This is a genomic window from Pseudomonas sp. AK181 (assembly GCF_051122975.1).
GTDB lineage: Bacteria > Pseudomonadota > Gammaproteobacteria > Pseudomonadales > Pseudomonadaceae > Aquipseudomonas > Aquipseudomonas lactis.
Genome location: NZ_CP146348.1, coordinates 5,546,844 through 5,603,821 on the forward strand (window position 1 = coordinate 5,546,844; position 56,978 = coordinate 5,603,821).

Sequence of the window (56,978 nt, forward strand, 5' to 3'; positions counted from 1 at the left end):
CCGCCGCATTACCCGCCTCCAGCAACAACTTGGCCTGCAACGCCAGGGCGATGTCCTCGGTCAGTTGTCGCGCCCGATACTGGATGTCCTGGGTGTCCATGAACGCCGCCTTCAACTGCTCGATATGCCGCGCCAACTGCTTGTGGCCGTGGCCATCGCCCAGTTCGACAAACAGCACCTCAAGCACACCGGGCTCTTTGGACAGTGCACGCAATACGTCCAGGCACTGCACATTGCCGGAACCTTCCCACGTCGAATTCACCGGTGCCTCACGGTAAAGGCGCGGCAGGATGCTGTCCTCCACATACCCGGCACCGCCCATGCACTCGGCAGCTTCATTGATCATCGCGGGCGCGCGCTTGCAGATCCAATATTTGCCCACGGCCGTGACCAGCCGGGCGAACTTGGCTTCATGTTCATCATCAAGATGATCCAGGGCGCGCCCCATGCGCAGGCTCAAGGCCAGCGCCGCTTCGCTTTCCAGGGCCAGGTCGGCCAGCACGTTCTGCATCAGCGGCTGCTCGCTGAGCACGCGACCACCCACCTGGCGGTGGGCGCAGTGATGGCTGGCCTGGCTCAGCGCCTGGCGCATCAAGGCGCTGGAGCCGACCATGCAATCGAAGCGGGTCATGGCGACCATTTCGATGATGGTGGGAACACCGCGGCCTTCTTCACCGACCATCCACGCCAGGGCGCCGCGAAATTCCACTTCGCTGGAGGCGTTGGAGCAGTTGCCGAGTTTGTTCTTCAAGCGCTGGATGTAGAACTCGTTGCGCGTGTCATCCGGGCGGTGCCGGGGCAGCAGGAAACAGGTCAGGCCCTTGTCGGTCTGGGCCAGGGTCAGAAAGCCATCGCACATCGGCGCCGAGCAGAACCACTTATGCCCCACCAGCTCGTAGGCTTGGCCGGAGCCGCCCGCGCCCACGGGGTAAGCGCGGGTGGTGTTGGCGCGCACGTCGGTGCCGCCCTGCTTCTCGGTCATGGCCATGCCGATAGTGGCGCCGGCCTTGTGGGCGATACCGACATTGCGCGGGTCGTACTCGGTATTGAGGATTTTCGGCAGCCAGAGGTCCGCCAGTTCCGGTTGCAGGCGCAGGGCTGGGACGCAGGCGAAGGTCATGGTCAGCGGGCAACCGCTGCCGGCTTCGGCCTGGCTGTGCAGGTAGGTCATCGCCGCACGCGCCACATGGGCGCCAGCCTGCGGATGGGCCCACGGCAACGACGGCAGGCCATGTTCGACGGCGGTGCGCATCAGTTCGTGATAAGCCGGGTGAAACTCCACCAGGTCGATGCGATGGCCATAACGGTCATGGCTGCTGAACACCGGCTTGTTCTGGTTGGCCAGGAACCCGGCTGCCATCAACGGCCCACCCGCCAGCGCGCCGTAGGCATCCATGCGCGACTCGGCCCAGCCGGCGCCAAAGCGGCGCGACCATTCCTGCAAAGGCACGTCGATGCGATACAGGTTGGTGCCGTCCAGGGACGGTGGCTGGTTGGTGACGTCGTGGGTTTCGGCAAACTGATGCAGGTTCATGACGGGCCTCCTGGAAAAAAGGCCGTATCGATTTCAGGCTGCCTGTAGGAGCGAGCTTGCTCGCGAAAAACCTGAGAGCAACGCGCTAACCCAGGAGAGGCGCGTTAGCGTTGAGGTTCTTCGCGAGCAAGCTCGCTCCTACAAAAAAACACAGATCGATTGAGGCCGGTTTTTTCAGTTAAGCACTGCCACTGCGCTTAAAAAAGTGGCATACGCGCCGAATGTTCGGCGCTTTCACCCTCATCCGCGCACAGCACGCTGCGCTCAAGCGCCGCCTGCAAGGCATCGAAACGCACCGGCTTGGCCAGCCGATCCGTCATGCCAATGCCATGGCAGCGCTCACGCTCCGGCCCAGTGGGCGAAGCGCTCAGGGCGATCACCGGCAATTCACCGCAGCCAGGTAACGCGCGAATCTGACAGCACAACGAGAAACCACCCTCTGGCACATCCAGCAGCACCGCGTCGAAGCTGTGCCCTTGCAATGCAGCGAGGGCTGCCGGGCCGCTGTCCACGGTTTTGACCCGGTAACCCAGCTTGAGCAACATGCCACGCACCGCCAGTTGGCCCACGCTGTTGTCGTCCACCAGCAGCACCGTGCATTCCTGAGGCGCACGCTGTGCAGGCAGCGTTTGCGTGGCGGGCGTCACCTGCTGCGGCACCGAGACGTCCACCTCCAACTGGAAGCGGCTACCTTTACGGGGTTCCGAATGGTGGGTCAGACGCCCGCCCAGCAGTTCGATCAACTGCCGGCAGATCGCCAGGCCAATGCCCAGGCCGCCGTATTCGCGCGTCATCGAGCCATCGAGCTGGAAGAAACGCTGATACAGCGTGGCTTCATCGAGAAAGGCAAAGCCGATACCGGTGTCGGTGACGATAAAGCTCAGGTGCAAGGCGCCATCCCCTTGTGGCACGCCCACCACCCGCAAGCGCACCGCGCCGACGTGGGTGAATTTGAAGGCGTTATCGAGCAGGCAATCCAGGCACTGGAGCAGTTTGTCGGCATCGCCGATCAGCCGATCCGGCACCTCATCGGCCACATCAATGGAAAACGCCAGGCCCTTGCTCTGGGCGCTGCCGGTGAACTGCTGGCGCAAGGTATCGAGCGTGCCGCGCAGGCTGAACACTTGCGGCTGGGCCACCAGGCGACCGGCCTGCAATTCGGTGAGGGTGAGGATCCCGTTGACCATACGCATCATGTCCCGCGCCGAGCCCGCGGCGGTTTGCTGGTACTGCGTCATGTCATCGTCCAATGACACGGTTTGCATCAGCTCCAACGAGCCGATCACACCGTTCATCGGCGTGCGCAGTTCGTGGGTCAGGGTGGCGAGAAATTCGTCTTTGAGCCGGTTGCTGCGGGCCAGTTGCTGGTTGAGCGCTTCGAGTTTCTGGCTGGCATCGAGCAGAATCTGTGCCTGTTGTTCGCGCATGCCGTTGATGCGGTCGGCCAGGGCCAGGGACAACAGCGCCACTTCAATGGCCGAGCCGAGCTGGCTGGCGTACATGGTCAGGAACACGTTAGGCAGGTAACCCAGCACCATCAGGGTATTGACCACCCCGCCGAGCAGAAAGGCCGACCAGGCGATGATGAAATAACGCGCCATGCGCTGACCGCAATACCAGGCCTTGATGGCCGCCACGAAGATGGTCACGGTAAACACCAGCGCCAGCGCAGTGGCCAGGCGCAGGGCCACGGCGTAACTGGTCAACAGCGCCAGCGCCATCACCACCCCACCACAGGCCGCCAGCGCCAGCAGAATACGGTTGAGCCAGCGGCTGTGCTGCGCGGTGTGCAGGAAGCTGCGCGCAAACAGGCTGCCGAACAAGGCCGCCGAGCCGATCAGGAAGGGCACCGCGGCATTCGCCCACCACGGGTTGTTCGGCCAGAAGTATTCCACCGCCACACCATTGACCGACAGCTGATACAAGCCGAACGAGGCGATATAGAGGATGTAATACAGGTAGCTGGTGTCGCGCACGCTCAGGTAGATGAACAGGTTGTAGATCAGCATGCCCAGCAACACACCGTAGATGGCGCCGAGCACGTACAAGCGCAGCGGCTGCTCCTCCATGTAGGCGGTGCCGGCCCATAATGTCAGCGGTGCCTGGATCGAGCCTTGGCTTTGCAAGCGCAGGTAGACGGTTTGTTGCTGGTCGGGCAAGAAGCTGAGCTTGAACAGGTAGTTGCTCTGGCTCACCTCTCGGCTGGAAAACGGCAACGCGCTGCCGGTTCGGGCGGTGAGGCGGTAATTCCCGGTGCCGTCGTCCTGGTAAAGGTCCAGGCGATTGAGCGGCGGGTAGGCCAGTTCCAGAAACCAGCTGCGTGGTGCGCGGGGATCTGTGGCGGTGTAGTGCAGGTTGACCTTCAGCCAGAACACCGAGCGTGAATAGCCGGCATTGAGGGTGTCTTTGTCATGGGTCTTGAACTGTGCGGCATAGGCGGGGGAGCTGACATCGGCGATGGTCAGAGCATCGGTTGGGTCTTCGAGCACTTGCATGACCCGGCCCAACGGGAGGCTTCGCGTGTTCTGGTTGAACTCGACGGCGCTGGCGAGCATCGGCAGCCCGCACAATAAAAAAATCAGCAAATAGCGCATAGAGCCCCAGCGTAGCCTGGTCCGGTTGTGTCAAAAGCCCCCCATTCCTTTTGAGAAGACGTACACCGGCGATACAGTAAGTTGTTTGGATGCACTTTAGCATAGCCAGTAAAAGCCATTAGCCACCGCTGGAACTTTTTTTAGGACAGCTCTAGGGCAATACTTTCAGCTCATTTCAGTGCAGCGCGCAGCCACGGCAAGTCGCGCCGCAGCGGCAAACTTCTGCCATCGCCATACAGCCACGCAAAAAGCGTTTGGTGGTAAGCTCGCGCACCATGAATATCTACTGCTCTCGCCCCGTTGTCCTCTGTCTCTCCGGCCACGACCCCAGTGGTGGCGCCGGCCTGCAGGCAGATATCGAAGCCCTGCTCGCCCAGGGCTGCCACGCGGCCCCGGCCGTCACCGCGTTGACCGTGCAAAACACCGTCAATGTCAGTGACTTCCGCGTGCTTGACCGTGAGTGGGTACTGGCCCAGGCCAATGCCGTGCTCGGCGACTCTGAAGTTGCGGCGGTCAAGCTGGGCATGCTCGGCTCCACCGCGATGGTCGACACCGTGATCGAACTGCTGCAGGCACACCCGCATTTGCCGGTGGTCTGCGACCCGGTGCTGCGCGCCGGCGGCGGCGGTAGCCTGGGCAAGGACGAGGTCGGTTATGCGATGCGCGAGCGGCTGCTGCCCTTGTCATTGATCGCCACCCCCAACCTGCCCGAAGCGCGGATCCTCGCGGAACTGCCCGACGGCAGCGCCGACGACTGCGCCGAGAGGCTGCTGCCGTACATCAAGCACCTGCTGATCACCGGTGGCCATGGCGATGAGCACGAAGTGCACAACCGCCTGTACAGCCGCGACGGCACGCGCCAGACCTTTACCTGCCAACGCTTGCCCGGCAGTTATCACGGCTCGGGTTGCACCTTGGCCAGTGCGCTGGCCGGGCGCATTGCCCAGGGCGAAGGTTTGGCCAGTGCCGTACAAACGGCCCTCAACTACACGTGGCGTACCCTGCGAGATGCCGAACAACTCGGCCAGGGCCAGTTCGTGCCGCGCCGATTGCCGCTGGATTTCTGCTCGTAACTTATCGCTCGTCAGCAAGGGGTTTGCCCGATGAAACTACGCGGCCTTTACGCCATTACCGACAGCCAGCTGTTGGCCGGCAAATTCCTCGCCTACGTCGAGGCGGCGCTGGACGGTGGCGTCACCCTGTTGCAGTACCGCGACAAAAGCAGCGACGAGGCACGCCGCCTGCGTGAAGCCGAAAAGCTGCATGAGCTGTGCTCGCGCTACAAGACTCAATTGATCATCAACGACGATGCCGAACTGGCCGCGCGCCTGGGCGTCGGCGTGCACCTGGGCCAGACCGACGGCCCGCTGACCCCGGCCCGTGCGCTGCTCGGTTCTAAGGCGATCATTGGTGCCACCTGCCACAGCCAGATCGAACTGGCCGAACAGGCCGCCAAAGAGGGTGCCAGCTATGTCGCCTTCGGCCGCTTCTTCAATTCCACGACCAAACCCGGCGCACCCGCCGCCACCGTTGACATGCTGGCCCAGGCCCGCAAGCGCCTGCACCTGCCGATCTGCGTGATCGGCGGCGTCACCCTGGAAAACGCCGAGCCGCTGGTGGCCCACGGGGCCGACCTGCTCGCCGTGGTCCATGGCCTGTTCGGTGCCGACAGCACCCAGGAAGTCACCCGCCGCGCCCGTGCGTTCAACGACCTTCTTAAACCTTCAGTTTAGAGACCCCGATCATGTCCCGTTCCGAAACCCTGTTTGCCAACGCCCAGAAACACATCCCCGGCGGTGTGAACTCCCCCGTGCGTGCGTTCAAAAGCGTGGGCGGCACGCCGTTGTTCTTCAAGCATGCCGAAGGCGCCTACGTCACCGATGAAGACGACAAGCGCTATGTCGACTACGTCGGCTCCTGGGGCCCGATGATCCTCGGCCACAGCCATCCGGACGTGCTCGACGCGGTGCGCCAGCAACTGCAGCACGGCTTGTCCTACGGCGCCCCGACCGCGATGGAAACCGAGATGGCCGACCTGGTCTGCTCGATCGTGCCGTCGATGGAGATGGTGCGCATGGTCAGCTCCGGCACCGAAGCCACCATGAGCGCGATCCGCCTGGCCCGTGGTTTTACCGGCCGCGACAACATCATCAAGTTCGAAGGCTGCTACCACGGCCACTCCGACAGCCTGCTGGTAAAAGCCGGCTCCGGCGCGCTGACCCAAGGCGTACCCAATTCCGCTGGCGTACCTGCGGCGTTCGCCAAGCACACACTGACCCTGCCGTTCAACGACATCGCCGCCGTCGAGCAGATGCTCAGCGAAGTCGGCCAGGACGTGGCGTGCATCATCGTCGAGCCGGTCGCCGGCAACATGAACTGCGTGCCACCGGCCCCGGGTTTCCTTGAGGGCCTGCGCGAGCAGTGCGACAAGCATGGCGTGGTGCTGATTTTTGACGAAGTGATGACCGGTTTCCGGGTCGCCCTCGGTGGCGCCCAGGCTCACTACGGCGTCACGCCTGACCTGAGCACCTTCGGCAAGATCATCGGCGGCGGCATGCCGGTTGGCTGCTTCGGCGGCAAGCGCGAAATCATGCAACACATCGCCCCGCTCGGCCCGGTCTACCAGGCAGGCACCTTGTCGGGTAACCCGCTGGCAATGGCCGCCGGCCTGACCACCCTGCGCCTGATCAGCCGCCCGGGCTTCCACGCCGAGCTGACCGACTACACCACGCGCATGCTCGACGGCCTGCAACAGCGCGCCGACGCCGCCGGCATCCCGTTCGTGACCACCCAGGCCGGTGGCATGTTCGGCCTGTACTTCAGCGGCGCCGACGATATCGTCACCTTCGATGACGTGATGGGCAGCGATGCCGAGCTGTTCAAGCGCTTCTTCCACCTGATGCTCGAAGGCGGCGTGTACCTGGCACCGAGCGCCTTTGAAGCTGGCTTCACTTCGATCGCCCATGGCGAAGCCGAACTGAAATTGACCCTGGATGCTGCCGAGCGCGCCTTCGCGGCCCTGAAATAAGTGACGGCAACCTCTGACGTTGCCCCTGGCAGCGTCAGATTTGCTACTTTGCTTACAGACAATTCCTGGTTTTTTCGAGAATTGCCCTGCAATCCGGCAGATAACTTGCCCAAGCAGCAGAAAAACGAGTAAAGACTTTGTAAGCAGAGGCCTGCTTATTTCATAATGCGCGCTTATTGGACTCCCTCGAGGGTCCCGCGCCCCGTCAGAGGTAAGTCGATTCCCATGAAACGCACCGGCCGCACCCTGGTTCTGGGCTGCCTGTTGCTCCTTCAACCGCTACTGGCACATGCCCAGGCCGGCGGCAACTCGTTGTTAATCCCAGCGATGGGTCGTTGCACCCTCAATACCCAGCCAGACAGCCAGGCCGAAGCCCTGAGCGCGTGCCAGAAACAGGCCGAGGACGGGGATGCGCAGGCGCAATACGAGTTGGGCGAGTACTACCACGACAGCAAGAACCCGGCCGTTGATCTCAACAAAGCGTTGAGCTACTTCGAGAAAGCCTCGTTGCAGGGCCACGCCCAGGCGCAGTACCAGTTGGGCAACATGTTCTTCAAAGGCGAAGGCGTGCCGGCCAACAACGTCCAGGCGTACATCGTGCTGAAAATGGCCGCGGTCAACGGCGCCGAAGACGCACTGGACACCGCCGACGAAGTTGCCGAGCACATGCAGCGCGATGAACTGGAAGTGGCGACCCAGGTGCTGGGGCAGATTTTCCGCAACTATCTGCAAGAACTGCAGAGTGCTGATGGGCGTTCGCCGTTTTCACCCCTTCCCTGATTCTTGGTAGACCTTACATCGCTATCGCAGGCAAGCCAGCTCCCACAGTTGACTGCATTTCAACATGGAAACGCGGTCGAATGTGGGAGCTGGCTTGCCTGCGATAGGCACCACTCGGTCTAAAGCCCTACTTCTCAGGCATCGGCATCGGAAACGGCATCACATTGCTCACGCCCCGAGCCTCACTGATCTTCGGCGTCCCCAGGCGCTCGACTTCATCGATGCGCACAATCGAATGCATCGGCACAAAGCTGCGCACCACGCCTTCGAACTGGGCCTTGAGCTTTTCTTCGCCCGGATCGACCACCAATTGGGTGCGCTCGCCAAAGACGAACTCTTCCACCTCCAGGAAGCCCCACAGATCACTTTGATAGATCTGCTTGGCGTACATTTCGAACACCTGGCCCTGGTTAAGGAAAATCACCTTATAGATTGGAGCTTCACGTTTGGTCATGGTGGGCGAACAACACATGGGGATATAAAAGAGGGCGCGAACTATAGCATGGCACCCGATGCACAGCGCTAGGAACCAATGGGCATGCCCCCTATAATGCGCGGTTCTTTACCACCAGTTGACGATTCCCATGGCCAAGAAGCTTTACATCGAAACCCACGGTTGCCAGATGAACGAGTACGACAGCTCGCGCATGGTCGACTTGCTGGGCGAACACCAGGCCCTGGAAGTCACTGCCCGCGCCGAAGATGCTGACGTAATCCTGCTCAATACCTGCTCGATCCGCGAGCGGGCCCAGGACCGTGTGTACTCGCAGCTGGGCCGCTGGCGTGAATTGAAACTGGCCAACCCGGACATGGTGATCGCCGTCGGCGGTTGCGTGGCCAGCCAGGAAGGCGCCGCGATCCGCGAGCGCGCGCCCTATGTCGACGTGGTGTTCGGCCCGCAGACCCTGCACCGCCTGCCGGAAATGATCGACGCCGCACGCGTCACCAAGCTGCCGCAGGTCGACGTGTCGTTCCCCGAAATCGAAAAATTCGACCATTTGCCCGAACCACGCATCGATGGGCCGAGCGCCTATGTGTCGGTGATGGAAGGTTGCAGCAAGTACTGCACCTTCTGCGTGGTGCCTTACACCCGTGGCGAAGAAGTCAGCCGGCCGTTTGACGATGTGCTGGCGGAAATCATCCACCTGGCCGAAAACGGCGTGCGCGAAGTCACCCTGCTGGGCCAGAACGTCAACGGTTACCGTGGCCTGACCGATGACGGCCGCCTGGCCGACTTGGCAGAATTGATCCGCGTGGTCGCCGCCGTCGACGGCATCGAGCGCATCCGCTACACCACCTCGCACCCGCTGGAGTTCTCCGACAGCCTGATCCAGGCCCACGCCGAAGTGCCAGAGCTGGTCAAGCACCTGCACTTGCCGGTGCAATCGGGTTCGGACCGCATTTTGTCGGCGATGAAGCGCAACCACACCGCGCTGGAATACAAATCCAAGCTGCGCAAACTGCGCGCCGCCGTGCCGGGCATTTGCATCAGCTCGGACTTTATCGTCGGCTTCCCGGGCGAAACCGAGAAAGACTTCCAGCAGACCATGAAGCTGATCGAAGACGTCGGTTTCGACTTTTCCTACTCGTTCGTCTACAGCCAGCGCCCGGGCACCCCGGCTGCCGACCTGCTGGATGAAACCCCGGAAGCGTTGAAAAAAGAGCGTTTGAACGCGCTGCAACATCGCCTCAATCAACAGGGCTTTGAAATCAGCCGACAAATGGTCGGTTCGATCCAGCGCATTCTGGTCACCGATTATTCGAAGAAAGACCCGGGTGAATTGCAGGGGCGCACCGAGAACAACCGGATCGTCAACTTCCGCTGCGATAATCCTACGCTGATCGGCCAGTTTGCCGATGTGCACATTGATGCGGCGCAGCCACACTCGTTGCGTGGCTCGTTGATCAACTGATCTCGCTGACCGGATGAAGATCAAAATGTGGGAGCTGGCTTGCCTGCGATAGCGATGTATCAGTGCCCAATGTGCCAACTGACCCACCGCTATCGCAGGCAAGCCAGCTCCCACAGGGGTTCTTCAGGGTTATCGAGAGTGGGGCCAGGCTATTTAAGTGCTTTCGCACACCAGCGCCTGGCGTTATTCTCTCTCTCACCTCATCAGCCAAAGGGCGGCTAAAAGCAACCTTGAACGCACCCATAGCAGAACCCCATCGTTTTATCCTCGAGCCTTTTGAGGCTCGCCGTTTCGCCAACCTGTGCGGACAGTTCGACGAGCACCTGCGCTTGATCGAACAACGCCTGAGCATCGAGATCCGCAACCGCGGCAATCAGTTCGAGCTCATTGGTGAACCCCAACTCACCACGTCTGCAGAAAACCTGCTGCGCCGCCTCTACCGTGAAACCAAGGGTAGCGAGCTGTCGCCGGAGACCGTGCACCTGTACTTGCAGGAATCGGCTGTGGAAGACCTGGCCAACAACCCGGTGGCCGAAGCCAGCGTGGCCTTGCGCACCAAAAAAGGCATGATTCGCCCACGCGGCTTGAATCAGCAGAAGTACGTCAAGGAAATCCTCGGCAACGACATCAACTTCGGCATCGGCCCGGCCGGTACCGGCAAGACCTACCTGGCGGTGGCCTGTGCCGTCGACGCCCTGGAGCGCGAGCAAGTGCGGCGCATCCTGCTGGTGCGCCCCGCGGTCGAGGCCGGCGAAAAGCTCGGGTTCCTGCCCGGCGACCTGGCCCAGAAGATCGACCCGTACCTGCGCCCGCTCTACGACGCGCTGTACGAGATGCTCGGCTTTGAATACGTGGCCAAGCTGATCGAGCGCCAGGTGATCGAGATCGCCCCGCTGGCCTACATGCGTGGCCGTACGCTCAACAACAGCTTCATCATTCTCGACGAAAGCCAGAACACCACCGTCGAGCAGATGAAGATGTTCCTCACCCGTATCGGTTTCGGCTCCACTGCCGTGATCACGGGCGACATCACCCAGGTCGACCTGCCCAAGGGCACCAAGTCGGGCCTGGGCCAGGTGATCGAGGTACTCAAGGACGTGCCGGGTATCAGCTTCACGCACTTCATGCCCAAGGACGTGGTGCGCCACCCGCTGGTGCAGCGCATTGTCGAAGCCTATGAGCGTTTCGAACACCGCGACGACGCGCCCGCCAAGGACGCTCGCCACGATGCTTGAGCTAGACCTGCAGCTGGCCACCGACGCGCCCGCCCCCAGCGAAGCCCAGTTCCGCCACTGGTGTGAACTGGCCTTGCGCCAGCGCACCGCCGACTCGGAGCTGACCATTCGTCTGGTGGACGAGGCCGAAGGCCGTGAGCTGAACCACACCTGGCGCCAGAAAGACTACGCCACCAACGTGCTGTCCTTCCCCGCCGACGTACCCGACGAATTGCTGGATATCCCGTTGCTGGGCGACCTGGTGATCTGCGTCGCGGTGGTCGAGCGAGAAGCGGCCGAACAAGGCAAGGAACTTGAGGCCCATTGGGCCCATCTAGTCATCCACGGCTGCTTGCATCTCTTGGGTTACGACCATATAGACGATGACGAAGCCGAGGAAATGGAAGCACTGGAACGAACGTTGCTTGCAGAACTGGGTCACCGCGACCCGTACGCAGACGACGAAAGCTGATCAACACTCAACTGTCATATCAAAGGATTTAGAGTAATCGCTATGAGCGAAGACCGATCGAGCAACGGGCAGAAGTCATGGCTGGGTAAACTGACCCAGGCTTTTGCCCACGAGCCGAAAAACCGCCAGGAGCTCTTGGAGCTGCTGCGCGATGCACACCAGAACAAATTGCTGGACAGCGAAGCGCTGGCCATCGTCGAAGGCGCCATCCAGGTGGCTGACCTGCAAGTACGTGACATCATGGTCCCGCGCTCGCAGATGATCAGCATCAAGGCGACCCAGACCCCACGGGAATTCCTCCCGGCCGTGATCGATTCTGCGCACTCGCGCTACCCGGTGATCGGTGAAAGCCATGACGACGTCATGGGTGTCCTGCTGGCCAAGGACCTGCTGCCGTTGATCCTCAAGGAGAATGGCGACAGCTTCAACATCAAGGACCTGCTGCGCCCGGCCACCTTCGTGCCCGAGTCCAAGCGCCTGAATGTGCTGCTGCGCGAGTTCCGCGCCAACCACAATCACATGGCCATTGTGATTGACGAATACGGCGGCGTGGCCGGCCTGGTCACCATCGAGGACGTGCTGGAGCAGATCGTCGGCGACATCGAAGACGAGCACGACGTCGAAGAAGACAGCTACATCAAGCCGCTGCCCAGCGGTGATTTCCTGATCAAGGCGCTGACGCCCATCGAGAACTTCAACGAGTTTTTCGACAGCGAGTTCTCGGACGATGAATTCGACACCGTCGGCGGCCTGGTGATGAGTGCGTTCGGGCACCTGCCCAAGCGCAATGAAACCACCGAGATCGGTGCGTATCGCTTCCGCATCCTCAATGCCGATAGCCGTCGTATCCACTTGATTCGCCTGACACCTATTGCCCGCTAAGGACTGACATGCGCCGTCTCACCTCGCCCGGCTGGCCCGGTAATTTGCTGGCCGTGGTGGCCGGCGCCATCACTACCCTGGCGCTGGCGCCGTTCGATATCTGGCCGTTGGCGCTGGTAGCGGTCGGCCTGTTCTATATCGGCCTGCGGGAACTCTCGCCCCGCCAGGCTCTGGGCCGTGGCTGGTGTTTCGGCTTCGGCCTGTTTGGCGCCGGTACCAGTTGGATCTACTACAGCATCCACCACTTCGGCGGCGCTTCGGTGCTGCTGGCGGGGTTCCTGATGCTGTTGTTCACCGCCGCCATCGCCTGGTTCTTCGCCCTGCCCGCCTGGCTGTGGGCGCGCTGGTTGCGCCGTAACGAAGCACCGCTGGCGGACGCATTGACGTTCGCCGCGTTGTGGGTGGGCCAGGAAGCCTTTCGGGGCTGGTTCCTCACCGGTTTCCCGTGGTTGTACTCCGGTTACAGTCAACTCGACGGGCCATTGACCGGCCTCGCGCCATTGGGTGGGATGTGGCTGATTTCCTTCGCCCTGGCACTCACCGCCGCATTGCTGTGCAACCTGCCGCGCCTGCTGGCGAGCAAGCGCAATGCCTTCATCGGCGCAGGCCTGTTATTGCTGGTTGCGCCTTGGGCGATTGGCCTGGCGCTCAAGCATCACGCCTGGACGTCGCCGTCTGGCGCGCCGCTGAGCGTGGCCGCGATCCAGGGCAACGTCGAGCAAAGCATGAAGTGGGACCCGGACCAGCTCAATGCACAGTTGGCGCTGTACCGCGACATGAGCCTGAGCTCCAAGCGCGTCGACCTGCTTGTGTGGCCGGAAACCGCCGTGCCGGTGCTCAAGGAGTCCGTCGAGGGCTACCTGGGCATGATGGGCAAGTTTGCCGCCGACCGGGACAGTGCGCTGATCACCGGGGTACCGATTCGCCAGGAAGTGCACCACCAGAAGCGCTACTTCAACGGCATCACCGTGGTCGGCGAAGGCGACGGCACCTACCTCAAGCAAAAACTGGTGCCATTTGGCGAGTACGTGCCGCTGCAGGACATGCTGCGTGGGCTGATTGCCTTTTTCGACCTACCCATGTCGGACTTCGCCCGCGGCCCTTCTGACCAGGCCATGCTGCAGGCCAAGGGTTATCAGATTGCGCCGTTCATTTGCTATGAAGTGGTGTACCCCGAATTCGCCGCCGGCCTGTCGGCCCAGAGCGACCTGCTGCTGACCATCAGCAACGACACCTGGTTCGGCCGCTCCATCGGCCCGCTGCAGCACCTGCAAATGGCGCAGATGCGTGCATTGGAGGCTGGCCGCTGGATGATCCGCGCCACCAACAACGGCGTGACCGGGCTGATCAACCCCTTTGGGCAGATCACCGCGCAGATCCCGCAGTTCGAGCGTGGCATTCTCTATGGGGAGGTGGTGCCGATGCATAACCTCACGCCGTACCTGCAATGGCGCTCGTGGCCGTTGATCATTGTGTGCCTGGTATTGTTTGGCTGGGCTCTGCTGGCCGCACGTATGTCCAAAACGCTCTGACCTGTGGGAGCTGGCTTGCCTGCGATGGCGATAGGTATCTGCACAACTGTGCAGTTCGCCGCAGCCGCCGGTAACCACGATGCGAAGCGAGCCGCTCTTGATCTGCTTTTGATCTTAGGCGCCCCGTTAAACCACGCTGGCCGAACGCAGGCTTGAATTCGTGGGTAACCCGGCAGGACGCCGGGTTAGCCGCCCCGCGCCATGGATGGCGCGTGGCGGCGGCCCACGGATTCAAGCCTGTGTTCGGGCACACCGAGCCTAAGCGAGGTGCCGAGTGGTGGGGCAAGAGCGTTTTGCTTACTTTTGCGCTTTTCAAAAGTGAGCCGCTGTCAGAGCGGAACCCTAAGTGGCCGTTACCGCAGGAATGGATATGTACCCGGTCCAACTGTGCTGACTTTCAGGCCGTCTTCGCAGGCAAGCCAGCTCCCACATTTGGACAGCGGCGCGTCAGTTAGAACAGCGCTGGCTGTCAGCTCGTCACGGGAGCAAGCTCCCTCGCCACAGGTTCAGCGCCGCACCAGAATTGTGTAGATACCTATGCTGCGATAGCGGTGTATCAGTGCCCTGAGTGCTCACTGACCCACCGCCATCGCAGGCAAGCCAGCTCCCCCAATTGATCTCCTGTGTTGCACCTATCGGTAGAACAACCGATACCCCACCTGCCCCACCGCCTCATTGATCAACTGCCCGCTTTGCCACACCGCCTTGACGTCTGGCATCCAGCCACCCAGCGGCCGGCCATGATCCACACCCAAAAAGCCCACCGGCCCCGGCACCACGGTGAAGCCGGCTTTCTCAAAGCTCCACACCGAACGCGGCATGTGCCAGGCCTGGGTCACCACCACCACCCGCTTGATGCCTTGAGGCAAAAGAATCTCGGCGCTCATCTGCGCGTTTTCCCAGGTGGTGCGGCTGCGCTCTTCTTTCCAGCGCACGGTGACCCCGAAATCATCCTGCATCGACACCGCCATCAGCTCGGCCTCACTGGGCGGCGTGCCGTAGTGCAAGCCGCCGCTGGTCAGCACCGGCAAACCGGATGCCTTGGCCAGCCGCGCGGCAAAACGCTCACGCTCCAGGCCAATACCGGTGGGCTGGTCGCTGCCCCACGCAATGTCCCCACGCTCGCGCCCCGAGCCCAGCACCACAATCGCGTCGGCACGCTGGGCCAAGGTCGCCCAGTCTTCCCAGGCCAAAGACGGCTCTGTCTCCAGGACGCGCGCGCCCCACTGCACCATCACGGGCAGGCTGATCAACCACATCCCGCCCAGCCCCAGGGCAAAACACAAGCCCGCCAGGCGCGGACGGCTGCGGCGAAACCACCAGGCACACGCCAACAACAGCAGAAAAATACCGGGCGGCAACAACAGTTGTTTAATGAAATAACGAAAAGGCATCGGGCATCTCCAAAGATGCCCGAAGCCTAGATGCAACGGGGTTTTGCAACAATCCTTACCGACAACATTTTGATAACGGTAACGGATGACACGGGGCTCACTTGCACCGCACGGACCGGAAGTTCTCTGGCCCGCGGCCGGTCGCCAGGTCTTTGAGCCAGATGACCTTGGCCGAATGAGCGGGCGGGGAAGCCTGCCCATGGGAGGCGCGGTCGTGATTCAACGCCAGGTAGTTCTTGATCAATTCAAGTTCCGCCTGGCTCAAGCCTCGTAACTCCAGCTCCAGAGGCCGTTCATCACGCAATCGGCCTGCGGTTCTTGCGGCATCCAATGCCCGACCCAAACGGTCGATCAGTCCTTCGTACAATTGCGGTTTCGTTAAAGTTCGCTGCGATTCAACCATCCCCTCACCTCATTGAAGAAATACTTGCTCCCCACTAAACAGCGTAGCCCCCGTTGCTGCGCCTGCCCGGTGCCGCGACAGACGGCCCTTGGCGCGCAATCAGGGTTTCCCTCGATAGAGTGGGGTCATGTATGCTACGGCGCTTCCTGTAACTCCACTTCCCGCAGGGTTTGGGCACGGACGCGCCGCTTCTTGGTGTCGAACAACCCGGACAGTGCACCGAAGAGGATTAGGCCACCCCTATCCAGTTCAAAAGTAGCCATGCACGAACAATATCAGCCCCGTGAAATAGAAAATGCCGCCCAAACCTTCTGGGACGAGCAAAAGTCCTTTGAAGTCAGTGAACAGCCAGGCAAGGAGACTTACTACTGCCTATCGATGTTCCCTTACCCCAGCGGCAAGCTACACATGGGGCACGTGCGCAACTACACCATCGGCGACGTGATTTCGCGCTACCAGCGCATGCTCGGCAAGAACGTGCTGCAACCCATGGGTTGGGACGCCTTCGGCATGCCGGCAGAAAACGCCGCGATGAAAAACAACGTGGCGCCCGCCAAGTGGACGTACGAAAACATCGCCTACATGAAGACCCAGCTGCGCAGCCTGGGCCTGGCGGTGGACTGGTCCCGCGAGGTCACCACCTGCAAGCCCGATTACTACCGTTGGGAACAATGGCTGTTCACTCGCCTGTTCGAAAAAGGGGTGATCTACAAAAAAAGCGGCACCGTGAACTGGGACCCGATCGACCAGACCGTACTGGCTAACGAACAGGTCATCGACGGTCGCGGCTGGCGCTCCGGCGCGCTGATCGAAAAGCGCGAAATCCCGATGTACTACTTCAAGATCACCGCCTACGCGGATGAACTGTTGTCGAGCCTCGACGATCTGCCGGGCTGGCCTGAACAGGTCAAGACCATGCAGCGCAACTGGATCGGCAAATCCAAGGGCATGGAAGTGCAGTTCCCGTACAACGTCGACTCCATCGGCGAAGCGGGCGCGCTCAAGGTGTTCACCACCCGCCCCGACACTCTGATGGGCGCGACCTACGTTGCCGTGGCCGCCGAACACCCGCTGGCCACCCAGGCCGCACAGAACAACCCTGAGCTGCAGGCGTTCATCGCTGAATGCAAAGGCGGCAGCGTGGCCGAAGCCGACGTCGCCACCCAGGAGAAAAAAGGCCTGCCCACCGGCCTGTTCGTCGAGCACCCGTTGACTGGCGAAAAGCTGCCGGTATGGGTCGCCAACTACGTATTGATGCACTACGGCGATGGCGCCGTCATGGCCGTGCCGGCCCACGACGAGCGCGATTTCGAGTTCGCCACCAAGTACAACCTGCCGATCAAGTCGGTCGTGCGCACGAGCTCAGGTGACACCAACCCTGCTCCGTGGCAAGACGCCTACGGCGAGCACGGCACGCTGATCAACTCCGGCGAATTCGACGGCCTGGATTTCCAGGGTGCGTTCGACGCCATGGAAGTGGCCCTGATCAAGAAAAACCTCGGCGCCTCGCGCACCCAGTTCCGCCTGCGCGACTGGGGCATCAGCCGCCAGCGCTACTGGGGCTGCCCGATCCCGATCATCCACTGCCAAACCTGCGGTGACGTGCCAGTGCCAGAAGACCAACTGCCGGTCGTGTTGCCAGAAGACGTGGTACCAGACGGCGCTGGCTCGCCGTTGGCACGCATGCCTGAGTTCTACGAGTGCAGTTGCCCTAAATGCGGCGCGCCGGCCAAGCGTGAAACCGACACCATGGACACCTTCGTGGAGTCCTCGTGGTACTACGCTCGTTATGCCTCGCCGCACTATGAAGGTGGCCTGGTGGAGAAATCCGCAGCCGACCATTGGTTGCCGGTGGATCAGTACATCGGTGGCATCGAACACGCCATCCTCCACCTGCTGTATGCGCGCTTTTTCCATAAGCTGATGCGTGACGAAGGCCTGGTGAGCTCCGATGAGCCGTTCAAGAACCTGCTGACCCAGGGCATGGTGATCGCCGACACTTACTATCGTCGCGAAGCCAATGGCGCCTACACCTGGTTCAACCCGGCGGATGTCGAGCTTGAGCGTGACAGCAAGGCCAAGGTCATCAGCGCCAAGTTGAAAGCCGACGGTCTGCCGGTGGAAATCGGCGGCACCGAGAAGATGGCCAAGTCCAAGAACAACGGCGTCGACCCTCAGTCGATGATCGACCAGTTCGGCGCCGACACCTGCCGCCTGTTCATGATGTTTGCCTCGCCGCCCGATATGAGCGCCGAATGGTCCGACTCGGGTGTCGAAGGCTCGCACCGTTTCCTCAAGCGCGTCTGGCGCCTGGCCCACGCCCATGTCAGCCAGGGCCTGCCGGGCAAGCTGGATATCGGCGCCTTGAACGACGAGCAAAAAGCCGTGCGTCGCAGCATCCACCTGGCTATCCGCCAGGCCAGCCAGGACGTCGGGCAGAACCACAAATTCAACACCGCCATCGCTCAGGTGATGACGCTGATGAACGTGCTGGAAAAAGCCCCGCAGGCGACCGAACAAGACCGTGCGCTGATTCAGGAAGGCCTGGAAACAGTTACCCTGTTGCTCGCACCAATCACGCCGCACATCAGCCATGAACTGTGGAGCCGCCTGGGCCACAGCGGTGCCGTCATCGATGCCGCCTGGCCGGTGCAGGATGACAGCGCCCTGGTTCAGGACACGCTGCAACTGGTCATCCAGGTTAACGGTAAACTGCGTGGCCAGATCGACATGCCGGCCAGCGCCAGCCGTGAAGAGGTTGAAGCGGCTGCACGTATCAATGAGAACGTGCTGCGCTTTACCGAGGGCCTGACCATCCGCAAGGTGATCGTGGTGCCTGGCAAACTGGTCAATATCGTCGCCAGCTAAATCGGATCGGGCGCGGGGCTTGGGCTCCGCGCCGAACTAAACCTTTAGGGCCCGAGAAGGCCCACCTGGTTTCAAGGGGAGCAACAAAATGATCAAACGCAATCTGCTGGTTATGGGCCTTGCCGTGCTGTTGAGCGCTTGCGGCTTCCAGCTGCGCGGCACCGGCACCAATGAGCTGTCGCTCAAGGAACTCGACGTCAGCGCCCGCAACGCCTACGGCGAAACCGTCACCCAGCTGCGCCAGACCCTGGAAAACAGCGGTGTGCACGTGTACAACGGCGCCACCTACAAACTGATCCTGACGGATGAGCGCGAAACCCAGCGCAATATCAGCTACGCCAGTGCTGGCCGTGCGTCCGACGTCGAGCTGAACACGGCGCTGATGTTCGAAATACAAGGCCGTGATCAGCTGCCGCTGATGGGTGACAAGATCCAGGTGCAGAAAGTCGTGAGCCACGATGGCAACAACCTGGTGGGTTCGGACTCCGAGACTATCCAGGTGCGCAAGGAAATGCGTCGTGAGCTGATCCAGCGCATGATGACTCGCCTGCAAATGCTCACCCCGGAAAAACTGGCTGAGCTGCAGCAAGTGGCCGACAACAAGGCCAAGGCTGACGCCGACGCCCTGAAAGCCGCGCAGGAATATGAAGACAACACGCCGAAACAGTCGCCTGTTGAAGTCCCTGTCGAGTAAGCCAGACGGGGCGCCCCTGGCGCCCCGTTCGCCCCGCCTATGAAACTTACCCCCGCCCAACTCGCCAAACACCTGCAAGGTGGCCTTGCGCCTGTGTATATCGTCAGCGGCGATGACCCGTTGCTGTGCCAGGAAGCGGCCGACGCTATCCGCACCGCCGCACGCCAACAGGGCTTCGATGAACGCCAGGTGTTCAGTGCCGACGCCAGTTTCGACTGGGGCACGCTGCTGCAAGCTGGCGCGAGCATGTCGCTGTTTGCCGAAAAACGCCTGCTGGAACTGCGCCTGCCCTCGGGCAAGCCGGGCGATAAAGGCGCGGCGGCCCTGATGGAATACTGCTCGCGCCCTGCCGAAGACACCGTGTTGCTGATCAGCCTGCCCAAGCTCGACGGCAGCGCGCAGAAAACCAAGTGGGGCAAGGCCCTGGTCGAAGGTCCACAGACTCAGTTCATCCAGATCTGGCCGGTGGACAGCAACCAGTTGCCGCAGTGGATTCGCCAGCGCCTGTCCCAATCAGGCCTGGCGGCGACACAGGATGCCGTGGAGCTGATCGCCGCTCGGGTCGAGGGCAACCTGCTTGCCGCCGCCCAGGAGATCGAAAAGCTCAAGTTGATGGCTGAAGACGGGCAGATCACCGTCGAAACCGTGCAAGGCGCAGTGGCCGATAGCGCGCGCTTTGATGTGTTCGGCCTGGTGGACGCCATCCTCAACGGCGAGCCCGCCCACGCCCTGCGCATGCTCGAAGGCCTGCGCGGCGAAGGGGTGGAACCGCCGGTGATCCTGTGGGCCCTGGCCCGTGAGCTGCGCGTGTTGGCGAACATTGCCCTGCAATACAGCCAGGGCACCCCGCTGGACAAATGCTTCAGCCAGGCCCGCCCACCGGTGTGGGACAAACGCAAACCCCTGATGAGCAAAGCCCTGCAACGGCACTCGGCGCAACGCTGGGCGCAACTGCTGCTGGAAGCACAGCGCATCGACGCACAAATCAAAGGCCAGGCAGCCGGCTCGCCGTGGATGAGCCTGAGCCGTCTGTCGCTGCTGATGGCCGGCCAGCGCCTGGCGTTGCCTGCCGAGTAACCCCCTCTGTACCACCCCACAAAACCCTGTGGGAGCTGGCTTGCCTGCGATGGCGGCGGGCCAGCTGGCCCATTTGCTCCTGACGCAGCTCTGTAGCGTTCAACAGTAACCACGATGCGAAGCGAGCCGCTCTTGATCTTGATCTGCTTTTGATCTCAGGCGCCCCGTTAAACCACGCTGGCCGGAATTCGACAGGGATTTGGGGGGTAAACCGGCAGGGATGCCGGTTTAGCCGCCCCGCGCCATGGATGGCGCGTGGCGGCGCCCCCCCAAATCACTGGCGGATTACGGGCACACCGAGCCTAAGCGAGGTGCCGAGTGGTGGGGCGAGGACCTTTTGGTTACTTTTGGGTCCTTCCAAAAGTGACCCGCTGTCAGAGCGGAACCCTAGGTGGCCGTTACCGCAGCAATGGATATGTACACAATCCAACTGTGTTGACTGCCAGGCCGCCTTCGCAGGCAAGCCAGCTCCCACAGTTTGATCGCGGGGCGGAAGGTAGATAAGTGTCGGCTGTCAGGCCGTCGGCGGGAGCAAGCCCCCGCATGGACTCTGCCCACCGCTTATTTGCGACATTTCCCACCTATCGCCGGGCTTTACAGCCAGCCCACTTCGGCAGATGATTTGCACCGCTGCATTCCCCCCCCAAGCGAGAGAACCCACCATGAGCAAAAAGCCATCCAAGCATGGCCCCAACAAGGCCAAATCCATCATCGCCCAGCCACTGTTCCGCAGCCGTCAGGAACGCGCCGGCAAGGGCAAAGGCAGCTACCGCCGCGAAGCCTTCCAGTCTAATAGCTGGGAGGCTTCTTACTTTCTGGCTGCCTGAAGGCAAGCGCCCCTCTGGCATGATAAGGTCTGTACCTGATTTGTAACCCCCTGGACCTGTGCATGCCCTCTAGTCTTTCTCGTCGTTGGCACCTACGCCAATTGATCGCTGCCTCCAGCCTCATTCTGCTCGTCGCCTGCGCCGAAAAGCCCACCGCTGCGGACGCTCAGCCTCTGCCCAAGCTCCAGACGGCACCGGCTATCGCGCCTGCGGTGGTTGCCCCATTGGCGGTGGACAATCTCGATATCCAACCCACCCAGACCTTTGCCGAATGGCAGGCCGGTTTTCGCGCACAGGCCCTGCAAGCCGGGATTACACCCGCGGTGTTCGATAACGCCTTTGCCGGCGTCACCCCCGATATGGCGGTGATTCGTGCCGACCGCAGCCAGCCAGAGTTTTCCCGCCCGGTGTGGGAATACATCGAGGGCGCCCTGTCGCCGCTGCGCGTGCGCAATGGCCAGGCGTTGCTGGTCAAGTACGCCGATATCCTGCAGCGCATCGAAGAGCGCTATGGCGTTGACCGCCAGGCACTGGTCTCGGTGTGGGGCATGGAAAGCAACTTTGGCCAGTTCCAGGGCAATAACTCGGTAATCCGTTCCCTGGCCACCCTGGCTTACGAAGGCCGTCGCCCGGCCTTTGCACAAGCACAGTTGCTGGCAGCTCTGCAGATCATCCAGCATGGCGATATCCAGGCCGACCAGATGAAAGGTTCCTGGGCCGGGGCGATGGGCCAGACCCAGTTCATCCCGACCACCTACAACACCCACGCCGTGGACTTCGACGGTGACGGTCGCCGCGATATCTGGAACAGCCCGGGCGATGCCCTCGCCTCTACCGCGCACTACCTGCAAAGCTCCGGCTGGCAAAAAGGCCAGCCATGGGGCGTTGAAGTGCAGCCGCTGCCGTCGGGCTTCGACTACAGCCTGGCCGATGGCGGCGTGCGCAAGACCGTGGCGCAATGGCTGCAACTGGGCATCCAACTCCCCCCTGGCGTGAGCCTGCCGGCGAATGTCGACCAACTGTCCGCCGCCCTGCTGCTGCCGGCCGGCTACCGTGGCCCGGCGTTCCTGGTGCTGGATAACTTCCGCGCAATCCTCAAGTACAACAACTCGTCGTCTTATGCACTGGCGGTTGGCTTGCTGTCGGAGCGATTTGGCGGCGGCGGTGTAATTCGGGGCAGTTGGCCCAAAGATGAGCTGCCACTGAGCCGTTCGCAACGCATTGACCTGCAGACGGCGCTCAGCGCCAAGGGGTACGACGCGGGTAATGCTGACGGGATTATTGGCGCCAACACGCGCAAGGCGATTCGGGCGGCGCAGCAAGCGTTGGGCTGGCCGGCGGATGGGTATCCGACGGTGAAGTTGCTGGAGTCGTTGCAGAACCGCTGAAGTGATCGCTCCCACGCTCTGCGTGGGAGCGCTGCCTTGGACGCTCCGCGTCCGCGGCTGAAGAGGGTGACGCAGAGCGTCACTGGAGGCATTCCCACGCAGAGCGTGGGAACGATCAAGCCTTGAAGACTACATCCTGCTCCAACACCACCCGCTGCTCCCCCGCATCCAGGCGCACCAAGGCGCCCATCGGCAGTGTCAGGTTCGGGTCGCAGTGCCCACTGCGCCAGCCCGCCAGCACCGGAATGCACAGCGGCGCAAAGGTCTGCTTGAGCAGACGCGCCAACGCCAGGTTATCCACACCGGCCACATCCCCTACCAGCACACCGGCAACGTGAGCCAGCTTGCCAGCCAACCGCAAGTGAGTCAGCAATCGGTCGATGCGATAGAGCGGTTCGTTGACGTCTTCGATAAACAGGATGATGCCATCGGCGTCTAGTTCGTACGGCGTGCCCATGACCGCAGCAATCATCGACAAGTTACCGCCCAGCAAGCGCCCACAGGCCACACCTGGCTCGATTGTGGTCAGCGGGTAGGCCATCGGGTGCGGCAGCACGCTGCCGGCGCCCCGTTGGCCACGCAGCAGGCTGAACAGGGAGGACTCGGTGGGCGGCTGTTTGCCGCCGAGCAGGTCGGCATTGAGCATCGGGCCGTGGAACGTCACAAAGCCCGCGTAGCGGTTGATCGCCAAGTGCAAGGCGGTGATATCGCTGTAGCCCACGAACGGCTTGGGGTTGGCGCGTAGCAGATCGAAGTCCAGCGCGTCGAGCAAACGGGGCGTGCCATAGCCGCCACGCAGGCAAAGGATGGCATCGATGTCGGGGTTGGCGAAGGCGGCATGCAAATCCCGCAGGCGCACTTCATCGCTACCGGCCAGGTAGCCGTCGCGCTCGTGCACCCCAGGGAAAATATGCAGGTCGTAGCCACGGGCACGCATCCATTGCCGAGCTTTTTCAACATCCAGCTCGGCGGGGCCGGCGGGGGCGATCAGGCCGAGGGTGCCTTCGGGGGGCAGTGCAGGTACGGCGGCACTCATCCATGGTTCTCCCAATATGACGCAGAACGAAATGTGGGAGCTGGCTTGCCTGCGATGCAAGCGCCTCGGTGTGTCAGTGACACCGAGGTGATGCTATCGCAGGCAAGCCAGCTCCCACACAGGCCAGCATTTGCGCACCGATTTTGCGGTGCTGTTTACGAAACCAGGCTCGCCTTGACCAGCTTGGCCTGCTCATCGGCGTGGTACGAAGACCGCACCAACGGGCCCGAGGCCACGTTCTTGAAGCCCATCTTGTAGCCTTCCTCCGCGAACCAGGCGAAGGTGTCCGGGTGCACGAAGCGTTGCACCGGCAAGTGGCTGCGGGACGGTTGCAGGTATTGGCCCAGGGTCAGCATGTCGATGTAGTGTTCGCGCATGCGCTTCATGACTTCGATGACTTCTTCGTCGGTCTCACCCAGACCCAGCATCAAGCCGGACTTGGTTGGAATGTGCGGCATCATCTGCTTGAACTTCTGCAGCAGGGTCAGCGACCACTGGTAGTCCGAACCCGGGCGCGCAGCCTTGTACAGGCGCGGCACGGTTTCCAGGTTGTGGTTGAACACATCCGGCGGCTCGGCAGCGGTGATTTCCAGAGCGACGTCCATACGGCCACGGTAGTCCGGCACCAGCGTTTCGAGCATCACGTTCGGCGACAGCTTGCGGATCTCGCGGATGCAGTCGGCAAAGTGCTGGGCACCGCCGTCACGCAGGTCGTCGCGGTCTACGGAGGTGATCACCACGTACTTGAGTTTGAGGTCGGCGATGGCGATGGCCAGGCTTTCTGGCTCGTTGACGTCTAACGGCTTCGGACGGCCGTGGCCGACGTCGCAGAACGGGCAACGACGGGTGCAGATGTCACCCATGATCATGAAGGTGGCGGTGCCGCCAGAGAAGCACTCGCCCAGGTTCGGGCAGGACGCTTCTTCGCATACGCTGTGCAGCTTGTGTTTGCGCAGCAGCGACTTGATACGGTCGACTTCGGGCGAAACCGGGATGCGCACGCGAATCCAGTCGGGTTTCTTCGGAAGTTCGGTGGTCGGGATGATCTTGACCGGGATGCGTGCAACCTTCTCGGCGCCGCGCAGCTTGACGCCGGCTTCCACCTTGGCACGCGGGGCCGGGGCTGGACGCTCAGTGATGTCCAGCGTCGGGATCATGGTTTGCACAACATCAGTAGTCATATCAATCGATTCCGCCCGTCAGGGTCGTCTGCTCTGCATAGTCGAGGTGTTTGACGAGCTGCGCGCGCAGCCGGGCACTTACCTCGGCAAATTCAATGGATGTTGCATGGTCACTCAACTGGGTCATCGCAAGCCCGGCGTAACCGCACGGGTTGATGCGCCGGAACGGCGCCAGGTCCATGTCCACATTCAAGGCCAGGCCATGAAAGGAACAACCGTGGCGAATGCGCAGCCCCAGGGAGGCGATTTTCGCGCCATCCACGTACACACCTGGCGCATCGGGCTTGGCCACGGCGGTCACGCCGTAACTGGCCAACAGCTCGATCAGGCACGTCTCCATGCGGCTGACCAGGTCGCGCACGCCAAACCCCAGCTTGCGCACGTCCAGCAGCAGGTAAGCCACCAGTTGACCGGGCCCATGGTAAGTCACTTGCCCCCCTCGGTCGACCTGCACCACCGGAATATCACCCGGCAGCAGCAAGTGCTCGGCCTTGCCGGCCTGGCCCTGGGTGAAGACCGGCGGGTGTTCCACCAGCCAGATTTCATCCGGGGCCGAGGTGCCGCGCTCATTGGTAAAGCGCTGCATGGCATGCCAGACCGGCTCATAGGCCATCCGGCCGAGCTCGCGAAAGCCCAGGACGTGCGACATCACAGCACCATGTGCACGAAGCCGGTGGCCCGCAGTTCGCTGTTGATGTCGTAGAGCTGGTCTTGACCGGTCGCAACGATGTGCAACTGGATCGTGGTGTATTTGCCGGTAGAGCTTGATCGCTCATCCACACGCTGATCGTTGATCGTCGCGTGTTTACGCACGATCCCGAGAATCAGGTCTTTACGGCCGACACCAGTATCGCTGATTACCTTGATGGGATAGTCCACCACCGGGAATTCGATCTTTGGCGCCTTTACTTCTTTATCGGTCATGGCAGAACAGCCTCGTAAGCGCTAAGCCGTGGCGACGGGCAAAGCCCCGCGTTGGATCAACGCGGGGCTTTGCAGGTGCACACAATCAGTTGAACAAGCCGTAGAAGAATAGACGGATGCTATCCCATACGCGGCGGAAGATACCACCTTCCTCGACAGCGTCCAGCGCGATCAGGTCGGCGCTGTGCACCACCTTGTCGTCCAGCTTGACTTCAACCTTACCGATCACATCACCCTTGGCGATTGGCGCAACCAATTGCGGGTTCAGGGTCATGCTGGCGGCGAGCTTTTTGAGCTGGCCTTTAGGCATGGTCAGGGTCAGGTCGTCGGCCAGGCCGGCCTTGACTTGCGAAGTCGAGCCCTTCCACACCGGCGCGGTCGCCAGCTCAGCACCCTTCTGGTAGAAGGTTTGGGTTTCGAAGAAGCGGAAGCCGTAAGTCAGCAGTTTTTGCGTCTCGGCCGCACGGGCCTGCTCGCTGTTGGTGCCGAATACCACGGCGATCAGGCGCTGGCCATCACGTACGGCGGACGACACCATGCAGTAGCCGGCTTCGTCGGTGTGGCCGGTTTTCAGGCCATCGACGGTCTTGTCGCGCCACAGCAACAGGTTGCGGTTAGGCTGCTTGATGTTGTTCCAGAAGAACTCCTTCTGGGAGTAGATCGCGTAGTGCACCGGGTCAACGCGGATGATCGCGCGCGCCAGGATCGCCATGTCGTGAGCCGACGAATAGTGCTCTGGGTTTGGCAGGCCAGTCGGGTTCATGAAGTGGCTGTTGGTCATGCCCAGCTCGCCGGCGGTTTTGTTCATCATGTCGGCGAAGGCGTCTTCGCTGCCGGCGATGTGCTCGGCCAGGGCGACGCTGGCGTCGTTACCGGACTGGATGATGATGCCGTGCAGCAGGTCGCTCACGGTGACTTGCGAACCCACCTTGATGAACATCCGCGAACCACCGGTACGCCAGGCGTTTTCGCTGACGGTCACCGGGTCGTTTTCGCCGATCTGGCCGCGACGGATTTCCAGGGTCGCGATGTAGGCGGTCATCAGCTTGGTCAGGCTGGCAGGTGGCAGGCGTACATCACCGCCGTTTTCGACCAGCACGTTGCCACTGGCGGCGTCCATCAGGACCCAGGACTTGGCGGCCAGTTGCGGGGAGGCCGGCACCATTTCAACCGCCCAGGCGGCTGGGGTGATGATCAGCGAGATAAGCAGGCACGTACGTTTGGCTAAGGTGGTGATGTTCATCCGTCTCTCGAAATTGCTTATGGAAACTTGCCCTCGCGGGCAAAACTATTCAGACAGCCCGCTTCCAGACTGTCACGTGTTCGGTTGCCCGCTCACCCCTTGCCCCTGGGTTTTTATTGTTCAACGAGCCAACAACCAGGGTTCAAGCGCGCAAGCGCGCCTGAGCCATCAAACCGTTACTGCTTATTCTGCGGTGACCACGCTGGGTTGCCCCAGGTTGGCCAGGCGTACGCTGTTCTGCACTTGCGCCACCTCGCTCGGCGAGCCGATCGGGCCCATGCGTACACGGTGCAACGTTTGCTGGTTACGCACGATGGAGCTGATGAAAACCGGCGCACTGACCATGCCGCTGAGCTTGGACCTTAACAGTTCTGCCGCATCCGGGTTGGCGAAAGCGCCGACCTGCAGGTATTGCCCACCGGCCATGGAGGCGCCCGCTGCCGCATGCGGTACCACCACGGTATCAGGCGCGTGCTGCGCCGGTGGCGGCGTCCATTGCTCGATCTTGCCGGTGGAGGCCGTCACTTGCGGTTGCGGGGTTGGCGGTTCGTTGAGCATCAACGGCGCTGGCTTGCCACGCTGGGCCCAGTACTGCGCCGGGTCGATGCCTTCGACTTTGACCCGGGCGGTGCCGGTTTCGGCGTAACCGAGTTTCTTGGCGGCCGCGTAGGACAAGTCGATGATGCGGTCCGAATAGAACGGCCCACGGTCATTGACCCGCAGGATCACGGTGCGGTTGTTGTCCAGGTTGGTCACGCGCACATAGCTGGGCAGCGGCAGGGTCTTGTGGGCCGCGCTCATGCCATACAGGTCATACACTTCGCCGTTGGCGGTGTTCTGGCCATGGAACTTGGTGCCGTACCAGGACGCGGTGCCAGACTGCACGTAGGTTTTGGATTCCTGCAGCGGGAAGTAATTCTTGCCCAGCACGGTATAGGGGTTGGCCTTGTACGGGCCGGTGTGCAGGGTCGGCGTGGCGTCCGGAATTTTCGAGACATCCACATCCCACCACGGCGCGCCGTCTTTGTGCGCGCGGTTGATGTCCAGGCCCGGTTGGGCGCGGACCACCGCACCGCCCGCCTTCTTGGCCGGCGCACGGTTAGGCGTGGTGGAACAACTGGCTACCAACAAGGACAACGCGGCGAACGCCACCAGCTTGAGCGGTTTTTTGAACGGCGATACCCGCATTACTTGTTGCCCCGTGCTTGAACCAGCTCATCTGACAGCTGATGCACGGCCATGGCGTACATCACACTGCGGTTATAACGCGTGATTGCGTAAAAATTCTTCAGGCCCATCCAGTATTCAGGGCCATTTGCGCCTTCCAGGCGGAATGCCGTCACCGGCATGTCATCGCGTGGCGCATTCTGACTCGACCAGCCCAGCGCTCGCAACTCCCCAACGGTCTTGACCGGTTCGATACCTTGGGTCAGGCCCTCGTCGGCGCGCTCGCCCGTGACATCGGCGCGGACAACCACCGGCTCGCCGGCCACCCAACCGTGGCGCTTGAAGTAGCTGGCCACGCTGCCGATGGCATCGTCGGGGTTGCTCCAGATATTGATGTGCCCGTCACCGTCGAAATCCACCGCATAGGCGCGAAAGCTGCTCGGCATGAACTGCGGCAAGCCCATCGCCCCGGCGTAGGAGCCCTTGAGGCTCAGCGGGTCGACCTGCTCTTCGCGGGCCAGCAACAGGAATTCGCGCAGCTCCTTGCGGAAGAACTCGGCGCGGGGCGGGTAATCGAAGCCCAGGGTCGACAAGGCGTCGATCACCCGATAGCTGCCGGTGTTGCGCCCGTAAAAGGTTTCGATGCCGATGATCGAGACGATCACCTGGGCCGGCACGCCGTACTCTTGCTCGGCGCGGGCCAGGACTGCCTCGTGCTGGCGCCAGAAATCCACGCCGCGGGCGATGCGCGCATCAGTGAGGAACATCGGGCGATAGTCCTTCCACTGCTTGACGCGTTCGGCGGGCCGGGAAATGGCGTCGAGGATCGCCTGCTTTTTCTGGGCTTCGCGGAACACGCCCATCAGTTGCTCGCCGGCAAAACCGTAGTCGCGGGTCAGCTCACCGACAAATTCGGCAACCTGGGGAGAGCCATCGTAGTCACCGGCCTGCGCCTCTTGCGTTGCCCCCAGCAGCCCGATCAGGCCCATCCAGGTCGCATGCCGAGTCGCCCAGCCGCGCATTACTTGCATTGACATCTTCACCTTATTCAAACCTGTGCGATCCACTTGCGATGCGTATGAATCGACATCAAAACCCCAAACGCTGACAGCAATGTCACCAGCGAAGTTCCGCCGTAGCTAATGAATGGCAACGGCACCCCAACCACCGGCAGCAGGCCACTGACCATACCGATGTTGACGAAAACGTAAACAAAAAAAGTCATGGTCAGGCTGCCGGCGAGCAATTTGCCGAACAGCGTCTGCGCCTGGGCCGTGATCACCAGGCCGCGACCAATCAACAGCAGATAGATCAGCAACAACGCGCAAATGCCCACCAGGCCGAACTCTTCGCCCATCACCGCGATGATGAAGTCGGTGTGGCTCTCGGGCAAGAAGTCCAGGTGGGACTGGGTGCCCAGCAACCAGCCCTTGCCAAATACCCCGCCGGAACCAATGGCCGCCTTGGACTGGATGATGTTCCAGCCGGTGCCCAGCGGGTCGCTCTCCGGGTCGAGGAACGTGAGGATCCGTTGCTTCTGATAGTCGTGCATAAAGAAGAACCACATGGCCACGGCCACGGGCACGGCGGCGGCCAGCACGCTGAGGATCCAGCGCCAGCGCAATCCGCCCATGAACAGCACGAATGCGCCACCGGCGAGGATCAGCAACGAGGTGCCCAGATCCGGCTGGCGCACGATCAGCACGAAGGGCACGCCGATCAGGATCAGGCTGATCGCCACGTGTTTGAGCTGCGGCGGCAAGGTGCGCTTGGACAGGTACCAGGCAATGGTGGCCGGCATCAGGATCTTCATGAATTCCGACGGCTGGAAGCGAATCACCCCGGGGATGTTGATCCAGCGTGTGGCGCCCATGGCGTTGTGGCCCATAACGTCCACCACCACCAGCAGCAACACGCCGGCGACATAGCCCAAGGGCACCCAGCGCGCCATGAAGCGCGGCTCCAGTTGAGCGATCACCACCATCGACAGCAGGCCCAGGCCAAACGAGGACGCCTGCTTGATCAGCAAGTCCCAGTTCTTGCCGCTGGCCGAATACAGCACAAACAGGCTGCCAGCCGCCAGGGTCAGCAACAGGATCAGCAAGGGGCCATCAATGTGCATGCGTTGCAGCAACGTCGCACGGCGACGCATCACATCTTCGCTGGAGAGGATGCGGTCAAAATTACTCTTCACGGGCCGTAACCTCGGGGCTTGAAGGGGGGCCGCCATACTCGGGCTTGAGCCGGCCATCGTCGGCCAGCAGCCAGGCGTCCATCACCTGGCGTACCACTGGCGCGGCGACGCCGGAGCCGGACTCGCCGTTCTCGACCATCACGGCCACCACAATTTTCGGGTCTTCGGCCGGGGCAAAACCGACAAACAAGGCGTGGTCGCGGTGGCGTTCCTGCACCTTGGAACGGTCATACTTTTCGCCCTGTTTGATCGCGACCACCTGGGCCGTACCACTCTTGCCGGCAATGCGGTACTGCGCGCCGATCGCCGCCTTGCGCGCGGTGCCGCGAGCGCCGTGCATGACCTGCTGCATGCCGTGGTTGACCTTGGCCCAGTCGGACGGGTCACGCAGCACGATGTCCGGAATCGGATTGTCGTCCACCGGCTTTTCGCCTTCGATGGTCCTGGCCAGGTGCGGTCGGTTCCACACGCCTTTGTTCGCCACCAGCGCCGTGGCCTGGGCCAGTTGCAACGGAGTGGCCTGCATATAGCCCTGGCCGATACCGAGGATCAGGGTTTCGCCGGGGAACCACGCCTGGCGGCGGGTCGCACGCTTCCACTCCCGCGACGGCATCAGGCCGGGGGATTCTTCGAACATGTCCAGAGAGACTTTCTGACCGAGGCCGAACTTGCCCATGTAGGCAGACAGCCGATCAATCCCCAGCTTGTGGGCCAGGTCGTAAAAATAGGTGTCGTTGGAGCGCATGATCGCGGTGTCCAGGTCGACATAGCCATCACCGGAGCGGTTCCAGTTACGGTATTTGTGGTCATAGTTGGGCAGCATGTAATAGCCAGGGTCGTACACCCGGCTTGAAGCCGTGACCACGCCAGCATCCAGGCCGGCAATCGCTACCGCCGGCTTGATGGTCGAGCCCGGTGGGTACAGGCCGCGCAACACACGGTTGAACAGTGGCCGGTCGATAGAATCACGCAGCTCGGCGTAGGCCTTGAAGCTGATGCCGGTCACAAACGGGTTGGGGTCGAAGCTGGGCTGGCTGACCATCGCCAGCACTTCGCCGGTTTTCGGGTCCAGCGCCACTACGGCACCCCGCCGACCGCCCAGGGCCATCTCGGCAGCTTCCTGCAACTTGATGTCCAGGCTCAGCACAATGTCCTTGCCCGGCACCGGGTCTGTGCGCTTGAGTACGCGCAATACGCGGCCACGCGCATTGGTCTCGACTTCCTCGTTACCCACCTGGCCATGCAACTCGGCTTCGTAGAAGCGCTCGATGCCGGTTTTGCCGATATGGTGGGTGCCGCTGTAGTTGATCGGGTCGAGGGTTTTCAGCTCTTTCTCGTTGATCCGTCCCATGTAGCCAACGGAGTGGGCAAAGTGCGGCCCTTGCGGATAATGCCGCACCAATTGCGCGACCACTTCCACACCCGGCAGGCGGAACTGGTTCACCGCAATGCGGGCGATCTGCTCTTCGGTCAACTCGAACAGAATCGGCACCGGCTCGAACGGCCGGCGCCCCTGCCGCATGCGTTTCTCGAAGACGGCCCGGTCTTCCGGCGTCAGTTGCAGCACCTCGACGATGACATCGAGCACCTGCTTCCAGTCGCCGGAACGCTCACGGGTCATGCTCAGGCTGAAGCTGGGCCGGTTATCGGCAACCACTACGCCATTGCGGTCGAAAATAAGCCCACGGGTCGGGGGAATCGGCTGCACATGCACCCGGTTGTTTTCCGACAGCGTGGAGTGATAGTCGTACTGGATCACCTGGAGGAAATACAGCCGCGCAATCAGCACGCACATCAGCACCACCACCAAGACAGCACCGAACACCACCCGCGCGCGTACCAGACGTGCGTCTTTCTCGTGGTCCTTGATGCGGATCGGTTGGGTCATCGGGGGCGGCGCAGACTATTTGTGGTAAGGGTGCCCGGACAGAACTGTCCAGGCGCGATACAGCTGTTCACCGATCAGAATCCTTACCAACGGGTGCGGCAACGTCAGCGCCGACAGCGACCAGCGCTGATCGGCCCGCGCACAGACTTCCGGCGCCAGCCCTTCGGGGCCGCCGACCATGAAATTGACCGTGCGCGAATCCAGGCGCCAGCGATCCAGTTCCACCGCCAGTTGCTCGGTGCTCCAGGGCTTGCCGTGCACTTCAAGGGTGACGATGCGCTCATTAGGGCCGACCTTGGCCAGCATGGCTTCGCCTTCCTGGCGGATAAAGCGCGCCACGTCGGCGTTCTTGCCCCGGGTATTGAGCGGTATTTCCACCAGCTCAAGCGACAGCTCAGCGGGCAGACGCTTGGCATACTCGTGCCAGCCTTCTTCCACCCACTTGGGCATGCGTGAACCGACAGCGATCAGACGCAGGCGCACAGCCGTTCCTTATTCCTGGTCTTTGTTGAGCTTGTCGAAGTGCGCGTGGCCCACTTCCGGGCTGTGGTGCTTGCCATCGGCAGCACGGCTCTGCTCGGCGCCTTTCCACAAACGTTCCAGGTCATAGAACTGGCGAGCGTTGGAGGTCATCATGTGAACGATCACATCGTCCATGTCCAGCAGCACCCAGTCGCTGTCGCCCTTGCCTTCTTCACCCAATGGCTTGACGCCCTGGGCTTTGACGGCTTCACGAACCTTGTCCAGCATCGCGCCGATCTGGCGGTTGGAGGTACCGGTGGCGATGATCATGAAGTCGGTGATGCTCTGCTTGTCACGCACGTCCAGCACCTGGATGTCCTGGGCTTTAACGTCTTCCAGGGCAGCCACGGCGACTTTCACCAGCTCTTCGCCAGCCAGTTCAGGGCCAACATGGGCTTCAACCGGCAGCGGTGCGCTTTTGAAGGTGCCTTTGCGCTTAACTTTGCTTACGTCTTTGTTCGTCATATAAAACTCGTTTTGCTCGTATGTTCGGGCGCTTGCTGCACGGTTCGTGCGTTCAAGCGCGCCTTTTCAGTTCGACGCACGGTAAAGCCCGTGCGCATCGATGTAGGCCAGGACCGCGTCAGGCACCAGGAAACGTACCGACTTCCCGCTGGCCAGCAGTTGACGGATCTGGGTGGCGGACACCGCAAGCGGGGTCTGCCAGACGAATGCAATATTCCCGTTCGGCCCGGTCAGGGCCAAGGGGTCACTTACCGACCGCGCGGCCAGCAGGTTGCGCAAGGCATCCGGCGGTTCGCTGTCGGCATCCGGGCGTTGCAAAACCAGGATGTGGCAATGCTGGAGGAGTTCCTCCCAGCGGTGCCAAGAGGGCAGGCCGCAAAATGCGTCCCAGCCCAAAAGCAGAAACAGTGGGTCATCTGCGGCCAATTCGGCGCGCATCAGCTCCAGGGTGTCGATAGTGTAGGACGGTTTATCGCGCTTGAGTTCGCGATCGTCCACCACCAGCGGCGATATACCTTCTACGGCAACACGCACCATTTCCAGGCGCTGCTCGGCGGCCACCTGCGGCGTGTCGCGATGGGGCGGCCGGAAATTGGGTAGCAGGCGCAGCTCATCCAGCGCAAGGGCATCCGCAACTTCCAGGGCACTGCGCAAATGGCCGATGTGCACGGGGTCGAAAGTACCGCCGAGCAGCCCGATGCGTTTAGTCATCAAGTGCGCACATGACCGTCGCCAAACACCACGTACTTCTCACTGGTCAGCCCTTCGAGGCCCACCGGGCCGCGTGCGTGGAGCTTGTCGGTGGAAATACCGATCTCCGCCCCCAGGCCGTACTCGAAGCCGTCGGCAAAACGCGTCGAGGCGTTGACCATCACCGAAGCGGAATCCACTTCGTTGAGGAAACGCCGGGCATCGCTGAAATGCTCGGAAACGATGGCGTCAGTGTGCTTGGAGCCATAGGTATTGATGTGTTCGATGGCCTGGTCCAGGTCGTCGACGATGCGGATCGACAGGATCGGGGCCGTGTACTCGGTGTACCAGTCCTGCTCGGTCGCCTCGATGACGTCCGCGCCCAGCAACGCACGGGTGCGCTCGCAACCACGCAGTTCTACCGACTTGTCGCGGTAGATGGCGGCCAGCGGCGGCAGCACGCGCTCGGCAATGCCGACGTGCACCAGCAGGGTTTCCATGGTGTTGCACGGCGCGTAGCGGTGAGTCTTGGCGTTGTCGGCAATGCGGATCGCCTTGTCGAGGTCGGCGGCAATGTCGATGAACACATGGCAGACGCCGTCCAGGTGCTTGATAACTGGCACCTTGGCATCGCGGCTGACGCGCTCGATCAGGCTCTTGCCACCTCGCGGCACGATCACGTCGACGAACTCAGGCATGGTGATCAAGGCGCCCACGGCGGCGCGGTCGGTGGTTTCCACCACTTGCACCACTTCGGCCGGTAACTCGGCCACGGCCAGGCCCTGCTGGATGCAGGCGGCGATGGCGCGGTTGGAATTGATCGCCTCGGAGCCGCCACGCAGGATGGTGGCGTTGCCCGACTTCAGGCACAGGCTAGCCGCGTCGATGGTCACGTTCGGACGCGACTCATAGATGATGCCGATCACGCCCAGGGGCACGCGCATCTTGCCCACCTGAATGCCGGACGGCAGGTAACGCATGTCGCGAATTTCACCGATGGGGTCAGGCAGCTTGGCTACCTGACGCAAGCCTTCGATCATGTCGTCGATACGCGCCGGGGTCAGCGCCAGGCGGTCCAGCAGGGCTGGCTCCAGGCCATTGGCGCGCCCCTTGGCCAGGTCCAGTTCGTTGGCGGCGGTCAGCTCGGAGCGCGAAGCATCCAGAGCATCGGCAGCCGCCAGCAGCGCACGGTTCTTCTGCGCAGTACTCGCACGGGCGATCAACCGCGAGGCCTGCCGGGCAGCGCGACCCAGGCGGGTCATGTAGTCAAGAACGGACTCAGTCATGGTCAGGGAGTCTTGGCAAAGAGGAAAGCGGCAGATTATAGCTGTGACGCCGCCCGACTGACAGCGGTGAGGGGCGGATGGTCGAAATGAACTGTAAAAACCCCAGGTTCAGGCGTAATTAAGGTGAGAGTTGTTATGATTCGGTCACATTTAGCCGTATCAACCTTTGACCGCCATGCCCGACTTTTCGCCCCAGCTCCCCGCCAGCCCCCTGCCCGATAGCTTCTTCGACCGCGACGCGCAACTGCTTGCGCGCGAATTACTCGGAAAAGTCATTCGCCATCGAGTGGGCGATCTCTGGCTTTCGGCGCGAATTATTGAAACCGAAGCCTATTACGTGGCCGAAAAAGGCAGCCACGCCTCACTCGGCTACACAGAAAAGCGTAAGGCTTTGTTTCTGGATGGTGGCCATATCTACATGTATTACGCCCGTGGCGGTGATTCCCTGAACTTCAGCGCCCACGGCCCGGGCAATGCCGTGCTGATCAAATCGGCTTATCCCTGGGTCGATGACATTTCCGGCGCGGCGAGCCTGGCACAGATGCTGTTGAACAACCCCAACCCCGATGGCAGCCCACGCCCCTCGCAAAAACTGTGTGCGGGCCAGACGCTGCTGTGCAAGGCCCTGGGCCTGAAAGTGCCGATGTGGGACGCCAAGCGCTTCGATCAGGAACTGCTGTATGTCGAAGACGTGGGCCAGGTGCCCACGCAGATTATCCAGACCACGCGCCTGGGTATCCCCAGCGGGCGCGATGAGCACTTGATGTACCGCTTTGTCGATGCTGGCTATGCGCCTTATTGCACGCGGAACCCGCTGCGTCGGGGGCAGGTCGAAGGCCGGGATTATTTTTTGATTTAACCCGCGACACATCCCATGTGGGAGCTGGCTTGCCTGCGATAGCGGTGGGTTAGGCAACTTCAATGCTGGCCATGCCGCCGCCATCGCAGGCAAGCCAGCTCCCACAATTGAATCTTCAGTGTTTTTGAATATGTATGCATGGAGTGGATTGTATGGGCCAATGGCTCGATAGCATCACCGGCTGGTTGACCCTCAACCCACAATGGCTGGCAGCGGCGGTGTTTATCGTCGCGTGCGTGGAGTGCCTGGCGATTGCCGGGCTGATCGTGCCAGGCACGGTGTTGCTGTTTGCAATCGCTGCGCTGGCTGGCAGCGGCGCGCTGTCGTTGAGTGAAACCCTGCTGCTGGGCTTCCTTGGCGGCTTGCTGGGCGACGGCGTTTCCTATTACCTGGGCCGCCATTTCCATCAGAACATCCGACGCCTTCCCGGCCTGCGCCAGCACCCTGAATGGATGAACGGCGCAGAAACCTACTTCCACAAGTACGGGATCGCCAGCCTGTTGGTCGGACGTTTCATTGGCCCATTACGTCCCATGCTGCCCATGGTCGCGGGTATGTGCGACATGCCCTTCCCGCGCTTTGCCGCCGTGAGCATCATTGCCGCCGCGGGCTGGACCGTGGCCTATCTGCTGCCAGGCTGGGCCGCCGGCGCCGCGTTCCGCCTGCCGTTGCCGGAAGGTTTCTGGCCGGAAGCGGCGATTATCGCGGCGTGCCTCGCGGTGCTGCTGGGGCTGAGTGTGAACAGCAGTTGGCGTGGGCATCGGCGCGCCACCTTGTGGATCGGTTGCGCCAGCCTGGTGTTGTTGATCGCGCTGTTTATCGGCTACCCCCACCTCAATGACTTCGACCAGGGCCTGAGCGCCCTGGTGCAAGAGCATCGCAGCCCATGGCTGGACGAAGTGATGGTGCGGGTCACCCAACTGGGCGAGTTCAAGAAGATGTTTTTCGCCAGCGCTGTGTTCACTGGCCTGTTACTGCTGGCGCGGCAATGGCGCCATGCCGTGTTTGTCGGCGCCACCCTCGCTGGCGCGGCAGTGATCAACACCGGCACCAAGCTGTTTTTCGCCCGTGGTCGCCCGGAAATCCTCACCGACCCGCTGACCAGCTTCAGCATGCCCAGCGGCCATGCCTCCGGTGCCTTTGCCTTTTTCCTGGCGCTCGCGGTATTGGCCGGTCGCGGCCAACCCACGCGACTGCGCCTGACCTGGATGTTGCTGGGCTGCATTCCCGCGGCGTTCATTGCCTTGTCGCGGGTGTACCTGGGCGCCCATTGGCCTACGGACATCCTGGCCGGCACGTTGCTGGCGATGACCGTGTGTGCGTTCAGCCTGACGGCAATCGAGTACCGCAGCCCATTGCCGGCCATGTCGCAAAAAGCCTGGTGGCTGGTGCTGCCCGCCGTGGTGGCTGTACTCAGTTTTATCGCCTTTACCGGCACGCCCCACGCCCTGCTCAGGTACGCCTACTGACCCTTGGCCGGGCCGATCCAGTCCACAGAGGCGCTGCGCCGTTCAACGCAACGTTCGCGGCGCTCCAGCAGCATCTCATCGGCCACTTCGGCGGCGCGCTCGGCGATGTACTCCGCGCCTCGCGTGGCTTGCTGCTGGAGTAATTGCGTGGTCACGCTGACAAAATAAGCGTCCCACGCGACTTGTTCCGAGGGTGTCAGCCGAATCATGGTTATCTCCGATCATTGTTGTGTGATCGGAAAATAGTGCAGGCGACACCGTGGAGACGACCGAGCAAAGTCTGAAAGCTCTGTCAGGCAAATCCGAACCTCAGGTGAACAGTTCGCCCTGCAGTTCATCGAGCAACATCTGAATCGCATCCAGCCGTTGCTGTGGGTCGTCCAGCTGCAGCAAGTCGATCTTGTCGGCCTCGGTAAACGGCAGCAGATAGGCCAACCGGTTACCCAGGGCTTGCTGGCCTTCGACGTCACCGCCCATGTCCAGCGAAGCCACCATCGGGTGCTCGGCCAGGGCCTCAAGCAACGCCAGCAAGTCGGCGTCTTCTTCGCCCAGTGGCGGGTCCGGCAACTCTTGCAGCCATTGCACGTCGGCCACCAGCAATTGGTCTTTCTGTACGTCGGTCTCATGCACGCGGAAACGACGCTCCCCTTCGACGCGAATGCCCAGCAGGCCGTTGTCCTGCTGTTTGAAGTCACGAATCAGGGCTTCACAACCAACAAGCGCATAACCGTCAGGGGCCATGCCCACCTCTGAGCCATCCAGGATGCACACCACACCAAAGCCTTCGCCCTTTTTCATGCAACGGCCGATCATGTCCAGGTAGCGCGCCTCGAATATCTGCAAGTCGAGGGTGCAGCCCGGGAACAGCACAGTGTTGAGGGGGAATAGCGCCAGACTCATAACGGTTTCCTTAAAACCTGGTTTAAACAATGACCGACACCGCCAACGGCAGGAACACCGCCGTGGCCACGCCCATCAAACTCATTGCCAGCGCCGCGAAGGCGCCGCACTCTTCGCTTTCCTGCAGGGCCACCGAAGTGCCGACGGCGTGGGCGGTCATGCCCAAAGCCATGCCGCGCGCTTCGGGGCTGCGTACACCCAGGCGCGTCAAGAGCGCCGGGCCGATCATCGCGCCGACCACCCCAGTGATCAACACAAACACCGCTGCCAAGGCCGCCACGCCGCCGATCTGCTCGGCCACCAGCATGGCAATCGGCGAGGTCACTGATTTGGGCGCCATGGTCATCAGCACTCTGTGTTCAGCACCAAACCACCACCCCAACGCCACACAAAGGCCGGTGGCCAACACCCCGCCTACCACCAGCGTAGTAAAAATCGGCCAGAACAATTGGCGAATCCGTCGCAGGTTCAGATAAAGCGGCACCGCCAGGGCCACGGTCGCAGGCCCCAGCAGGATGCCCATGATCTCAGTGCTCTGGCGGTATTCGGCGTAGCTCAGGCCGCAGGTGAGCAGCACGCCAATCACCAGCAACATCGACACCAGCACCGGCTGCAGGAAGATCCAGCGGGTTTTCTCGAACCCCGCCAGCACCAGTTGATAGGCGCCCAGGGTGATACCGATACCGAACAGCGGGTGATGAATGACCGCCGTCCAGGCGCCGTGCCAGTCGAGCATCATTGGTCCTTCTCCTTGCGCTTGACCATCTGCTGCATCAGCACACCGACAAAGCCCATGGCGATCACCAGCGACAACACCAACGCCCCGACGATGGCCCAGAAATCCGCCACGATGTCCTTGGCGTACACCATCACCCCCACGGCCGGCGGCACCAGCAGCAGCGGCAGGTAACGCAACAGGCTACCGGCCGCCAGGCTCAGGGGCTCGCCGACTTCACCGCGCCAGACCAGAAAGCCCAGCATCAGCAACAAGCCGATGATCGGCCCCGGCAACACCGGCACCAGCAAATGATTGATCGCGGTGCCGATCAGTTGAAACAGCACCAGCCAGGTCAGGCCACGTAACAGCATCCCGCTCTCTCCCCCTCAACGCTCGCGCGCATTATAAGCATGCCCGCCCTATGCTCCGGCATTCGCCAAAAGCATGTTGGGTTGACCGGGCCGATTGCCCATGATGATCTACATTGGTTCTCTGTTACCGATAAAAACGCCCGTCACCGATGGGCAAAAATGATGAACCAAGGAGAGACGCAATGCCCTATGTACCCGTAGCGCAGCTCAAAGATTACGTCGGCAAGGAACTGGGACGTTCCGAATGGCTCACCATCGACCAGGCGCGTATCAACCTGTTCGCAGAAGCCACCGGCGATCATCAGTTCATCCACGTCGACCCGGTCAAGGCGGCGCAAACCCCGTTCGGCAGCACCATCGCCCACGGGTTCCTGTCGCTGTCGCTGATGCCCAAGCTGATGGAAGACATCCTGATCATGCCCGAAGGCTTGAAGATGGCCGTCAACTACGGCCTGGACAGCGTGCGCTTTATCCAGCCGGTGAAAGTGAATTCCAAGGTGCGCCTGAACGTCACCCTCACTGACGTCACCGAGAAGAAGCCGGGCCAATGGCTGTTCAAGGCCACCGCCACCCTGGAAATCGAAGGCCAGGAGAAGCCGGCTTACATCGCCGAGTCGCTGTCACTGTGCTTCGTGTAATCACCACCCCCCCACTGTAGGAGCGAGCTTGCTCGCGAAGGTCGTCCACGATAACGCGTGCTGGCTGAATAAATGCGGCGCCTGCGAGTTTTTCGCGGGCAAGCCCGCTCCTACAGGTGGTAGATGCTGCGCATAGACCACTAGGTTCGGCACCCCGGCTACGGCATACTCGGCGCTCAATTATCCGGATCCCGCTATGCGCCCACTCGCTCCCCTTGCCCTTGCCCTGTTGCTCACCGCTTGCGGAGACGGCGAATCGCTGTTGCCGCCCGATGCGCGCCTGCCCGATGGCGGCCGCTACCGTGGCGATGTGGTCAACGGTTTGCTGCAAGGCCAAGGCCGTGTGGACTACCCCAATGGCAGCTGGTACGCCGGCCAGTTCGACAAAGGCCAGTGGCACGGCCAGGGCGAATGGCATGGCAGCAATGGCGAAGTCTATAAAGGCGAATTCAAGCAGGGCCTGTTTGATGGCCAGGGCAGCCTGACCACTTCGGGCAGCAGCTACGTGGGCGGCTTCAAGAACGGTCGACGCAACGGCGAAGGCACCCTCAAAGAGGGGCAAATGACCTATCGCGGCGAATTCCAGGACGACCAGTACTCGGGCCTCGGCCGCCTGGAGTTGGCCGACGGCAGCCAGTACCAGGGCCAGTTCGCCCACGGCAAGCCCAATGGCGAAGGCCAGCGCAATGACGACAGCGGCAACCAGTTCAGCGGCCGCTTTGTCGATGGCCAACTGGAAGGCAATGGCACTTTCAACAGCGCCGAAGGCGATATCTATGTCGGCCAGTTCAAGCAGAACCAGCTCAACGGCAAAGGCCGCTACGAGAACGCCGACGGCGATGTATGGATCGGCCAGTTCAAGGAAGGCGCGCTGACCGGCAAAGGCGAACTGATCGGAGTTGATGGCATCCACTATGTCGGCCAGTTCAGTGACTGGCGCTTTACCGGCGAAGGGCGACTGAACCTCACCGATGGCAGTTTCTATATCGGTGGCTTCGACAGCGACAACTATCAAGGCCGTGGCACCCTGGTGCTCAGCGACGGCACCGTGCAGTCGGGCACCTGGGTCAATGGCCTGCGCGTACGCGACGCCGAGGGCAAGCTACTGCCCGACCCTCTGGAGACCGGCATACTGGCCCAAGGCCGCTTGCTCGATGACGCCCTGGCGACCGTGCCCGCGTCCACCCCGGCGGTGGAGCTGTACACCCTGGTGCTGGCCGGTGACGGCAAACAAAGCGTGTTCCTGCGTGAAGCCGATTACGTCAGCAACCTGCTCGCCACCCGCTTTGGCGCGCGCGGGCAGGTGCGCCTGGTCAACCATCGCGACCATATCGCCGACCGCCCCCTGGCCACCCGCGAAAGCCTGCGCCGCTCCGTGCAAACCCTGGCCGAACGGACCGGGCCGGAAGACCTGGTGTTCATTTACATGACCAGCCATGGCACCCATGAGCATGAGCTGGTGCTCGACCAACCGCGCATGGAGCTGGCCGACCTGCCCGCCGATGAGCTGGCCGCCGTGCTCGCGCCGCTGAAAAACCGCGACAAGGTCATCGTGATCTCTGCGTGTTACTCCGGCGGCTTCATACCGGCGCTCAAAGATGAGCGCACCCTGATCATGACCGCCTCCCGTGCAGACCGCGTGTCGTTCGGCTGCTCGGAAGAAGCAGACTTCACCTACTTCGGTGATGCCCTTTTCGCACAAGCTTTCAACCAAACGGATGATTTGCAACACGCCTTCAAACTGGCACAACTGCACGTGGCCGAACGCGAACAGGCGGACAATTTCGAAGCCTCCGAACCGCAGATCTGGGCGCCTAAAGGCGTGATCGCCCATTGGCAATTATTACGTAAACAGCAGGCACGAAAGGCGCTCGAAAGCGTCTCAATGAATAGCAAGGAAGCCAAAGGCAACTAAGCTGTAACGTGTAACAAGGGGGAAACACCATGTACCTGACACCGCAGCATATCTTGCTGGCCGGGGCTTCCGGCCTCACGGGCGAACACCTGCTCGACCGCCTGCTCAACGAACCCACCGTGACCCGCGTGCTGGCACCCAGCCGCAAACCATTGGCTGAACATCCACGCCTGGAAAACCCGGTGGGCGAGCCGGCGGTGTTCCTGCCGCAACTGAGCGGCCGCGTGGATATCGCCTTCTGCTGCCTGGGCACCACGATCAAAAAAGCCGGCTCGGAAGCGGCGTTCCGTGCGGTCGACCTGGACATGGTAGTGGCCTTCGCCAAGCGCGCACGGGAACTGGGCGCGCGGCACCTGATCGTGATCAGTGCGATTGGCGCCGACCCGAAATCCTCGGTGTTCTACAACCGGGTCAAGGGGGAAATGGAACTGGCGCTCCGAGCGCAAGACTGGCCGCAGTTGACCATCGTACGTCCGTCGCTGCTGCTGGGCGAACGACTGGAACCGCGCCTGGCCGAGCAGTTGGCCGGGCCTTTGTCACGGCTTATTCCGGGCAAGTACCACGGTATTGAAGTCTGCGAACTGGCCCGCGCCATGTGGCGCCTGGCGTTGGAAGAACAGGATGGCGTGCGGGTGGTGGAGTCGGACGAGTTGCGCAAGCTCGGCAAGTAATGATGCAGTGCTGGTACTGATCGTTCCCACGCGGAGCGTGGGAACGCCTGTTATGACGCTCTGCGTCATGCTTGGGACGCGGAGCGTCCCCGACTGCATTCCCACGCGGAGCGTGGGAACGATTCACCGATCCACACCGTATCTACAGCCCGCCCGTGGCGTTGAAGCCAACCCCCAGCACCGTCAACACCGACAGTGGCAACAACAAGGTATCGAGCAACGCACTGGCCGGTAGGTCGAGCTGTGGATAGCTCGGCGCCTCGGCGCCAAAGCGGTCCTTGGCGCAGCAGCCGCCATTGATCGCGTACAGGTCCAGCCGCGTGCCGGCATACACCACCGGCGCACCCGGTTGCGCCGCATCCAGCGTGCGCGCCGTGGCGCAGCCGGTAAGTTGCAGCGCCATCAACAGCAGCAGTGCTTTATTCATCGCCGCCCAGATGGTGCTCACCCCAACGCGGCAGCATGTCCTGGGGAATGTTCAACAGGTTGAGAATGCGCGCCACCACAAAATCCACCAGGTCATCGATGGTCTGCGGCTGGTGATAAAAGCCGGGCGACGCCGGCAAAATGGTCACGCCCATATTCGACAACTTGAGCATGTGCTCCAGGTGAATGCTCGAATATGGCGCTTCGCGCGGCACCAGGATCAATTGGCGGCGCTCCTTCAAGGTCACGTCCGCCGCCCGTTCGATCAGGTTGTTGCAAGCGCCGGTGGCAATCGCCGACAAGGTACCGGTGGAGCATGGCACCACCACCATGGCCGCCGGCGCACCGGAGCCCGAAGCCACCGGCGACATCCAGTCTTCTTTGCCGTAGACCTTGATCTGCCCCGCCGCCGCACCGGTGTACTCGGTGAGGAACGCCTGCATCATCTGCACTTTGGAAGGCAGCGCGACATCGGTCTCGGTCGCCAGCACCAACTGCGCCGCCTTGGAGATCAGAAAATGCACTTCACGGTCTTCACGCACCAGGCAATCGAGCAGGCGCAGGCCGTAGGGTGCACCAGATGCACCGGTCATCGCCAGGGTAACGCGCTCCGGCCCGCTCATTTCAGCGCCTCGGCCAGCTTGCCGTGCAGGCCGCCGAAGCCGCCGTTGCTCATGACCACCACGTGGGTGCCGGGCTGGGCCAAGGACTTCACCTGCTCAATGATGCCTTCCAGCGAATCGCAAACTGTTGAAGGTATGGTGCACAGCGCAGCAATGCCCGGCAAATCCCAGCCGAGGTTGGCTGGCGCATACCACACCACCTGGTCGGCATCGTTGACGCTTTCGGGCAGGCCATCACGGTGCGCGCCGAGCTTCATGGAGTTGGAACGCGGTTCGACGATCGCGATGATCTGCGCGTCGCCCACGCGCTTGCGCAGGCCATCCAGGGTGGTGGCAATTGCGGTTGGGTGGTGGGCAAAGTCGTCGTAAATGGTAATCCCATTCACGTCGGCGACTTTCTCCATGCGCCGCTTCACACTCTTGAACGCGCTCAAGGCGGCGATGCCCATGGCCGGCACCACGCCAACATGCCGGGCGGCGGCCAGGCTCACCAAGGCGTTGGCCACGTTGTGTTGGCCGGTCATGCCCCAGTCGACGACGCCTTGGGCCTGGCCTTCGAACAGCACTTCAAACCGCGAGCCGTCGTCGCTGAGCAACCTGGCCTGCCACTGCCCGCCCGCGCCGGTGGTTTGCACCGGGGTCCAGCAGCCCATGTCGATCACACGCTGCAACGCAGGCTCGGTGGTGGGATGAATGACCAGGCCTTCGCTGGGAATGGTGCGCACCAAGTGGTGGAACTGCCGCTCAATCGCCGGCAGATCGGGGAAGATATCCGCGTGATCGAACTCAAGGTTATTCAGGATCGCCGTGCGCGGGCGGTAGTGGACGAACTTGGAGCGCTTGTCGAAAAAGGCGCTGTCGTACTCATCGGCCTCGATCACAAAAAACGGTGTCTCACCCAGGCGCGCCGACACCGAGAAGTTCTGCGGCACACCGCCAATCAGGAAGCCCGGGCTCATGCCCGCATGCTCCAGCACCCAGGCGAGCATGCTGCTGGTGGTGGTCTTGCCGTGAGTGCCCGCCACTGCCAGGACCCAACGGCCTTGCAGCACATGGTCGGCCAGCCACTGGGGGCCGGAGACGTAAGGCAAGCCTTTGTTCAGTACGTATTCCACCGCCGGGTTGCCGCGCGACATGGCGTTGCCGATGACGACCAGGTCCGGCACCGGGTCGAATTGCGAAGGGTCGTAGCCTTGCGTCAGCTCAATCCCTTGCGCCTGCAGCTGCGTGCTCATGGGTGGATAAACATTGGCATCGGAGCCTGTTACGTGATGGCCCAGCTCTTTGGCCAGAACCGCCATCGAACCCATGAACGTACCGCAGATACCCAGAATATGAATGTGCATAGTCGACCTCGTAAACATCGAGGCAGGTTAGCGTAGGGTGGGAAAGTTCGCACGCATTAGCTGAGGGCGAAACGCCCGTCGGTAGGATCCGGCGGGCAAAAGGGATGACTTAAACCGTGGTGCCCGCGTTGTTAAGCTCAGCGCCTTTCAAGGTCATGATTCGGTCAGCGGTTTTTTTCAAGGCATGGTACCGACGCTCGATCACGCCTAAGCGGCCACCGGTACCAGGGGACGTTTGTGACTCGATGTGAGGTTTGAAAATCAGCTCGTTGTCCTCGGCAATTTGTTTCATATGGGTTTCTGAAACGTCCAGTAACTGCTCAAGGTTACTCATGCGTGCCCCGCGCTCCTTGGGCCAGGCGTCGTCCATGACAAGCCGGTCTCCGGTGTTTCCCGCCAGCGTGATGATGAGATTGGCAAACTCCAGCAGCACCTTTTCTACGCGATCCAGATGGCGTGTGGCCCCAGGCGCAGGCTCATCGGGTGTGGATGGCGTAACGACTGGCGGCGCTGGCTTCTGACCGGCCTGCACACCGCCAGGCAAATGCGGTGGCGGAGGCGGCACCGGCGACGGTACGTATTGGCCCTTGATCGCTTCCCCCGCAGCCACGGACCCGGCATAGGCGCCCACATTGATCGGCGCGCTGACCATGCCATTGATGCCTGCGTTGATGAACGCGTCCTTGACCATCTTGCCGGTAGAGGGCGATGTAGAAATAACGCCCGCCTTGACCAGCCTGTCGGCATCCAACAGCCGCTGGGTGACATCGGCCACACTGACCTTGGGCGATTCCGCCGGTTTTACAGGGGGGGTGCCACCGAGAGGGGGCGTCTGAGGCCCCTTGGTCAGCGCGTCCTTGAGCCTACTGGCCGTCGACTGGCCTGAACTGCCCGCGGTCACGCTGGTGCCAGAGGCGTCGTGGGTTGTCGTCGGTTTTTTCCCTCCCGTCGCGGTTTGGGGCCGGGTAGGCGTGGGACTGACCGGGGCAGGCGGTACCCTGGGCGACGGCGGGGGAGACACGGGCGGTGTGGGCCTGGACCCTCCCCCGAACCGCCGCCCGAAGATTCCACGCTTGATGCGCACCTTCGGCGTTTGATCAGCCTCCGGCTCAGACAACTGCGTGCCAGGCTCAGGCTCAAGGGGGTGCATCGGTTCGCCCCAGCCCGCCATTAAGGGTTGCGGTGCAGGCGCGGGCGTAACATCAAGTTGAACAGGGAGTTGTGGCACAGGAGTCGTTATTGGACTTGTAATATTCATGTGTTGTCACCCTAGAAGTTTCAAACAACGGTGTTTAAGGGCAAGCGATGCTCTGCCCTTATTCCATCAGTGCTTAAAACAACGCGCCACGTTCCGGGACGACGTGGGTGTGTAGAGCGATAAAAAACCTTAAATCACGTGGGACAAAAAACGAATAGTCCGCAATAACTGAGTTATTCCGACAACTGTCGCGCCCCTAATGCATAACCTCCCGTGAAATCCCATGTTTGCGTAACTTGCGGTACAGCGTATTGCGACTGACGCCCAATTGTTCAGCCACATGGCTCATATGCCAGCGCTGCTGCGCCAACGCATCGAGTAATGCCTGGCGCTCGGCGCTCTCCAGCGGCGAGGCGCACGGCGCATCCACCCTCTCCCCTTGGGGCCGCGCCTGTCGAATCAGCGCCGGCAAGTCCTCAAGCCCGACTCGCCCGCCCTCACAAAGCGCCACTACTGTGCGCAACACCGTACGCAACTGCCGCAGGTTGCCGGGCCATTGGAATGCCAACAAGGCTTGGCGCGCAGGCTCGTCGAGCATCACCTGTTCGGTGCCCGCCTCCTGGGCCAGGAGGAAGTCCAACAGTTGCGACTTGTCAGTGCGTTCGCGCAACGGCGGCAGCGCCACTTCCAAGCCGTTCAGGCGGTAATACAGGTCTTCGCGAAAGCTGCCATCGGCCACACGCTCCAGCAAGTTACGGTGCGTGGCGCTGATGATGCGCACGTTCACGGCTTGGGGTTCGCCACCGATAGGCACCACCAGGCGGTCTTCCAGCACCCTTAACAGGCGGGTTTGCAGCGCCAGGGGCATGTCGCCGATTTCATCGAGAAACAGCGTGCCGCCATCGGCCTGTTGCAGCTTGCCGCGCATACCTTCTTTAAGGGCGCCGGTAAAACTGCCGGCGCGATAACCAAACAATTCGCTCTCGATCAGGTTTTCTGGAATCGCCGCACAGTTCAGCGCGACAAAGGCCTTGTCGCCCCGCTGGCTAGTCTGGTGCACGGCCTTGGCGAAGGCTTCTTTACCGCAGCCGGTTTCGCCGTTGATCAGTAAGGGCACGTCGCGCTCGAACACTCGCGAGGCCTTGCGCAGCTCATTTTGCAACGCCGGGTCGCCCAGGCAGATACCCAAAGGCCGTGGCGCCTGCGGCTTGATGGTAGGGGCCGGCACACTGCGCGGCTGGCCTCGCAGCGCTGCAAACAGAGGCCGACCCTCGCGGGTGCGCAGCGGCCAACTGGCCGTGGCGTTCGCGCTGGCCCGCCCCAGCAACTGGTCCAGGGAACAGTCGAAAAACGCTTCCACCGGCTGGCCCACCAAACCGCCGCGCAACTGCCCCAACAGGTTCAGGGCGCTCTGGTTGACCGCACAAATGCGCCCTTCACCATCGAACGCCAGCAAGCCTTCGCTGAACAGCCCGACGGACTCCGCCTGTAGGTGAAAACGCAATAACCAGTGGTGTTCGAAGTGACGCAGGAAGTAGCAACTTTCAATCATCTTGGCCGACAGGTTCACCAGCGCCATGGTGTGGAACTGGCTCTGGCGCGACACGGCTTCGCGGGCCGAGGACACATCCAGCACCGCCAGCAATTCACCGTGGGGGTCGAACACCGGGCTCGCCGAACAGGTCAGCCCGGTATGGCGGCCGCGAAAGTGTTCGTCACGGTGGATCGTCAACGACTGCCGTTCCACCAGGCAGGTGCCGATACCGTTGGTGCCTTCGCAGGCTTCGCTCCAGTCAGCGCCCAGCCATAAGCCAGCGCGCTCGAAGATCTTGCGCTCCGACGGCGCGGTGACACAGTTGAGGATCACCCCGCGCGCATCGGTGAGCAGCACCGCGTGACCAGCGCCGGAGAGTTGCTGGTGCAGGCTGTTCATTTCGCTGCCGGCGATGTGCAGCACTTGGCGCAGGCGTTCGCGACTTTCCAGCAGGCGCCCGTGTTCGAGCACAGTGGGCGCGATGGTCAGCGCCGGGTCGAGGTGGTAGTCCTCCACGCAGCGCAGCCAGGAGCGGGCGATGGACGGGTCGCTGCCAGGCCCCTGGGAAAGCTCTTGGCCACGGGTGACGGTCAAGACTTGCTGGGCATGGCGACTGAAATGATCGTTATGCATGTTCTTATTATTCTCCCTGCGTGAGAACGCCCAGCATCCCCCAGCCATCCGGCCATTGCAATCCCGGCCCGACCCATCGGTCACAGGCTGTACCGTTTGTGGCACACACTGTCACCTTGGCTGTATCACCCCTGTCACGGCAACGCCTTGCAACAAAGCCCAACCCCTTGATTTTGCTGGCCCCCACAGCAGTGGCCCAACCTTTGCTCTACGCTTTATAACGCGCTTGCCGCGCTGTACTCCAATAAACATAAAAGCAGGAGATGCCCACCATGCGTTATGCACACCCCGGTACTGAAGGCGCCATCGTTTCGTTCAAGGCCAAGTACGGCAACTACATCGGCGGCGAGTTCGTGGCGCCCGTCGATGGCAACTATTTCTCCAACACCTCGCCGGTCAACGGCAAGCCGATTGCCGACTTCCCGCGCTCCACCGCCAAAGACATCGACAAGGCGTTGGACGCCGCCCACGCAGCCGCCGATGCCTGGGGCAAAACCTCGGCCCAGGATCGCTCGCTGGTGCTGCTGAAAATCGCCGACCGCATCGAGCAAAACCTCGAACTGCTGGCCATCACCGAAACCTGGGACAACGGCAAGGCCGTGCGCGAAACCCTCAACGCCGACATCCCCCTGGCCGCCGACCACTTCCGCTACTTCGCTGGCTGCATCCGCGCCCAGGAAGGCAGCAGCGCCGAAATCAACGAACTCACCGCCGCCTACCACTTCCACGAGCCGCTGGGCGTGGTCGGCCAGATCATCCCGTGGAACTTCCCGCTGCTGATGGCCGCGTGGAAACTCGCACCAGCCCTGGCCGCCGGCAACTGCGTGGTGCTCAAACCCGCCGAGCAAACGCCGCTGGGCATCAGCGTGCTGATGGAACTGATTGGCGACCTGCTGCCGCCAGGCGTGCTGAACGTGGTGCACGGTTTTGGCAAAGAAGCCGGCGAAGCCCTCGCCACCAGCAAGCGCATTGCCAAGATCGCCTTTACCGGCTCAACGCCTGTGGGCTCGCACATCATGCATGCGGCGGCCGAGAACATCATTCCGTCCACGGTTGAGCTGGGCGGCAAGTCGCCGAACATCTTCTTCGCCGACATCATGAAAGCGGAACCTGCATTTATCGAAAAAGCCGCCGAAGGCCTGGTGCTGGCGTTCTTCAACCAGGGCGAAGTGTGCACCTGCCCTTCCCGTGCGCTGGTGGAAGAGTCGATCTACGACGACTTCATGAAAGTGGTGATGAAAAAGGTCGAGTCGATCAAGCGTGGCGACCCGCTGGACACCGACACCATGGTCGGCGCCCAGGCGTCCGAGCAGCAGTTCGACAAGATCCTGTCCTACCTGGAAATCGCCAAAGGCGAAGGCGCGCAACTGCTAACCGGCGGCAAGGTCGAGAAGCTCACGGGCGACCTGGCCACCGGCTATTACATCCAGCCGACCCTGCTCAAGGGCACCAATGACATGCGCGTGTTCCAGGAAGAAATCTTCGGGCCGGTGGTGAGCATCACCACCTTCAAGGACGAAGCCGAAGCCCTGGCGATTGCCAATGACACCGAGTTCGGCCTGGGCGCAGGCCTGTGGACCCGCGACATCAACCGCGCCTACCGCATGGGCCGGGCGATCAAGGCCGGCCGTGTATGGACCAACTGCTACCACCTGTACCCGGCGCATGCCGCGTTTGGCGGTTACAAGAAGTCTGGCGTGGGCCGTGAAACCCACAAGATGATGTTGGATCACTACCAGCAGACCAAGAACTTGCTGGTGAGCTACGACATTAATCCGCTGGGTTTTTTCTAACCCCACACAAGCAACAACCGTCACTGTAGGAGCGAGCTTGCTCGCGAAGAACGTTAACGATAACGCGAGCAGCCTGACTCCCCGAGGCGCTCGCAAGTTTTTCGCGAGCAAGCTCGCTCCTACATTACCGGCGTGTATCAGCCAAATAAGGGGTAGCAGACAGGCCGCTATCTCAGGCAAGCCAGCTCCCACATTTGATATCACACGCAATTGCTACCTCGTTCGGCACACAGATGCCGAGTCAAAAACAATAAGAATGGAAGGTACTTCCCATGCCTAGCGAACCCACTGGTTCTTCTGTCGACTTTGAAAAAGTCGGCACCGATTACTTTCAACAACGCGAACTGAAAAAAGGCGCCGCCGGCTGGGTATTACTGGTTGGCCTGGGCGTCGCCTATGTTATTTCCGGAGACTACGCCGGCTGGAACTTCGGCCTGGCCCAGGGCGGTTGGGGCGGTATGTTCCTCGCTACTTTGCTGATGGCCACCATGTACCTGTGCATGTGCTTTTCCCTGGCCGAATTGTCTTCCATGATCCCCACTGCTGGCGGTGGCTACGGTTTTGCCCGCAGCGCCTTTGGCCCCTGGGGCGGGTTCCTCACCGGCACTGCCATCCTTATCGAATACGCCATCGCGCCCGCCGCCATCGCGGTGTTTATCGGCGCCTATTGCGAGTCGCTGTTCGGCATTGGCGGCTGGATGATCTACCTGGCGTTCTACATCATCTTTATCGGCATCCACATTTTTGGTGTGGGTGAAGCCTTGAAGTTGATGTTCGTGATCACCGCCGTCGCCGCGATTGCCTTGGGCGTGTTCCTGGTGTCGATGGTGCCGCACTTCAACGTCGCTAATCTGCTGGATATACCCGTGACCGAGGCCAAGGGCGCCAGCAGCTTCCTGCCGTTCGGCTACGTCGGCGTGTGGGCCGCGATCCCTTATGCCATCTGGTTTTTCCTGGCGGTGGAAGGCGTGCCGCTGGCCGCTGAAGAAACCAAGAACCCCAAGCGCGACCTGCCGCGCGGGCTGATTGGCGCGATTGTGGTGCTGACCAGTTTTGCCCTGTTGATCCTGGTGATTGCGCCGGGCGGTGCGGGGACTTACGCGCTGATCAAATCCGGCAACCCGCTGGTTGAAGCGCTGGCGTTGTCCTATGGCGGTTCCACCTGGATGGGCAGCTTCGTCAACCTGGTCGGCCTGGCGGGTTTGATCGCGAGCTTTTTCTCGATTATCTACGCCTATTCGCGGCAGATCTTTGCCTTGTCCCGTGCCGGTTACCTGCCGCGCAAATTGTCCGAGACCAACAAGAGCAAGGCGCCGGTTTTGGCCCTGGTGATCCCGGGGATCATCGGGTTTGGCCTGTCGCTGACCGGCCAGGGTGACTTGTTGATTCTGGTGGCGGTGTTTGGCGCCACGATTTCCTACGTATTGATGATGGCCGCCCACATCACCCTGCGCATCCGTCGCCCTAAAATGGAGCGGCCATACCGCACGCCGGGTGGCATCTTCACCTCAGGCGTGGCACTGGTGCTGGCTTGCGTGGCCGTGGTGGCGGGCTTTCTGGTGGACCCGCGCGTGGTGATTGGCGCGGCGATCATCTATGGAGTATTAATTGCTTACTTTGCTTTCTACAGCCGGCATCACTTGGTAGCAGGCACGCCGGAAGAGGAATTCGCGGCGATCCAGGCCGCAGAGGCCGCCCTGCACTAACTGCCGAAAACCTCGACGCGGCGCCTTGCACACAGCAGGCCCGCGTCATCAAGGAGACACTGTATGGCAAGCTTTTCCCACGCGGTGGGTGCTCAAACCTACCGCTTCGACAGCCTCAAGGACGTGATGGCCAAGGCCAGCCCCTCACGCTCCGGGGACTTCCTCGCCGGTGTCGCCGCGCAGAATGACGGCGAACGTGTGGCGGCGCAGATGGCGCTGGCAAATATCCCGCTCAAGCACTTCCTGCAGGAAGCATTGATTCCTTATGAAAGCGATGAAGTCACCCGGCTGATCATCGACACCCACGATAAGCAGGCGTTTGCCGCGGTCAGCCACCTCACCGTCGGCGGCCTGCGCGACTGGCTGCTCAGCGACGCGGCCGATGAACATACCCTACGCGCCTTGGCGCCAGGGCTGACACCGGAAATGGCCGCGGCCGTGTCCAAGATCATGCGCGTGCAAGATCTCATATTGGTCGCACAGAAGATCCGCGTGGTCACCCAGTTTCGCGGCACCTTGGGCCTGCGCGGGCGCTTGTCCACGCGCTTGCAGCCCAACCACCCTACCGATGAACCGGCCGGCATCGCCGCGAGCATCCTCGACGGCCTGCTGTACGGCAACGGCGATGCCATGATTGGCATCAACCCGGCCACCGACAGCATCGCCTCGATCTGCGCCATGCTGGAGATGCTCGACGCGATCATCCAACGCTATGAAATCCCCACCCAGGCCTGCGTGCTGACCCACGTCACCACCTCCATCGAAGCGATCAACCGTGGCGTACCGCTGGACCTGGTGTTTCAGTCGATTGCCGGTACCGAAGCGGCCAATGCCAGTTTCGGGATCAACCTGAACGTGCTGCAAGAAGGTTATGACGCGGGCTTGAGCCTCAAGCGCGGCACCCTGGGCCAGAACCTGATGTACTTCGAAACCGGCCAGGGCAGCGCCTTGTCGGCCAATGCGCACTTTGGCGTCGACCAGCAAACTTGTGAAACCCGTGCCTACGCTGTGGCGCGGCACTTCAAGCCGTTTCTGGTGAACACCGTGGTCGGCTTTATCGGCCCGGAGTACCTGTACAACGGCAAGCAGATTATCCGCGCGGGCCTTGAAGACCACTTCTGCGGCAAGCTGCTCGGCGTGCCCATGGGGTGCGACATCTGCTACACCAACCACGCCGAAGCTGACCAGGACGACATGGACACCCTGCTGACCCTGCTCGGCGTGGCCGGCATCAACTTCATCATGGGCATCCCCGGCTCCGACGACATCATGCTCAACTACCAGACCACCTCGTTTCACGACGCCCTGTACGCCCGGCAAACATTGGGTTTAAAACCGGCACCGGAGTTCGAGCAGTGGCTGGCGAAAATGGGCATCTTCACGCAGGCTGATGGCAAGGTGCACTTTGGCAACAGCCTGCCACCGGCCTTCCGCCACGCCTTGGCGCAATTGGGATGAAGGAGCCGACTGTGCAACCAGAATTGCCTGACAACCCGTGGCTGGAACTGCGCCGCCTCACCCCGGCGCGTATTGCCTTGGGCCGCACCGGTACCAGCATTCCCACCAGCGCCCAACTGGACTTCCAGTTTGCCCACGCCCAGGCGCGGGACGCGGTGCACCTGCCCTTCGATCACACCGGCCTCAGCCGCCAATTGGCCGAACGTGGCCGAGACAGCCTGTTGGTGCACAGCGCCGCCACAGACCGACATATGTACTTGCAACGCCCGGACCTGGGGCGACGCCTGAGTGATGAGTCGGCGCAAACCCTGCGCGACTACGCTTCGGCCCAGCCTGGTGGTGTGGATTTGGCCATCGTGGTGGCCGATGGCCTGTCGGCACTGGCGGTGCATAAACACACGGCGCCGTTTCTGGCACGCCTGGAAGAACAGACCCACGCCGAAGGCTGGTCCTTGTCACCGGTGATTCTGGTGGAGCAAGGCCGCGTGGCGGTGGCCGATGAGATCGGCCAACTGCTCGGTGCCAAGATGGTGGTGATCCTCATCGGCGAACGCCCAGGGCTCAGCTCGCCGGACAGCCTGGGCCTGTATTTCACCTACAACCCCAAGGTCGGCCTCACCGATGCCTATCGCAACTGCATCTCCAATGTGCGGCTGGAGGGCTTGAGTTATGGCATGGCGGCCCATCGCCTGCTGTACTTGATGCGCGAAGCGTGTCGCCGGCAGTTGTCGGGGGTCAATCTCAAGGATGAGGCGCAGGTTCAGACCCTCGAATCCGACGACCCGGACCTGATGAAGGGCAATTTCCTGCTCAGCCCGGCGGATGACCGATAGCGGCACGATTGCGCTTTTTGGCGTCATTAGGCAGCATCGAGTCACGGCCGCTCGTGTGGTCATACCCCATTTGGAAGTTGAGGCCTGGCATGCGGATTACTCAAGCGACCCTGGAACACCTGGACCTGTTGACCCCGTTGTTCGTCAAATACCGCGAGTTCTACGGGGCCCTGCCGTTCCCGGATTCGTCACGGGCCTTTCTGGAAAAGCGCCTGCGGCGCAAGGAGTCGGTGATCTACCTGGCCCTGGCCGACGATGATGACAAGCGGCTGCTGGGGTTTTGCCAGCTGTACCCGAGTTTTTCTTCGCTGTCGCTCAAGCGGGTGTGGATCCTCAACGACATCTATGTGGCCGAGGATGCGCGTCGGCAACTGGTGGCCGACAACCTGATGCGCACAGCCAAGAAAATGGCCAAGGACACCCACGCGGTGCGGTTGCGGGTATCGACCAGCAGCGATAACGACGTGGCGCAGAAGACCTATGAGTCGATTGGGTTTCGCGAAGACACCGAATTCAAAAACTACGTGTTGCCGATCAACGAAGACTGAAAACCGGTAAGCCAGACACCGCAATATCCTTGTGGGAGCTGGCTTGCCTGCGAAGACGGCCTGACAGTCAACACAGTTGGATTGTGTACATATCCATTCCTGCGGTAACGGCCACCTAGGGTTCCGCCCTGACGGCGGCTCACTTTCGAAAAGCGCGAAAGTAAGCAAAGCGCTCTTGCCCCACCACTCGGCACCTCGCCCAGGCTCGGTGTGCCCGTAATCCGCCAGTGATTTGGGGGGCCGCCGCCACGCGCCATCCATGGCGCGGGGCGGCTAAACCGGCATCCCTGCCGGTTTACCCCCCAAATCCCTGTCGAATTCCGGCCAGCGTGGTTTAACGGGGCGCTTAAGATCACAAGCAGATCAAGAGCAAGATCAAGAGCGACTCGCTTCGCATCGTGGTTACCGTTGAGCGTTACAGTGTTGTGTAGATACCAATGGCCATCGCAGGCAAGCCAGCTCCCACACTTGATCCGGCGACTCAGGCGAAGCCCAACCCCTTCACAATTTCGCGACACTCCCCGCTACAAAAGCCACACGCTTTTCACCTCTCAATCCGTATAATGCCGACCTTTCAGGGTTGTAAGAACCGCGACAATTACTTGTAGCCTTATTGCCTGAGCTTCCGCACAAGCCCGCTGAGTCGGGCTATTCACACAGGTGCCATCCATGGATTTCAACCCGCTCGACCTTATCCTGCATCTCGACGTTTACCTCGACATGCTGGTAACCAATTACGGTCCGTGGATCTACGCCATTCTGTTCCTGGTGATTTTTTGCGAAACCGGCCTGGTGGTCATGCCCTTCCTGCCGGGCGACTCCTTGCTGTTTATCGCCGGTGCCGTAGCGGCCGGCGGCGGTATGGACCCAGTCTTGCTGGCCGGCCTGCTGATGCTGGCGGCCATCCTCGGCGACAGCACCAACTACGTGATCGGACGAACGGCGGGCGAGCGCTTGTTCAGCAACCCGAACTCGAAAATCTTCCGCCGCGACTACCTGCAAAAAACCCACGATTTCTACGACAAGCACGGCGGCAAAACTGTGACCCTGGCGCGCTTCCTGCCGATCCTGCGTACCTTTGCGCCGTTCGTCGCGGGCGTGGCCAAGATGCCGTATCCGCGCTTCTTCGGCTTCAGCGTACTGGGCACCATCCTGTGGGTCGGCGGCCTGGTGACCTTGGGTTACTTCTTCGGCAACGTGCCTTTTATCAAGAAGAACCTGTCGCTGCTGGTGGTGTTCATCATCCTGCTGTCCCTGGTGCCGATGATTATTGGCGTGGTGCGCAGCCGCTTTGGCCGCACGTCCTCCGAAGCCAACCCGCACTGACCGCCCGTGTGGTCCTTCAGCGCCTGGCGTCGCCGGCGCCTGCTGGCCAAGCACCCGATTGCCGATGACACCTGGCAACGGGTGCGCCACCACCTGACCTTCCTCGACGGCATCACGCCGGAGCAAGACCAGTGGCTGCGCGAAGCCTGCGTGGTATTCCTCAGCGAAAAACACCTCACCGCCCTGCCCGGCGTCGAACTGCACCAGGAACAACGCCTGCTGCTCGCCGCCCAGGCGCAACTGCCGCTGATGAACCTGGGCGACCTCGACTGGTACCAAGGCTTTCATGAGATCGTGCTGTACCCCGACGACTTCCTCAGCCCACAACGCCATCGCGATGCCAGCGGCGTCGAACACGAGTGGGACGGCGAACACAGCGGCGAAGCCTGGCAACAGGGCCCGGTGATCCTCGCCTGGCCCGGCGTGCTCGCCAGCGGCCAATGGGAAGGCTACAACCTGGTCATCCACGAACTGGCGCACAAGCTGGACATGCTCAACGGCGACGCCAACGGCCTGCCACCGCTGCACCACGACATGCGCGTGCAGGAATGGGCCAGCGTCATGCAAGGTGCCTTCGACGACCTCAACCGCCAACTGGACGCCAACCCGGACGCCGAGACCGAAATAGACCCTTACGCTGCGGAAAACCCGGCGGAATTCTTTGCCGTCACCAGTGAATATTTCTTCAGCGCCCCGGATTTACTGGTCAATAGTTATCCACAGGTGTACGCCCAACTCAGCCGCTTTTATCGCCAGGATCCCCTGGCCCGCCTGACTCAACTGCAAGCCTGCGACCCGCGCTACTCGCCACAGGGCG

The 56,978-nt window shown here is 61.7% G+C and carries 53 protein-coding genes (2 of these 53 cut by a window edge); 26 read left to right on the forward strand and 27 right to left on the reverse strand.

The features are described 5' to 3' along the window. Both V8689_RS25340 and V8689_RS25345 read right to left on the reverse strand, forming a co-directional pair. Positions 1 to 1,534, reverse strand: the 5' portion of a protein-coding gene (locus V8689_RS25340; protein WP_056791962.1) for an acyl-CoA dehydrogenase family protein. 119 nt of this gene lie to the left of the window's left edge; only the first 1,534 of its 1,653 coding nucleotides appear in the window; its start codon is at positions 1,532 to 1,534; its stop codon lies beyond the left edge, outside the window. Positions 1,535 to 1,731: 197 nt separating this feature from the next. Further along, a complete protein-coding gene (locus V8689_RS25345) occupies positions 1,732 to 4,128 on the reverse strand; it encodes a hybrid sensor histidine kinase/response regulator (protein ID WP_056791961.1) in 2,397 nt (798 codons plus the stop codon). A 275-nt stretch (positions 4,129 to 4,403) separates the two neighbouring features. On the opposite strand from V8689_RS25345, the gene V8689_RS25350 reads away from it, so the two are divergent. The 4 genes from V8689_RS25350 (at position 4,404) to V8689_RS25365 (ending at position 7,936) form a co-directional block, all read left to right on the forward strand. After that, positions 4,404 to 5,201 (forward strand): hydroxymethylpyrimidine/phosphomethylpyrimidine kinase, encoded by a 798-nt coding sequence (locus tag V8689_RS25350; protein WP_056791959.1) that lies wholly within the window; start codon positions 4,404 to 4,406, stop codon positions 5,199 to 5,201. A gap of 30 nt (positions 5,202 to 5,231) precedes the next feature. After that, positions 5,232 to 5,861, forward strand: a complete 630-nt coding sequence (gene thiE, locus V8689_RS25355; protein ID WP_056791957.1) for a thiamine phosphate synthase — start codon at positions 5,232 to 5,234, stop codon at positions 5,859 to 5,861. An 11-nt stretch (positions 5,862 to 5,872) separates the two neighbouring features. After that, positions 5,873 to 7,156 (forward strand): glutamate-1-semialdehyde 2,1-aminomutase, encoded by a 1,284-nt coding sequence (hemL, locus tag V8689_RS25360; protein ID WP_056791955.1) that lies wholly within the window; start codon positions 5,873 to 5,875, stop codon positions 7,154 to 7,156. 225 nt (positions 7,157 to 7,381) lie between these two features. After that, positions 7,382 to 7,936, forward strand: coding sequence for a tetratricopeptide repeat protein (locus tag V8689_RS25365; RefSeq protein ID WP_003194434.1), 555 nt, complete (start codon positions 7,382 to 7,384; stop codon positions 7,934 to 7,936). A 127-nt stretch (positions 7,937 to 8,063) separates the two neighbouring features. Here the strand turns inward: V8689_RS25365 and V8689_RS25370 are convergent, their stop codons facing one another. Continuing rightward, on the reverse strand, positions 8,064 to 8,390 hold the full coding sequence (locus V8689_RS25370; RefSeq protein WP_003236992.1) for a DUF1820 family protein: 327 nt from the start codon (positions 8,388 to 8,390) through the stop codon (positions 8,064 to 8,066). 130 nt (positions 8,391 to 8,520) lie between these two features. On the opposite strand from V8689_RS25370, the gene miaB reads away from it, so the two are divergent. The 5 genes from miaB (at position 8,521) to lnt (ending at position 13,949) form a co-directional block, all read left to right on the forward strand. Further along, positions 8,521 to 9,849 (forward strand): tRNA (N6-isopentenyl adenosine(37)-C2)-methylthiotransferase MiaB, encoded by a 1,329-nt coding sequence (gene miaB, locus V8689_RS25375; protein WP_056791953.1) that lies wholly within the window; start codon positions 8,521 to 8,523, stop codon positions 9,847 to 9,849. A 230-nt stretch (positions 9,850 to 10,079) separates the two neighbouring features. Further along, on the forward strand, positions 10,080 to 11,084 hold the full coding sequence (locus V8689_RS25380; protein ID WP_056791951.1) for a PhoH family protein: 1,005 nt from the start codon (positions 10,080 to 10,082) through the stop codon (positions 11,082 to 11,084). Further along, positions 11,077 to 11,535: an rRNA maturation RNase YbeY gene (ybeY, locus tag V8689_RS25385; protein ID WP_056791950.1), complete on the forward strand. Its 459-nt coding sequence runs from the start codon at positions 11,077 to 11,079 to the stop codon at positions 11,533 to 11,535. Before V8689_RS25380 ends, ybeY begins: the two co-directional genes overlap by 8 nt. A 42-nt stretch (positions 11,536 to 11,577) precedes the next feature. Next, complete coding sequence (locus tag V8689_RS25390) at positions 11,578 to 12,417, forward strand: HlyC/CorC family transporter (protein ID WP_003194444.1); 840 nt, start codon at positions 11,578 to 11,580, stop codon at positions 12,415 to 12,417. 8 nt (positions 12,418 to 12,425) lie between these two features. Next, complete coding sequence (gene lnt / locus V8689_RS25395) at positions 12,426 to 13,949, forward strand: apolipoprotein N-acyltransferase (RefSeq protein WP_056791948.1); 1,524 nt, start codon at positions 12,426 to 12,428, stop codon at positions 13,947 to 13,949. Between the two features lie 632 nt (positions 13,950 to 14,581). Here the strand turns inward: lnt and V8689_RS25400 are convergent. Then, positions 14,582 to 15,343 (reverse strand): YdcF family protein, encoded by a 762-nt coding sequence (locus V8689_RS25400; RefSeq protein WP_056791946.1) that lies wholly within the window; start codon positions 15,341 to 15,343, stop codon positions 14,582 to 14,584. 97 nt (positions 15,344 to 15,440) lie between these two features. Further along, the gene (locus V8689_RS25405) at positions 15,441 to 15,746 is read right to left on the reverse strand and encodes a hypothetical protein (protein ID WP_020301951.1); all 306 of its coding nucleotides are present in this window, start codon (positions 15,744 to 15,746) and stop codon (positions 15,441 to 15,443) included. A 261-nt stretch (positions 15,747 to 16,007) separates the two neighbouring features. Here V8689_RS25405 and leuS point away from each other — a divergent pair, with 261 nt between their 5' ends. The 5 genes from leuS to V8689_RS25430 all read left to right on the forward strand — a co-directional run bounded on the left by leuS (position 16,008) and on the right by V8689_RS25430 (position 22,600). Beyond that, positions 16,008 to 18,614, forward strand: coding sequence for a leucine--tRNA ligase (gene leuS / locus V8689_RS25410; RefSeq protein ID WP_056791943.1), 2,607 nt, complete (start codon positions 16,008 to 16,010; stop codon positions 18,612 to 18,614). 88 nt (positions 18,615 to 18,702) lie between these two features. After that, complete coding sequence (lptE, locus tag V8689_RS25415; RefSeq protein WP_014720078.1) at positions 18,703 to 19,308, forward strand: LPS assembly lipoprotein LptE; 606 nt, start codon at positions 18,703 to 18,705, stop codon at positions 19,306 to 19,308. Positions 19,309 to 19,347: 39 nt separating this feature from the next. Then, entirely contained in the window at positions 19,348 to 20,385 is a 1,038-nt protein-coding gene (holA, locus tag V8689_RS25420; protein ID WP_056791941.1) for a DNA polymerase III subunit delta, read from the forward strand. Positions 20,386 to 21,047: 662 nt separating this feature from the next. Beyond that, entirely contained in the window at positions 21,048 to 21,212 is a 165-nt protein-coding gene (gene arfA, locus V8689_RS25425) for an alternative ribosome rescue factor ArfA (protein WP_003176285.1), read from the forward strand. A 62-nt stretch (positions 21,213 to 21,274) separates the two neighbouring features. Continuing rightward, positions 21,275 to 22,600: a lytic murein transglycosylase gene (locus V8689_RS25430; protein ID WP_056791939.1), complete on the forward strand. Its 1,326-nt coding sequence runs from the start codon at positions 21,275 to 21,277 to the stop codon at positions 22,598 to 22,600. 115 nt (positions 22,601 to 22,715) lie between these two features. Here the strand turns inward: V8689_RS25430 and V8689_RS25435 are convergent, their stop codons facing one another. From V8689_RS25435 to V8689_RS25495, 13 genes are all read right to left on the reverse strand, one after another. After that, positions 22,716 to 23,636, reverse strand: coding sequence for a S66 peptidase family protein (locus V8689_RS25435; protein WP_056791937.1), 921 nt, complete (start codon positions 23,634 to 23,636; stop codon positions 22,716 to 22,718). A gap of 155 nt (positions 23,637 to 23,791) precedes the next feature. Next, positions 23,792 to 24,793 carry a lipoyl synthase gene (lipA, locus tag V8689_RS25440; protein ID WP_434520734.1) on the reverse strand — a complete coding sequence of 334 codons (1,002 nt, stop codon included), beginning with the start codon at positions 24,791 to 24,793 and terminating at the stop codon, positions 23,792 to 23,794. Between the two features lie 25 nt (positions 24,794 to 24,818). Beyond that, on the reverse strand, positions 24,819 to 25,466 hold the full coding sequence (gene lipB, locus V8689_RS25445; RefSeq protein WP_056791936.1) for a lipoyl(octanoyl) transferase LipB: 648 nt from the start codon (positions 25,464 to 25,466) through the stop codon (positions 24,819 to 24,821). After that, a complete protein-coding gene (locus V8689_RS25450; RefSeq protein ID WP_032895158.1) occupies positions 25,466 to 25,741 on the reverse strand; it encodes a DUF493 domain-containing protein in 276 nt (91 codons plus the stop codon). The genes lipB and V8689_RS25450 overlap by 1 nt, the downstream gene beginning before the upstream one ends. Positions 25,742 to 25,826: 85 nt before the next feature. Continuing rightward, positions 25,827 to 26,984 carry a D-alanyl-D-alanine carboxypeptidase family protein gene (locus V8689_RS25455; protein ID WP_014720083.1) on the reverse strand — a complete coding sequence of 386 codons (1,158 nt, stop codon included), beginning with the start codon at positions 26,982 to 26,984 and terminating at the stop codon, positions 25,827 to 25,829. A gap of 183 nt (positions 26,985 to 27,167) precedes the next feature. After that, on the reverse strand, positions 27,168 to 28,172 hold the full coding sequence (locus V8689_RS25460) for a septal ring lytic transglycosylase RlpA family protein (protein WP_032895156.1): 1,005 nt from the start codon (positions 28,170 to 28,172) through the stop codon (positions 27,168 to 27,170). Then, positions 28,172 to 29,182, reverse strand: a complete 1,011-nt coding sequence (gene mltB / locus V8689_RS25465; RefSeq protein WP_056791934.1) for a lytic murein transglycosylase B — start codon at positions 29,180 to 29,182, stop codon at positions 28,172 to 28,174. Before mltB ends, V8689_RS25460 begins: the two co-directional genes overlap by 1 nt. 17 nt (positions 29,183 to 29,199) lie before the next feature. Then, complete coding sequence (gene rodA, locus V8689_RS25470) at positions 29,200 to 30,303, reverse strand: rod shape-determining protein RodA (protein ID WP_044268991.1); 1,104 nt, start codon at positions 30,301 to 30,303, stop codon at positions 29,200 to 29,202. A gap of 31 nt (positions 30,304 to 30,334) precedes the next feature. Further along, on the reverse strand, positions 30,335 to 32,233 hold the full coding sequence (mrdA, locus tag V8689_RS25475; protein WP_034126905.1) for a penicillin-binding protein 2: 1,899 nt from the start codon (positions 32,231 to 32,233) through the stop codon (positions 30,335 to 30,337). 15 nt (positions 32,234 to 32,248) lie between these two features. Next, the gene (rlmH, locus tag V8689_RS25480; RefSeq protein ID WP_003176297.1) at positions 32,249 to 32,716 is read right to left on the reverse strand and encodes a 23S rRNA (pseudouridine(1915)-N(3))-methyltransferase RlmH; all 468 of its coding nucleotides are present in this window, start codon (positions 32,714 to 32,716) and stop codon (positions 32,249 to 32,251) included. 9 nt (positions 32,717 to 32,725) lie between these two features. Beyond that, positions 32,726 to 33,220: a ribosome silencing factor gene (gene rsfS / locus V8689_RS25485; protein WP_003176298.1), complete on the reverse strand. Its 495-nt coding sequence runs from the start codon at positions 33,218 to 33,220 to the stop codon at positions 32,726 to 32,728. A 66-nt stretch (positions 33,221 to 33,286) separates the two neighbouring features. Beyond that, the gene (gene nadD / locus V8689_RS25490) at positions 33,287 to 33,931 is read right to left on the reverse strand and encodes a nicotinate-nucleotide adenylyltransferase (protein ID WP_003194480.1); all 645 of its coding nucleotides are present in this window, start codon (positions 33,929 to 33,931) and stop codon (positions 33,287 to 33,289) included. After that, entirely contained in the window at positions 33,931 to 35,196 is a 1,266-nt protein-coding gene (locus tag V8689_RS25495) for a glutamate-5-semialdehyde dehydrogenase (protein WP_056791932.1), read from the reverse strand. Before V8689_RS25495 ends, nadD begins: the two co-directional genes overlap by 1 nt. 175 nt (positions 35,197 to 35,371) lie before the next feature. Here V8689_RS25495 and V8689_RS25500 point away from each other — a divergent pair, with 175 nt between their 5' ends. Further along, positions 35,372 to 36,055: a DNA-3-methyladenine glycosylase gene (locus V8689_RS25500; protein WP_056791930.1), complete on the forward strand. Its 684-nt coding sequence runs from the start codon at positions 35,372 to 35,374 to the stop codon at positions 36,053 to 36,055. 152 nt (positions 36,056 to 36,207) lie between these two features. After that, positions 36,208 to 37,524, forward strand: a complete 1,317-nt coding sequence (locus V8689_RS25505; RefSeq protein ID WP_056791929.1) for a bifunctional DedA family/phosphatase PAP2 family protein — start codon at positions 36,208 to 36,210, stop codon at positions 37,522 to 37,524. Here V8689_RS25505 and V8689_RS25510 read toward each other — a convergent pair. From V8689_RS25510 to V8689_RS25525, 4 genes are all read right to left on the reverse strand, one after another. Next, a complete protein-coding gene (locus V8689_RS25510; RefSeq protein ID WP_019818751.1) occupies positions 37,518 to 37,733 on the reverse strand; it encodes a hypothetical protein in 216 nt (71 codons plus the stop codon). The two genes, V8689_RS25505 and V8689_RS25510, sit on opposite strands and share 7 nt — an antisense overlap. Positions 37,734 to 37,833: 100 nt before the next feature. Then, positions 37,834 to 38,424 (reverse strand): LON peptidase substrate-binding domain-containing protein, encoded by a 591-nt coding sequence (locus V8689_RS25515; RefSeq protein ID WP_434520644.1) that lies wholly within the window; start codon positions 38,422 to 38,424, stop codon positions 37,834 to 37,836. A 22-nt stretch (positions 38,425 to 38,446) separates the two neighbouring features. Continuing rightward, positions 38,447 to 39,163, reverse strand: a complete 717-nt coding sequence (locus V8689_RS25520; protein ID WP_056791927.1) for an LrgB family protein — start codon at positions 39,161 to 39,163, stop codon at positions 38,447 to 38,449. Next, a complete protein-coding gene (locus V8689_RS25525) occupies positions 39,160 to 39,513 on the reverse strand; it encodes a CidA/LrgA family protein (protein ID WP_003194494.1) in 354 nt (117 codons plus the stop codon). Before V8689_RS25525 ends, V8689_RS25520 begins: the two co-directional genes overlap by 4 nt. A 182-nt stretch (positions 39,514 to 39,695) precedes the next feature. Here V8689_RS25525 and V8689_RS25530 point away from each other — a divergent pair, with 182 nt between their 5' ends. The 3 genes from V8689_RS25530 to V8689_RS25540 all read left to right on the forward strand — a co-directional run bounded on the left by V8689_RS25530 (position 39,696) and on the right by V8689_RS25540 (position 42,737). Further along, positions 39,696 to 40,151 (forward strand): MaoC family dehydratase, encoded by a 456-nt coding sequence (locus V8689_RS25530; RefSeq protein WP_003194496.1) that lies wholly within the window; start codon positions 39,696 to 39,698, stop codon positions 40,149 to 40,151. Positions 40,152 to 40,347: 196 nt separating this feature from the next. After that, positions 40,348 to 42,066, forward strand: coding sequence for a C13 family peptidase (locus V8689_RS25535; protein ID WP_434520645.1), 1,719 nt, complete (start codon positions 40,348 to 40,350; stop codon positions 42,064 to 42,066). A 29-nt stretch (positions 42,067 to 42,095) separates the two neighbouring features. Continuing rightward, the gene (locus V8689_RS25540; RefSeq protein WP_003194500.1) at positions 42,096 to 42,737 is read left to right on the forward strand and encodes an oxidoreductase; all 642 of its coding nucleotides are present in this window, start codon (positions 42,096 to 42,098) and stop codon (positions 42,735 to 42,737) included. Positions 42,738 to 42,879: 142 nt separating this feature from the next. Here the strand turns inward: V8689_RS25540 and V8689_RS25545 are convergent, their stop codons facing one another. The 5 genes from V8689_RS25545 to V8689_RS25565 all read right to left on the reverse strand — a co-directional run bounded on the left by V8689_RS25545 (position 42,880) and on the right by V8689_RS25565 (position 48,497). After that, positions 42,880 to 43,164 carry a YceK/YidQ family lipoprotein gene (locus tag V8689_RS25545; protein WP_047712257.1) on the reverse strand — a complete coding sequence of 95 codons (285 nt, stop codon included), beginning with the start codon at positions 43,162 to 43,164 and terminating at the stop codon, positions 42,880 to 42,882. After that, positions 43,157 to 43,786 (reverse strand): flavin prenyltransferase UbiX, encoded by a 630-nt coding sequence (gene ubiX / locus V8689_RS25550; RefSeq protein WP_056791923.1) that lies wholly within the window; start codon positions 43,784 to 43,786, stop codon positions 43,157 to 43,159. The genes V8689_RS25545 and ubiX overlap by 8 nt, the downstream gene beginning before the upstream one ends. Further along, positions 43,783 to 45,132, reverse strand: coding sequence for a UDP-N-acetylmuramate:L-alanyl-gamma-D-glutamyl-meso-diaminopimelate ligase (gene mpl, locus V8689_RS25555; protein ID WP_056791921.1), 1,350 nt, complete (start codon positions 45,130 to 45,132; stop codon positions 43,783 to 43,785). Before mpl ends, ubiX begins: the two co-directional genes overlap by 4 nt. 109 nt (positions 45,133 to 45,241) lie before the next feature. Then, entirely contained in the window at positions 45,242 to 45,907 is a 666-nt protein-coding gene (locus V8689_RS25560) for a hypothetical protein (protein ID WP_223816966.1), read from the reverse strand. 679 nt (positions 45,908 to 46,586) lie between these two features. Beyond that, positions 46,587 to 48,497: a sigma-54-dependent Fis family transcriptional regulator gene (locus tag V8689_RS25565; RefSeq protein ID WP_056791919.1), complete on the reverse strand. Its 1,911-nt coding sequence runs from the start codon at positions 48,495 to 48,497 to the stop codon at positions 46,587 to 46,589. A gap of 272 nt (positions 48,498 to 48,769) precedes the next feature. On the opposite strand from V8689_RS25565, the gene exaC reads away from it, so the two are divergent. The 7 genes from exaC to V8689_RS25600 all read left to right on the forward strand — a co-directional run. Continuing rightward, complete coding sequence (exaC, locus tag V8689_RS25570; RefSeq protein ID WP_005791797.1) at positions 48,770 to 50,290, forward strand: acetaldehyde dehydrogenase ExaC; 1,521 nt, start codon at positions 48,770 to 48,772, stop codon at positions 50,288 to 50,290. A gap of 272 nt (positions 50,291 to 50,562) precedes the next feature. Continuing rightward, positions 50,563 to 51,996: an ethanolamine permease gene (eat, locus tag V8689_RS25575; RefSeq protein WP_003194515.1), complete on the forward strand. Its 1,434-nt coding sequence runs from the start codon at positions 50,563 to 50,565 to the stop codon at positions 51,994 to 51,996. Positions 51,997 to 52,059: 63 nt separating this feature from the next. Beyond that, on the forward strand, positions 52,060 to 53,454 hold the full coding sequence (locus tag V8689_RS25580) for an ethanolamine ammonia-lyase subunit EutB (RefSeq protein WP_056791917.1): 1,395 nt from the start codon (positions 52,060 to 52,062) through the stop codon (positions 53,452 to 53,454). Further along, positions 53,451 to 54,287 carry an ethanolamine ammonia-lyase subunit EutC gene (gene eutC / locus V8689_RS25585; protein ID WP_056791915.1) on the forward strand — a complete coding sequence of 279 codons (837 nt, stop codon included), beginning with the start codon at positions 53,451 to 53,453 and terminating at the stop codon, positions 54,285 to 54,287. Before V8689_RS25580 ends, eutC begins: the two co-directional genes overlap by 4 nt. Before the next feature lie 89 nt (positions 54,288 to 54,376). Then, on the forward strand, positions 54,377 to 54,835 hold the full coding sequence (locus tag V8689_RS25590) for a GNAT family N-acetyltransferase (protein WP_014720105.1): 459 nt from the start codon (positions 54,377 to 54,379) through the stop codon (positions 54,833 to 54,835). 669 nt (positions 54,836 to 55,504) lie between these two features. Beyond that, positions 55,505 to 56,161: a DedA family protein gene (locus V8689_RS25595; RefSeq protein ID WP_003194521.1), complete on the forward strand. Its 657-nt coding sequence runs from the start codon at positions 55,505 to 55,507 to the stop codon at positions 56,159 to 56,161. A 6-nt stretch (positions 56,162 to 56,167) separates the two neighbouring features. Beyond that, positions 56,168 to 56,978, forward strand: partial view of a zinc-dependent peptidase gene (locus V8689_RS25600; protein ID WP_056791913.1) — the 5' portion only. 5 nt of this gene lie beyond the right edge of the window; the window shows 811 of its 816 coding nt (coding positions 1-811); the start codon lies at positions 56,168 to 56,170; its stop codon lies off the right edge, out of view.

Bases quoted from the DNA above. Each gene is read 5' to 3' on its own strand.
- eat (WP_003194515.1), top strand. From the start codon at position 50,563: ATGCCTAGCGAACCCACTGGTTCTTCTGTCGACTTTGAAAAAGTCGGC.
- rodA (WP_044268991.1), bottom strand. From the start codon at position 30,303: ATGCGTCGCCGTGCGACGTTGCTGCAACGCATGCACATTGATGGCCCC.
- V8689_RS25590 (WP_014720105.1), top strand. From the start codon at position 54,377: ATGCGGATTACTCAAGCGACCCTGGAACACCTGGACCTGTTGACCCCG.
- V8689_RS25520 (WP_056791927.1), bottom strand. From the start codon at position 39,163: ATGATGCTCGACTGGCACGGCGCCTGGACGGCGGTCATTCATCACCCG.
- lptE (WP_014720078.1), top strand. From the start codon at position 18,703: ATGATCAAACGCAATCTGCTGGTTATGGGCCTTGCCGTGCTGTTGAGC.
- lipB (WP_056791936.1), bottom strand. From the start codon at position 25,466: ATGTCGCACGTCCTGGGCTTTCGCGAGCTCGGCCGGATGGCCTATGAG.
- miaB (WP_056791953.1), top strand. From the start codon at position 8,521: ATGGCCAAGAAGCTTTACATCGAAACCCACGGTTGCCAGATGAACGAG.
- V8689_RS25430 (WP_056791939.1), top strand. From the start codon at position 21,275: ATGCCCTCTAGTCTTTCTCGTCGTTGGCACCTACGCCAATTGATCGCT.
- V8689_RS25580 (WP_056791917.1), top strand. From the start codon at position 52,060: ATGGCAAGCTTTTCCCACGCGGTGGGTGCTCAAACCTACCGCTTCGAC.
- holA (WP_056791941.1), top strand. From the start codon at position 19,348: ATGAAACTTACCCCCGCCCAACTCGCCAAACACCTGCAAGGTGGCCTT.
- V8689_RS25400 (WP_056791946.1), bottom strand. From the start codon at position 15,343: ATGCCTTTTCGTTATTTCATTAAACAACTGTTGTTGCCGCCCGGTATT.
- V8689_RS25455 (WP_014720083.1), bottom strand. From the start codon at position 26,984: ATGAACATCACCACCTTAGCCAAACGTACGTGCCTGCTTATCTCGCTG.
- V8689_RS25505 (WP_056791929.1), top strand. From the start codon at position 36,208: ATGGGCCAATGGCTCGATAGCATCACCGGCTGGTTGACCCTCAACCCA.
- V8689_RS25495 (WP_056791932.1), bottom strand. From the start codon at position 35,196: ATGACTGAGTCCGTTCTTGACTACATGACCCGCCTGGGTCGCGCTGCC.
- V8689_RS25405 (WP_020301951.1), bottom strand. From the start codon at position 15,746: ATGGTTGAATCGCAGCGAACTTTAACGAAACCGCAATTGTACGAAGGA.
- nadD (WP_003194480.1), bottom strand. From the start codon at position 33,931: ATGACTAAACGCATCGGGCTGCTCGGCGGTACTTTCGACCCCGTGCAC.
- V8689_RS25525 (WP_003194494.1), bottom strand. From the start codon at position 39,513: ATGCTGTTACGTGGCCTGACCTGGCTGGTGCTGTTTCAACTGATCGGC.
- ubiX (WP_056791923.1), bottom strand. From the start codon at position 43,786: ATGAGCGGGCCGGAGCGCGTTACCCTGGCGATGACCGGTGCATCTGGT.
- lnt (WP_056791948.1), top strand. From the start codon at position 12,426: ATGCGCCGTCTCACCTCGCCCGGCTGGCCCGGTAATTTGCTGGCCGTG.
- V8689_RS25535 (WP_434520645.1), top strand. From the start codon at position 40,348: ATGCGCCCACTCGCTCCCCTTGCCCTTGCCCTGTTGCTCACCGCTTGC.
- V8689_RS25370 (WP_003236992.1), bottom strand. From the start codon at position 8,390: ATGACCAAACGTGAAGCTCCAATCTATAAGGTGATTTTCCTTAACCAG.
- exaC (WP_005791797.1), top strand. From the start codon at position 48,770: ATGCGTTATGCACACCCCGGTACTGAAGGCGCCATCGTTTCGTTCAAG.
- V8689_RS25350 (WP_056791959.1), top strand. From the start codon at position 4,404: ATGAATATCTACTGCTCTCGCCCCGTTGTCCTCTGTCTCTCCGGCCAC.
- hemL (WP_056791955.1), top strand. From the start codon at position 5,873: ATGTCCCGTTCCGAAACCCTGTTTGCCAACGCCCAGAAACACATCCCC.
- V8689_RS25515 (WP_434520644.1), bottom strand. From the start codon at position 38,424: ATGAGTCTGGCGCTATTCCCCCTCAACACTGTGCTGTTCCCGGGCTGC.
- ybeY (WP_056791950.1), top strand. From the start codon at position 11,077: ATGCTTGAGCTAGACCTGCAGCTGGCCACCGACGCGCCCGCCCCCAGC.
- V8689_RS25540 (WP_003194500.1), top strand. From the start codon at position 42,096: ATGTACCTGACACCGCAGCATATCTTGCTGGCCGGGGCTTCCGGCCTC.
- mrdA (WP_034126905.1), bottom strand. From the start codon at position 32,233: ATGACCCAACCGATCCGCATCAAGGACCACGAGAAAGACGCACGTCTG.
- V8689_RS25545 (WP_047712257.1), bottom strand. From the start codon at position 43,164: ATGAATAAAGCACTGCTGCTGTTGATGGCGCTGCAACTTACCGGCTGC.
- lipA (WP_434520734.1), bottom strand. From the start codon at position 24,793: ATGATCCCGACGCTGGACATCACTGAGCGTCCAGCCCCGGCCCCGCGT.
- V8689_RS25435 (WP_056791937.1), bottom strand. From the start codon at position 23,636: ATGAGTGCCGCCGTACCTGCACTGCCCCCCGAAGGCACCCTCGGCCTG.
- mltB (WP_056791934.1), bottom strand. From the start codon at position 29,182: ATGCAAGTAATGCGCGGCTGGGCGACTCGGCATGCGACCTGGATGGGC.
- eutC (WP_056791915.1), top strand. From the start codon at position 53,451: ATGAAGGAGCCGACTGTGCAACCAGAATTGCCTGACAACCCGTGGCTG.
- V8689_RS25345 (WP_056791961.1), bottom strand. From the start codon at position 4,128: ATGCGCTATTTGCTGATTTTTTTATTGTGCGGGCTGCCGATGCTCGCC.
- V8689_RS25510 (WP_019818751.1), bottom strand. From the start codon at position 37,733: ATGATTCGGCTGACACCCTCGGAACAAGTCGCGTGGGACGCTTATTTT.
- V8689_RS25365 (WP_003194434.1), top strand. From the start codon at position 7,382: ATGAAACGCACCGGCCGCACCCTGGTTCTGGGCTGCCTGTTGCTCCTT.
- V8689_RS25530 (WP_003194496.1), top strand. From the start codon at position 39,696: ATGCCCTATGTACCCGTAGCGCAGCTCAAAGATTACGTCGGCAAGGAA.
- arfA (WP_003176285.1), top strand. From the start codon at position 21,048: ATGAGCAAAAAGCCATCCAAGCATGGCCCCAACAAGGCCAAATCCATC.
- mpl (WP_056791921.1), bottom strand. From the start codon at position 45,132: ATGCACATTCATATTCTGGGTATCTGCGGTACGTTCATGGGTTCGATG.
- V8689_RS25390 (WP_003194444.1), top strand. From the start codon at position 11,578: ATGAGCGAAGACCGATCGAGCAACGGGCAGAAGTCATGGCTGGGTAAA.
- rsfS (WP_003176298.1), bottom strand. From the start codon at position 33,220: ATGACGAACAAAGACGTAAGCAAAGTTAAGCGCAAAGGCACCTTCAAA.
- V8689_RS25565 (WP_056791919.1), bottom strand. From the start codon at position 48,497: ATGCATAACGATCATTTCAGTCGCCATGCCCAGCAAGTCTTGACCGTC.
- thiE (WP_056791957.1), top strand. From the start codon at position 5,232: ATGAAACTACGCGGCCTTTACGCCATTACCGACAGCCAGCTGTTGGCC.
- V8689_RS25595 (WP_003194521.1), top strand. From the start codon at position 55,505: ATGGATTTCAACCCGCTCGACCTTATCCTGCATCTCGACGTTTACCTC.
- V8689_RS25450 (WP_032895158.1), bottom strand. From the start codon at position 25,741: ATGACCGATAAAGAAGTAAAGGCGCCAAAGATCGAATTCCCGGTGGTG.
- V8689_RS25500 (WP_056791930.1), top strand. From the start codon at position 35,372: ATGCCCGACTTTTCGCCCCAGCTCCCCGCCAGCCCCCTGCCCGATAGC.
- V8689_RS25460 (WP_032895156.1), bottom strand. From the start codon at position 28,172: ATGCGGGTATCGCCGTTCAAAAAACCGCTCAAGCTGGTGGCGTTCGCC.
- leuS (WP_056791943.1), top strand. From the start codon at position 16,008: ATGCACGAACAATATCAGCCCCGTGAAATAGAAAATGCCGCCCAAACC.